We start from the raw sequence: 57671 nt of genomic DNA on the forward strand, positions 1-57671 counted from the left end.
GATGGAGTTGAAATATTTGGTCTCTCCCTGGGGGTTCACCCATTCCCTGCCCCTGAGGTTGATGCTTATCTTAACGGGCTGGCCCACTTTATAGCTGTCCAACAAATCACATTTGTCCTGTACAAACTCCACCAGAATATGCTGGGGATATTGTTCTTCCGTGGTCACTACGACCTCTCTTTTCCTAAAACCATTGTTTCCAAAGGTTTTGGTATCATCGATCATTTTGATTCTTCCCTGAACTTCCATTATGTTAATTTTTGTTGAATTTCAAAAGTACATAAAATGAATCCTATTGAAAACCCGTTATGCTAACTAACTATCAACATGTTTTCCATTTTCCGCTATCTTTAAAACACAATCCGACCAACAATGAACTTCAGCCCCAAAAGGAAAGCTTCCAATATTACCTTGTTGATATCCGCATTCGTCATTGTGAGCTTGATTTTGTGGAACACCAACAGTTTTTTTAAGAAGTTCAAGGAGGAAGAACGGTTGAAAATGGAAATATGGGCCACGGCCCAGTTGGAGCTCATCCAATCCCCGGTAGATCAGGAACTGGGCAACCTTACCTTGAAGGTGATGGCCAACAACACGTCCACCCCCATGATCTTGGTCAATGAAAAGGGGTCCTACAAAACCCACAATATCGATAAGGACAAGATTGCCGACAGCACCTATATCCAACAAAAGATAGAGCAGTTCAAAAATGAGAACGAGCCCATACAGATCATCCAGGAAGATGAACTGCTGGAAACGCTCTACTACGGAAACTCCGAGGTGCTCAACAAATTGAAGTATTATCCCCTCGCGCTGCTGCTGATCATATGCCTGTTCGGGACGGTCATTTTCTTTTTCTTCAAGACCAATAAGGCATCGGAACAGAACAAGCTCTGGGCGGGCATGGCCAAGGAGACCGCACACCAGATCGGCACTCCACTGACATCGCTCATGGGTTGGAACGAACTGTTGAAGACCGAGGACATCAACCCGGATGTGACCAAGGAAATTGCGAAGGACATCGACCGACTACAGACCATTACGGAGCGTTTTTCCAAAATTGGATCGATCCCTGAACTGCATGTCCACGACATTGTTGAAGAAACCAAAAAGGCCTACGACTATCTCAAGCAAAGGAGTTCCAAACTGGTCCATTTCTCCTTTAGCAGCAATGTGGAGGAAGCCCTTGTACTGCTGAATCCTCCATTGTACAACTGGAGCATTGAAAACTTGGTAAAAAATGGGATCGATGCGATGAAGGGCAAAGGGAACATCGCCATCCAGATCGAGAAAAAAGGACAAACGGTCAATATTTTGGTTTCGGACACCGGCCACGGAATCGCAAAAAGTGACTTCCAGAACATTTTTAATCCAGGGGTGACCACCAAGAAAAGAGGCTGGGGGTTAGGACTTTCCCTTGTAAAAAGAATCGTGGAAGAGTACCATAAAGGAAAAATTAAAGTATTTTCGTCAAGTAAGGAAGGAACAATCATGCAAATTTCCCTAAGAGCAAATGAAAAATGAAATGAGCCATGGCAAAGGAAAAAAAACTTGTACTAAAGGAAGCTGAGATTACCAATAACTGCCCCGAATGTTATAACCAGGAACTGAAGCTTACCTTTTACCAAAAGCACATGTACAGCCCGTTGTACCACCGGACAACGAACGAGGTGACCCACGAGATCAAGTGCAACAAATGCAATTCGACAATTTATCCAGTGAACTGGACCCCCGATATTGAAAGGGTCTATGAGTATTACAACAAACTGGTGGCCCCTGACCGGAAGTCGATACGGTTCACCACCTTGTTTTTTATCATTCTGGCATTGTTGCTCTGCCTTGTGGCTGGAGCTGTGTACTTTTTCCTTCAGGGCACGATTTAGAGATGGGAACGGATGGCTTCGGCCACGGTCTCAAATTCTTCAGTAGTCAGTTTTTCCTTGTGTTGAAAGGTCGCGTTCGCCATGCTCTGCAAGGGAATAAGATGCACGTGCACATGGGGCACTTCGAGACCGATCACGGTCATGCCGACCCGCTTGCAGGGAACGGCTTTTTCCAGGGCAATGGCCACTTTTCGCGAAAACGACATGAGTTTCCCGTAAGACTCCCCGTCCAAGTCCCATATTTTGTCCACTTCCTTTTTGGGGACACATAAGGTATGCCCTTTGGAATTTGGGTTGATGTCCAAAAAGGCGAAATTGTCCTCGTCTTCGGTTATTTTATGGCAGGGAATTTCCCCGTTCATGATCTTGGTAAAAATACTGGCCATCTTGATTTGGTTTTTAACTAAAAATCCCGTCGTGGGACGGGATTAAATATACAGATTTTAATTGCTGTCACTCCCTGGTGATCTCCAAAACTTCCAGTTTCAGGGTTCCATTGGGCACCTTGATCTCTGCCATGTCCCCCACTGATTTTCCCAACAACCCCTTTCCTATGGGGGAAGTGACGGAAATTTTTCCTGTCTTGAGATCTGCCTCGCTTTCGGCCACCAAAGTGTATTTCATGACCATACCATTGGCCTGATTTTTCAATTTTACGGTCGATAGAACGAGAATTTTTGAGTTGTCCAATTGTGATTCGTCTATCAATCGGGCATTGGCCAAGGTTTCCTCCATCTTGGAAATCTTCATTTCCAAAAGGCCCTGTGCTTCCTTTGCTGCATCATATTCGGCATTCTCGGACAGATCTCCCTTGTCTCTGGCCTCTGCAATGGCCTGGGATGCCTTCGGACGTTCCACGTCCTTTAGCTGGTTCAGTTCGTCCCTCAGCTTCTTTAATCCTTCTGCGGTATAATAAGATATCTTGCTCATATCGACATGTTTTAATGCAAAGGAACATCGAAGAAAATCAAAAAATTTCCCCAATGGTCTCTTTCTCTACAAATACAAAAAATCCTCTACGATTCCCATGACCTGCATGGTTTTTGCGAGGATTTAACGCAAATATAGGTAATTTTTGTTCAACTTTGCCGAAGCACCTCATTGAAAATACCGCTATGAAACATTTCTGGGGCCTTTGCCTTCTTTTGATTCTATTCGCCTGTAGTTCAGACAGTACCAACCGAAACCCCTATTTGCAGGAAGTGCGTTTCCGGTTCGACCTGAACCTGAACCTTCCCTTGTACAGCAACCTCAATACCATTGGCAATCCGGTGTATGTGGGGAACAGTGGTGTGGGTACCCGTGGCGCTTTTGTGATCAAATCCAGCTTGGACACCTTCTACGCCTTTGAGGCCAGCTGTCCCAACCATGCCCCAAACGATTGCTCCACCATGACCATAGATGGGCAAAATGTGGTCTGTAGCTGCGAAGGGTACACGTATAGCCTATTTACCGGGCAGCAATTGGACAGGCCCGATGATGGGAAAAGATACCATGACCTATTGTATTATAGAGCGACCCAGAGCGGGAATGTGGTGACGATTTCCAACTGATCAATTATTCCCCAAAATACGGTCCATGACCCAACTGGTGTGCAATCCTGTTTTTCCAGTGGATGGGTGCGCTTTTCTTCCCAAAAGGTGCTCCTTGATGTTTTCCACATGAAATTGCTGCACGTGATCGGGGTGGGGAACTTCCATGAGCTGTAGTCCCGATTCATTTTCCAATACCAAGGGGGCCTCGTCCAAAACAGCAAAGCTGATCTTTCCTTTGGAACCCAGGATATCGACTTTATCCTCTCGAAAATAATGGCCAAAATTCCATACCCCTGTACCAGTCACACCACTTCCATGCAACCAAGTCCCAGAAACCGCATCGTGTGCAGCATATAGCCCTTGTTGGTTCAAGGCAATCCCGTGGGCCATTTGGATGTCCCCCAAAAGAAAAGTGAACAAATCGAGTCCGTGGCTCGCCAGATCATCAAAATAGCCTCCAGGGGCCACTTTGTTGTCCGTTCTCCAATTGTAATCCCCGTTCAGATCTATGTCACTGGGCGGCTTCGTCTTTTGCCAATGGATGTGCCGTACTTTTCCGATCAGGCCTTCATCCAGCCATTCTTTCACTTTAAGGAACCTTGGCAAGGAACGGCGGTAGTAGGCCACAAAAAGGGGAATGCCCTTTGTGCGGAACGCTTCATAAATGGCAAGACTGTCCACATAATTGGGAGCCATGGGCTTTTCGACACAGCAGGGTTTTCCGGCAGCGGCCACTTTTAGGGCATAAAATTTATGGGAGTCGGGTGGTGTGGCAATATATATGGCATCTATTTCCGGATGGTCTATCACCTCATTCGCATTGGTGGTCCATTGGGCTATTTTGTGCCTTTCGGCATAGTCCCTCGCCTTCTCCGCATCGCGGCGCATGACCATTCGTACTTCAAAACCGGGAGTGTTCACATAGGCCGGAACGCTCTTTTTTTCGGCCACACTGCCACAACCAATGATGCCCCAACGAAGGGGTCTGTTTTCAGGAAAAAGAAAATGGGATTCTGCCATGTCATAAAAGTACAGAATCCCATTCATTACCGTTTAAAAAACAATGGTGGCCCCCAACAAAAAGTTGATTCCTGCTTGGGGATAATATCTGGCTTCCTCGATGGTGGTGATGGTTCCCGGGTTGGAAAAATCATCATCGTAGGTGTAAAAATATCCGTTGGAAACTATGTCGGCATCGAAAATGTTGTTCACCAGGCCGGACAGGATTATGCTCTTAAAAAAAGAGTTGGCATTGATGACATATTGCACATTGAAATCGGTCTGGGTGTAGCTGTCCAAAGTGGAATTTTCCGAGTCTATATTGCCCATGTATTGCTTGCCCACAAATTTGGACAACAGTGACAACTGGAAGTTTTGATGGGGTTGAAAGGCCAAAATATTTCCCGCCACGATCTTGGGGGAGTAGGCGATGTTGGTATTTCCCAAATCCTGAAGTTCACCATCCCTTTGGAAATAAAAATCGAGGTTGCGGTTGTCGCTAAGGGCGATGTTGGGCCTGAGCATGAACTTTTGTCCCAGTTTGATGTTGGCATCCATTTCCAGACCCATGCGATAACTGTCCCCCACATTGGATCTTAAGGGCGCCCCCACATCGTTGAGTTCCCCCGTAAGCACCAATTGATCCTTATACCGCATGTAGTACACGTTGGTGTTCAATTGGAAATTGGGGGAAACATAGCGCCAACCCAACTCAAAATCGTTCAGATGCTCTGGTTTTGGGCTGCCACTTTCATAATCATTACGGTTGGGCTCCCTACTGGCCTTGGCATAGGAAAGATAGAAATTGTTGTTCCGGTCCATGTCAAAGGTGACACCGGCCTTGGGATTGAAGAAGTCAAAGGTGTCATCGACCAGTCCGGTATCGTCCCCATTGGCCTCATAGCCGACGCCTCGATATTGCACATCACCAAAAATGGACCATTTTCCATTGAGTTGGTAGTTGGCCTTGGCATAGACATTAAAATCCGTCTTGGTGGAGTTGTCGTCATAGTATCTGTCCCTGATTTCACTATCGCTGGCATAACGTGCCCAGATGATCTCCCCGAAATGATCTCCTTTGTACTCATTATATCCTCCTCCCAAAATCAATCGAAGGTCATTTTTGGTATAAGTAGCCGAGAAAACGGTGCCGTAAAAATCATTGTCCAACCATCTTCTGCGGATCAAATCGGTGGTATTTATGGTTTCGCCACCTATTTCGATGGGCTCCAATCCATAATCGGCAAAGTCATCGTCTTCCCGATATTGTTCAAAATAACCCCTTCCCCGGGTATAGTGCAGGGCCAGATTGGTGCTCCACTCAGGACTCAAAGTCTCGCTCCAATGCAACTGAAAATGGTCCTGCTTGTAATTGTCCTCCTCTTTATCATAGAATTGGGTCTGTCCGTTTTCATCGGTGTACATGCCCACCGGATTGAAGGTCCTGTTATTTTCCAGTTGTTCGGCGGTGATTCCGTCCCAAGCCTGGTACGTGATCTCATGACCGCCAAAAAGCAAAGCTTTCACCAAGGTATTTTCGTCCTTATAGACCCCTTGCAGGAAATAGGCATCCAGTTCCGAAGCGGCTCTGTCCACATACCCATCGGATGTGATCCGCGACAACCTTCCCGAAAACTCAAAATGATCGTTCAGGATACCGGTGCTGAACTTCACATTGTTCCGCAGCGTGTTGAAACTCCCCACGGATGATGAGACCTTGGCATAGGCTTCCTCGGAGAATGCGTCGGTGAGCACGTTGAGGCTTGCCCCAAAGGCCCCGGCCCCGTTGGTCGATGTCCCCACCCCTCGTTGCAATTGAAGGCTTTGGGTGGAAGAGGCAAAATCGGGCATGTTCACCCAAAATGTACCTTGCGATTCGGCATCATTGTAAGGCACCCCGTTGATGGTCACGTTTACCCGCGTGGCATCACTACCCCGCACACGGATGCTGGTGTATCCCACCCCGGCCCCGGCATCGGAAGTGGTCACTACCGCAGGCATAAAGTTCATCAGGATGGGTACGTCCTGCCCGAGGTTCCTGGAAGCCATTTCCTCCTGGTCCAAATTGGTAAAGGTGATGGGAAATTCCTTGGTCACCCTAATGGCCTGCACCAATACCTCATCCAGCACCACTTTCTTCCCTTCGAGGGAATCGGTCGGTTCTTCCTGGGCGCTCATGTTGAACGCCAGCCCTGAAAGGGCCAATGTTGCCATTAAGGTTTTGATGTTGCGCCCGTGGTTCTTTATCGGTCGCGTTGGACCGCATGCGAACCCAGCGGTCATGGGCTTACTGTTTGAATAAAGCAGTTTCATTCGTAAAAATGTTACGAATAAAAGGGGTCATTATTCTTGTTGATAAATTGATTTTTGTTTCAAAAGAAACATAGAAATTCCAAGATGCGCCTTGCGCAATCCCTTGGCGGCATTACCCGCCCAGGTTCATTGGGTATAATCTCAGCCTTTTTGCAAAAGCACCCCTTTGAGATGGGACAAATGTACTGAGCAAGGTCCACTTTTCATAAAAATAGATTGGGAAAATTTAACTTTTTCTAACAACCATGACCCTCATGTTCCAGCGTATATACAAATATGTACCCCAGATCCAAAAAGAGGTTTACATTCAATATCATTTCCAGTTACGTGGCCCTTGGTATTTTGGCCGTGTTTGCCGCTTTTTTTATTTATAATGAGTTCAAGACCTACGTTTCTACCAAAAACAGTGAGGGCGATAGTGCCAAATTGTTACATACCAATAGATTGCTCTCCAACCTCTACGAAGCGGAAAACCTTTCCAAATTGGCACTCAAGACCAAAAAACCGGATGACCTGAAAGCCTATGCGATAAAAGTGGATTCCATCAACACCATTATCGATTCCCTTAAACCGCTTGTCAAAAACAATCCCAATTACCTGATCTCCCAACTGGACAGCGTTCAGGGGCTCCTACAGCAGAAGGTGTACAACAGTGCTGAGCTTCGAAAGTTAATGGTGGAGAACGAGAACAGTACTTCTTTCGATGCCGTGTTGGAAGCTTTCCACAGAATGGAGGTGGAGATGGGACGGATCACCGCTGAAAGTTTTGTCCCCAATTTTGAGCAATTGCCCCCATCGACCCAAAAATCCATCCGGGAATATGTGGCCCTGCTCAACAAAAACATTCCAAGCACCAACAGCAATGTGGACGCAAACAACATCGACTCCATACTGCAGGTGTCCCGGTCCATCTTGAACAAAGCCATAACCGAAGCCGCGGCCAATGAGCGTTCCCTGATCCAAAAAGAACTCCAGATCTATAGGACGGACCTTGAACTTTCCCAAAAGATGCGAAGCATTATTGCCGGATTTGAACGTGAGATGGCCCAAAAGGCGCAATTGGACAATGCCAACCAGCGGCTTGCCATGCAAAGAACCACCCGTTTGGCAGGTGGGGCCTTATTGCTGGGGCTTTTGATCGTCATTTTCTTCACCTTCATGATTTCCAAGGATTATTGGAAGGTGCAACGTTATCGGGAACAACTGGAGGAAGAGAAAAAATATTCCGAATTTCTTCTGAAGAGCAGGGAGCAACTGATTTCCACGGTAAGCCATGATCTGAGAACACCTTTGAACACCATAAGTGGTTACACCGAGCTGATGGAGCACAGTGGATTGAGTGGCAAGCAACTGGGCTATCTAAAAAACGTCAAATCAGCTTCAGGGTATGTGGAAAACTTGGTGAACGACCTTTTGGACTATTCAAAATTGGAGGCTGGCCGAATGAATCTCGACCGTGTGCCCTTCCTGTTGCCCAGCCTTATCCGTGAAACGTTGGTGCACTTTGGGGAAGTAAATTCCAAAAAGGATGTGGAGCTCCGGTCGGAAATCGATGAAAGGCTGGAAAAGCCCATTGTCAGCGATCCCTTCCGCATACGGCAAGTTTTGACGAACTTGGTGGGCAACGCCCTGAAGTTTACCGATAAGGGACATGTTATGATCTCTGCCATCTTGGAGGAAAAAGCAGGCAGACCTTGGGTCAAGATCGAAGTGGAGGATACCGGTATTGGCATAAAACCTGAAAAACAGCAGCTCATATTTCAAGAATTCGCCCAAGCCAATGAATCCACCGAAAAAAAATATGGGGGATATGGCCTTGGACTGACCATTTCCAAAAAATTGACCGAGCTCTTGGGTGGGACCATCCAAATGAAAAGCACTGAAAATCAGGGAAGTACATTTACCGTAAGCTTTCCGGTGGAATTTGGTGAAATGCCTGTTGAGGCTGATACTACAAAACCCGTCCTACCCAACGGAACATTGAGGCTATGTGCAATAGATGATGATGTGACCATGCTCAAACTCTTGGAGGACATTTGTCAGATCAATGCAATCCACATCGTGACCCATTCCAAATTCAAAGAACTGGAAAAAGAGGGCAATCTTTCCTATGATGTGGTACTGACCGATATCCAAATGCCGGGAACCGATGGCTTTACGGTTTTGGAGAAGCTGAGGGGCATGGGTTATGAAAATCCTGTGATAGCCATGACAGGGCAAAAAATCACGGACAAGTCGGTCTATACCCAAGCTGGGTTCGAAGATGTGCTACAGAAACCTTTCTCCAACATTTCCTTATTGGATGTTTTGGCCAGAACAGGCCATTCCTCCTTGTCAAATGGGAGTGCGGGCACTGCCCTTGCTGTTCCCGATCCCCAATCGTCATATTTCAGTATCAAGAATATCTTACCCTTTCTGGAAAGTCCAAAGGCTGTTCGGGAAGTGTTGGAAGTGTTTTTGGAAAATACGGACAAAAATATGGAACTGCTCTTTTCACACATCAGCAGCCCTGATTTTTCAGAAATCCGTGCCATAGCACATAAGATGCTACCCATGTTCAGGCAGTTGGAAGCCCACGAGGCCATTCCATTATTGGAAAATATGGAACGTCTTTCCGATGATACGAAGGGAAAAAAAGTGTTTGGGATGTTGACAGGGCTTGAAAAAACAATTTCTCACCTCAACGGGGATATCAAGGACTACTTGGTCAAACTTCCAATTGATATTGGTTGATCTTGTTGTAAAGGGTCTTCCTGGTGATGTGGAGCAATTTTGCCGCTTTGCTCTTGTTGAAGTTGGTCTGTTTCAAAGCGGTGAGGATCCTTTCTTTTTCATACTCAGCCCTAGAGAAGACGGAAGTATTTTCCGTTTGTGAAGCCTGCACGACCTCATCGGCAAGGGAACTTGCCAAAACGGTATTTCCCTGCGTAAAGAGCACGGCCCTTTTGATCATGTTCTTCATCTCCCTAAGGTTTCCTGGCCATGGATAATCCAACAATATTTGTTGCGTCTCTTCGGAAAACTCCAATACCTCCTTGTCCAGTTCTGCATTGGCCTTGTCCAAAAAATAATTGGCGAACAAAAGGATATCCTCTTTTCTGTCCCGCAATGACGGAACTTCAATGGAGAACTCGTTCAACCGATGGTAAAGATCTTCCCTAAAACTGCCTTCCTCAACGGCTTCCAGCAGGTTTTCGTTGGTGGCGGCAATGATCCGAAGATCCAATTGGATCTCTTTGGTGCTCCCCACCCGTTTTATCTTCCGTTCCTGAATGGCCCTGAGCAACTGCACTTGGTGTTCGTAGGACAGGTTTCCTACCTCATCCAAAAAGAGGGTCCCTCCATTGGCCGCTTCAAAATGTCCTTTTTTGTCCTCTATCGCCCCTGTGAAACTTCCCTTGACATGGCCAAAAAATTCACTGGTGGCTATTTCTTTCGGAATGGCCCCACAGTCCACGGCCACAAAATTGTGGCCCTTTCTTTTGCTGGCATTGTGGATGGCATTGGCCGTGACCTCTTTTCCCGTACCACTTTCGCCGGTCAACAGGACCGACATATTGGTAGGTGCCACCAACTCGATGTATTGTTGTAATTTTTTTGATCTTTCACTCTCTCCCATCAAAAAATTGCCCTGTCCAGAAGTCTTGGGACGGGGTTTTGGTGTCTTGGGCACTGCTTCGGTGGTTGTGGCCACATTCAGCGCATTATTGATCACTGATAGGATTTCCTCCGGGGTAAAGGGTTTTGAGATGTAATCGAAAGCGCCCTTTTTCATGGCGTTGACCGCGGTCTTGACCTCTGCATAGCCCGTCATCAGGATAACCTGGGTGGCAGGCGATTCCTTTTTGACCCGGGGGAGCAACGTGACCCCGTTCCCTTTGGGAAGTCTGACATCGGAGAGGATAATATCGAAGATGGAAGTGTTCAGTTGTTCTTCCGCTTCTTTGATGGAGTAGCTTGTGGAAACGGCAAAACCATGCTTGGTCAAAAACTTTTGCAGCATTTGACAAAAAGCCGTGTCGTCCTCAATGATTAAGATTTTGGGCATATCTCAGTTGTCTAAGATACAATACCCTTACTTTTTGGCATGGTGGCGAACCCATAAAATTATCACAAAAAAGAAGGGGCCGCTCTCGCAGCCCCTCGCTAACCAAACCAACTAACCTAACGTGTGGTCTCGAAAACTATGATCTACATTTCAATCCAGTTCCCTTCAGCATCGGCATACACTGATCCAGTGGTCCCGTCTTCAAGGGAAAGATCCAATTTGTACTGGTCCTGGTCGTTCTTATAGGCTTTGTCAACCTTGGCAGTGGGGTAATCTTTTGCCACGGCTGAGGATACTGCCTCAGGAAGGTCGGATACACTGATTTCTTGGAAATCCTGTGCCACGACAACTGTTGTTTCATCCATTTTCAATTCTGTGGGCTCCACATTGGCGATAGCTGTTAGTCCTACAAATGATAGTGCGGTTGCAAAAATTAACTTTTTCATGGTATAAGATTTTATGTTACTGATTAAACTTGCTTATCTATATGAAAAACTGGTGCCAAGTTTAGAATAGCTCCCTTCTTACTTGTATTCAATTGATTAATAGCTATTTATATTTTGTGCCGCTTTTGAACGGATGGGTAAAACTGTGTAGGAGTACCCAGAAGGTGTGTAGATTTTATACAAGAAAGGCTGCCGAAGCAGCCTTTCCATTACGCCAAAATCATAATCCCAAGGAAAAAGACTATGAACGAGATTGGCAGAAATGGACAATACATGGATAGTGTTTATATAGCATCGTCCTGATTCTTTTCTTCATTTTTCTTTCTTCGATCCTTTATATAAGCGTATAAAATGTACAGGGCAATCCCGAGGGAGACCAAGTTGAGGAGCAGTACTATTTTTAAAAACATCTTTTTTCATTCACATTTACAGTTTCCATGCCAAGGTGAAAAGAAAGCCGTACATAATGCACGGCCCTCTAACCAAATCAACCAACCTAAATCCTAACAATCCAAAGGACTGCGAATACTTTGCCTTGAGACAGAGATCACCGTCCCAATAGGTTGTACACTTGTTTGGACACCTTTTGTGGACGAAGGTCACATGAATGGACAAAATAAATCCGCCATCAAATTGATGGCGGATTTATTATGCTGTTTTTATGATAGTTATGCTTGGTGTGTGGGTTTCAAAAGATCGTTTACCGTCTTCACCGGGTTGAAGGTCACCAACGGCACTTCCACAAAAATGGTGTTCCAGAATGCCATGCCTCCGTTCCACAGCCCGGGGAGCTCCAGGGCCTTGAGTTCTTTGCCTTCCATGGTCTTGCCGGTGATGAAGCCTTGTTTTTCATCCACAAAATGCAAGAGGTCATACTTTTCCCCTTTGTAATTTCGTACCCCGCACACCAAATCCACAGGGTTGAAATGGGTCGAATTTTTAAGGATTTCAGCCTGTTCAGGATTGTCCATGTCTATTTGGGCGGATTCTATGATCTGAAGCGAAATGTTTCCTTGGGTGTCCTGTATCCAAAATGGTCCTCCTCCAGGTTCGCCTTCGTTCTTTACCATACCGCAGATTCGGATAGGCCTATTTATCCTGTCCTTCAACACCGCTTGCTGCTCGTCCACATCCAGTTCCTCATAATCGTTGGGCATGCGCACATTGAGGCTCTTCTCAAGAAACGTCTTTATTTCGTCCATTTTTTCCACTGAAACATCTCCTTTATCCAAAAGTGATGCATAGGCAAATGCCTTGTCCTGGACCTTCTTGAGTGCCCCTGCCAACATTTTCTTGCTATTGGCCACTTCCTCCAGATTCTTGTCGATCACCACATTGTCGATGTTCTTGATGAAGATGATGTCTGCATCCTGATCGTTCAGGTTTTCGATCAAGGCGCCATGCCCCCCCGGCCTGAACAGGATGGAGCCGTCCCCGTTTTTGAAGGGCCTGTTCTCCATGTCCACCGCAATGGTATCCGTTGATGGTTTTTGATTGGAGTATGAAATTTCAAAACGGGTGTCCGTGCTTTTCGAGACTTTCGGGACCACTTTGGCCTCTTCCTCCTTGAACATTTCATCATGCTGTTCCGAGACCGTAAAATGGAGATGGGCCTTTCCATCGGTTTTCGCATAGAGGGCCGCTTCCTTCAAATGTTCTTCAAATGGGGTGGCGCTCCCGGAATTGTATTGGTGGAACGGCAACAAGCCTTTGGGGTAGAATCCGTAGTTCAATCCATCTTCCACCAACATTTCCTTCACAAAAAGATAGGCTTCCCCATCTTTGTTGGACGCCCTGCCCTTGATTCGACCCATGATCAGATCATAAAAGGGCAACTTGTGTATTTGTTCGGTAAATTTTTTGACATCCGTGTCTCCGGTCCGTTCAGTATAGGCAGAAAGCGATTCCTTGGACGGATCATAGGCATCCAAAAAATTGAACATGGCCTTGAACATCCGTGAGGCGGCCCCCGAAGCGGGAACAAACTTCAAGAGATCGAGGCTGCCCCGATGGTCTTCAAAATACTGGATGAGCTCTTTTTGTTCCTTTTCGGAAAACCGCAGGATACCGTTGCCTACTACGGCCGCTTTTTTGAGTTGCACAAAGGGGATGCCTTCCATAAAGGTCTTGATCTGACGGATGACTTTTTCATTTGAAATTCCTTTGGAATCCAATTGTTCCACGTCTTTCGGACTTAATTCTATCATGTTTCAGAGGAGTTTGTCAATATGTTTTATGGCTGTTGAAAGCCGAGTTGCCTTATCTCCTCTTAAGGTAATAAAATTTCGGTCATATTTTTCCAATGCTTCCTTGAAATATGAAAACATTCGTTCGCGCTCGTCCGGTTTGTCCCTCAGGTCATCCGCCACCCAAGGGGTGTCAATGTAGGTCAACAGGTAAAGGTCATAGGTGTTCTTGAGCGCATATTCTTCCAACATGGGGTCACAAGTACCTGTGTAGTAGGTTTCGGAATAGACCTTGGTCTCCAAAAGGTCGGTGTCGCAGATCAGGACCTTGTTGGCGGATTTGGACAATTGGTTTTCCAAGCGCATCTGTCCATACGCAATGGGCAATAGGTCTTTGGGTTCACAGGTCTTTTGTTCCCTGTCCCATTTTTCCTGAAGATATTCCCGGGCATATTCGGGCACCCATTCGGTGTGGTAATGTTCGGCCAGTTGTTCGGCCAAGGTGGTCTTTCCTGTGGATTCGGGTCCAAAAAGGACTACTTTGATGAGGTTTGTGGGCTCTTGCCCAAGTTTTTCTTCCATGTGAGATATCCCTGAATGGCCAAAATGGTAAAGATGAGGTATTGCAATGAGAACATGCCCCATCCCCTATATGCATACAAAGGTACGGTTATTAAATCTCCTATGATCCATAGGGTCCAGCTTTCCAATTTTTTATTGGCCATATACCACATCGCCGTGAAAAAAATCCCCGAGGTAAGGATGTCCACATAGTTGCTCGTCTGTATCTCTGCCCCAAATACCCTGTACACTCCATAGGTCACAAGCATGGTGAGCATAAAAAGTCCAAAACCCACCCATTTTTCCTTCGTATTGGTTCTAGTGATGTACACCACGGGGTCCCTGTTCTCCTTTCGTCGGGCCCAGTTCCACCAACCATAGATGCTCATGATGGAGAAATAGAAATTCAGCATCATATCCCCAAAAAGCCTGTCCACCAAAAAGATGTAGGTGGTGATGGCGGTGCCCACCAAGCCGGTGGGATAGACCATGATGTCCTCTCTCTTGGCATAGACCACACTGGCTATTCCAAAGAAAAAAGCAGTGGCCTCCAAAATGACGAGGGAAAGCTCCCGATCCTCGTAGGGCCCTAGGAAAAAATCAAAAATGGGGTTCATAGCCGCTTCTGTCGGATTTTACCATTTTCATGGTCAGCACCACATGGTCCAAGGCATTGAACGTTTCCCTGATTTCGGTCTGGAGCAGCGCCATGACCTTGTCGTAGTCCCCGAACACCTGCGTGCTCAATGGATTTTCCAAAATGGTAAGCCCTGAAGCTCGCAATCTTTTGATAAAATCAATGATAGGAGGTTCAAAGTCATCCTGCAATGGGGTAAGGGTAAGTTCAACGGATATTTTCATGGGAACATTTTTCAGGGCAAAACTACTAAAAAGTAATGCTCATCCCCCCATCAATTTGAGCGCATACACGCAGGTGAAGCCCTCAAATTCAAAAAACTCCACCTCATACTGGGATTTTTTACCCTTGTACAGGATTTCGGCCACGGTGCGCGAATCATCAAACGTAAAATCCATGACATTGATATGCCTTAAAAAGCTAAGGCCCTGCTGCGCATATATTTTATAAAGGGATTCCTTGGCACCCCAAACTATGGTCAATTTTCGGATGATGGCCTCCGCATTGGCCAAGGTCTTGTACTCTTCAATGGGCGTGAACTTGTGCGCAATATTGAGGATCTTGTCCCGCTGCATCTCTATGTCGATGCCCACCTCATCGGTCTCGCTCACTATGATCCCTGTAAAATTGTGGGAATGGGTGATGGAAATGTAGCTTCCATCTTTTAGATGGGGCTTGCCAAAATCATCGTAGTAAAGGTCGCTGTCCTGATATCCGGCCTCTGCCAAAAGGTGCCTTATGCTCAGGAATGCCCTGCGGTGCGCCTCGGATTTCATACCGTCCATCCGGGTCTGGCAATGTGGGGTGAGCTCCACATTTCTAGATAGCTGGGCTTCAGGTTCTGTGACTTTCCAAATATAGACTTTGGTGGTAGGTGAAACTGTTATGGTTTTGTAAATGGGCATGACCAGAAGTTAAGCGAATTTGTATCTTTGTCGCACTAATAAAGCGAAGCTACAAAAGTAAATATACATAAAGTATGAGCACAAAGACAATTCCGTACATACCCTATAAGGTAAAGGACATCTCCCTTGCAAGTTGGGGAAGAAAAGAGATTGAGCTTGCCGAAGCGGAAATGCCAGGACTTATGGCATTGCGTGAGGAATACGGGAACCAACAGCCCTTGAAGGGCGCCCGGATTGCCGGTTGCCTGCACATGACCATCCAAACAGCGGTTCTTATTGAAACTTTGGTGGCCCTTGGTGCCGAAGTGACCTGGAGTTCCTGCAACATCTTTTCCACCCAGGACCATGCCGCCGCCGCCATTGCCGCAGCAGGGGTTCCCGTGTATGCTTGGAAAGGGATGAACGCTCAGGAATTTGATTGGTGCATTGAGCAAACCTTGTTCTTTGGAGAGGACAGGAAGCCTTTGAACATGATCTTGGACGATGGTGGTGACCTTACCAACATGGTCTTGGACAAATATCCAGAATTGGCCCCAGGTGTGAGGGGACTTTCCGAAGAAACCACCACTGGCGTGCACCGTTTGTACGAACGAATGAAAAAGGGCACTTTGCCCATGCCCGCCATCAACGTGAACGACTCCGTGACCAAATCCAAGTTCGACAACAAATATGGCTGTCGTGAAAGTGCCGTGGATGCCATCCGCAGGGCCACGGACACCATGTTGGCCGGAAAACGCGTAGTGGTTGCCGGTTATGGAGATGTGGGCAAAGGTACTGCAGCCTCTTTCCGAGGAGCGGGATCTATCGTTACTGTTACCGAAATAGACCCCATCTGTGCCCTACAGGCCTGTATGGATGGCTATGAGGTAAAAAGACTGGAAACCGTCGTTGCTAATGCCGATATTGTGATTACCACGACTGGAAACAAGGACATTATCCGCGAAGAGCACTTTAGGGCCATGAAGGACAAGGCCATTGTCTGCAACATTGGACATTTTGACAATGAAATCGATATGGCCTGGTTGAACGGTGCCTATGGCGATACCAAGGACGAGATAAAACCACAAGTGGACAAATATACCATTGATGGCAAGGACATCATCATTTTGGCCGAAGGCCGATTGGTCAACTTGGGCTGTGCCACAGGACACCCCAGTTTTGTGATGAGCAACTCGTTCACCAACCAGACCTTGGCACAGATAGAGCTTTGGAACCACAGCGATAAGTACGAGAACGAAGTGTATATGCTTCCGAAGCACTTGGACGAAAAAGTGGCCAAACTGCACTTGGCCCGTTTGGGTGCCGAGCTTACCGAACTCAAGGAAGATCAGGCCGAATATATCGGTGTGACCGTCGATGGTCCTTTCAAACCGGATTATTATAGATATTGATTTTCTGGAACAAACCATAAAAAAGGCCCTGATTGGAATCAGGGCCTTTTTATTTTGCAAAATCCACCTAGCCTTTTAGCCAAGCCTTTCGCAATTCCTTTTGGGCTACGGTGGCCTCTGGTTTTTCCACTAGGGTATTGGCTTTGGTGTATGTGGGCGTGGTAGTGGTATCAATGATGACCTCCTCATCTCCCCGTAACAACTCTACTTGAATGGCTTTGCCAGGGCTCCATGCATACACCTCTGTTACAATTTGATTGGCGTTGGCCAAGGTGACTTCTGTTCCATTAATGGATTTTATAAAATCATTTGGTTCAACCCCATTATCGTTCCAAAAACTGTTGTTTGCCACAAGATCATTGAACTTGATCCCTCCCCTCTCTGGGTCGGCGGATAAGATTAGTTCACCGGCATTCTGAATGTAATTGGTCTCCACTTCAGCTTCTGTGAAATAAAGTCCTACCTTATCCAATATTTGATCATAATCTATGGGTGTATTTCCAACTACATGGGTGTTCAAAAATTCTCCAACAGCGGGATAGGTCATCGCCGTAATTTCAGCAATTAGGGCATCATCTTCAAAAGGTTTGTCCTTACCATATTTTACGGACAACTCTCCCAACAACGAACGCAGGCTACGTTGGCCATCACTGTTTTCCCTCATTAAAATATCGAGGCACATACCTATCAACGCTCCTTTCATATACACGTTTGCATAGTTGTCCTTATACGGGTCCTCCAAGATGTTCTCACTCATTTGGGTAAAACTCATGGCATCATCGTAATTAGACCTTGAGGTATTTATCTTTTGCGTTGTTCTAGCGTAGTACTCCGCTGGATCGATCAAACCTTCATAAACTTGAAAATGCTGTGCAAAATATTCGGTGACCCCTTCATAAAGCCAAAGGTGTTTGCTGAACGTGGGATTATTGTAATCAAAATAATGCACATCTTCGGAATGGACTGAAAGCGGAGTAACAATATGAAAGAATTCATGGGCCACCACATCGATCATAGACTCTTTCAACGCTTCTGCATCCATTTGTTCCGGCAAGACCACCACAGTGGAAGTATGGTGTTCCAAAGCCCCAAAACCTTTTGGGGAATCTGGTTTTTGGGTGTCGGACAAATAAAGGAGGATGTCATATCGGGGTGTACTGTTCAAATCTCCCAGATACCTCTTTTGGGCCTGCATCATCTCCGCCATGGTTTCTTTGATCTCAGCAGCCTTGTGCACTCCATTAGGTGAAAAAACACTCAACACAATCTTGATGTTCCCGACCATGAACTCTTCAACCTCAGTTTCCCCATACATCATGGGATTATCCGTTACCTCAAAATATCGATTGGCGAGGAACACAGAATTCTTAATGGCACCATCCGAACTCAATGTGGATTGTATTTCTGTAAGAGGAGAGGTATACTTGAATTTTGCAGGGGATTTGATGTCAATTTGGTAAGCATTCCGCTTTAGGGAATCAAAATAACCCACAAATCCGTGCAGGTTCAGCATCACCTGCTTAGGTTCTATATTGGTCCCTGAGGGCGAAAAGGGAACTTCCTCGCCAATTCCTCCTTTCACTTCCTGATCAAAGGTATCGTTTACCGCATACGTTATTTTATCCAAATTCTTGGCGTTGACAAACATCCAAGTGTTGGTGTCAACCTGAGTGGCCTGAATCGCATTCCCTTGATAATCAATAGCTGAAACATCCTCTATATACTTACCAAAATCAGATACGGCATAAGTTCCTTGGACCACTCTTGGCAATCTGTAAGTAACCGTATCTTGGACAAACCTCCCTGGATCTATGACCACATTTACTTTATCATCTTGAATATTGACCAAATCCAATTGTGCCCTTATAGGATTATCGGAAGCTAAATCATTGACTTGATTTTTGACACCGCAAGAAAAAACTGTTGCAAGCAACAATGCATATAAGGTTACTTTTTTTATCATGATTTACCGAGTGTTTTTTGATATTGCCGACTAATATATGATTAAAATATGTTCAACAACAATAGGATACTGAAATAGTTGGTTTGTTACATGTCATGACATTTTTTACCGGGCAAAGACTACTAGTTCTATACTATTCTGAAGATTTTTGGCAAAAAAAAGTCATGGTAAGAACCATGGCCTTTTAGGTGGTCCACTGTAATTAATCTGCCAAAAGATCTTTTTGGAACCATTCCGTATTGAATCCTTCATCCATAACTTTTCCGATCATAGTGCTGAAAAAGTTCCTTTCGATTCTATATTGATCATTACCTTTACCCATAAAGCATAAGGCATGGAAAACAACTGGTACCCCATTCAGAATTTGGAAACTGTGGACTCTCCCTCCGTGGTGCTCTATCTGGACCATTTAACCTACAACATTCAAAAGATGGTCACTTTGGCGGATGGGGACACCCAAAGGTTGATGCCCCATATCAAGACCAACAAAATGCCCAAAGTGATGCAATTTTTAGTGGAGTCGGGCATTACCAGTTTCAAGGCCTCGACCATAGCCGAAGCGGAAATGGCCGCCGAGGCCGGGGCGGCATCCATTCTGATCGCACATCAATTGGTGGGGCCCAAAGTGGATCGGTTCATCCAATTGGTCCAGAACTTTCCCGATACGCAGTTTTCAACCTTGATCGACAATATTGACACTGCCGAAGTGTTGAACCAAAAAGCCCTGGAACAGGAACTCATCGTCAATATCCATATCGATATCAACAATGGTATGGACCGTTCCGGAATCAAGATCGGAACGGAGCTGGATGTGCTGTTGGATTATTTGAAAATCTGCAAAAACCTATTGTTCAGAGGGTTGCATGCCTACGATGGCCATTTGAGGGACAGTGATTTTTCGGTCCGGAAAGAAAAGATAGAATCGGGTGTCAGGGATGTGCAAACCTACTTTGAGACCCTTCGGCTAGATTATCCACAGGCCCAACTCATCTGTGGGGGAACACCTTCTTTTACCTCCCATGTGTTGCAGGAAAACAGGATCACCAGTCCGGGTACCTGTGTGCTCTGGGATTGGGGGTATGGCGAAAAATTGACGGAACAGGAATTTAAATATGCTGCCCTTTTGGTGACGCGGATCATATCCAAACCCACCGAGGGCATCATCACCGTGGACATGGGCCACAAATCCGTGGCCTCCGAAAACCCTGTTGACAAACGGATAAAATTCCTGAACCTTGACACCTATGAACTGGTTTCACAAAGTGAAGAACACGGGGTGATCAAGGTTCAGGACTGGGACAAGTGGAAGGTCGGGGACGTGCTCTATGGTGTTCCCTACCATATTTGTCCCACCATCAATCTTCATGATGAGGTATCGGTCATCAAAAACGGAAGGAAATTCGATACGTGGGAAATCACTGCACGCAAACGAAAGCTTCGTTTTTAGCCGTCAATCCAAATCCAACACCTTTCCCAAATCATAAAAATAAAAATCCTTCGCGTCGTTCATTGCGGCAAAGAGACCGTTTGGGAAGGTATCGTTCAAGGGCACGGTGACCACGTCACAACCATCGGTCTCGGTCGTGGATAGGTTCACTGCCTTGATAAAGCTGTTGTCCTTTCGGGAGAAAATGTTGAATTGCCCCCTTTGCTGATCGGAAACTATGATATAACCCTCCCCGTTCGGATATTTGGCGATGGCGATTCCTTCAATGTCCTCCAAAAACAGCTCGCCTCCAAAACAGGCCAGTTCTTCGTTGCCCATACTGGGTTCCGCATGATATTTTTTCACGCATTCGCCCTCATCGGAATAGTATACATAACCAAGTTCATTATCCACGGCAATGGCCTCGATTTCCTTTCCTCCGGTAAAGCTTCCAAACTTTCGCACCAAATTGGCGGAAACCCCGGTGCTGTCGGATTCCAATTTATATTGGTACAAGTAAGACCCGCTAGGTCCAATCTTTCGACCCACAATGGCATAGATGGATGAGTCTTTGAGCGATTTGTACAGACTGATCCCCATGGCCAGGCGCTGTTCCACATTTGTTTCATCTTCAAAAACGGGAAAACCGCCGCCATCCAATGGTTTCATATCGGGAACGGAGAACAATCGGATCTGTTGTTTCTCTCGTTCTGTGAAAGCAATCACATCCACCGCAACGGAATCGTTCAATTGGAAGCCATATTCCACATCCACGTTGTTGGGCCGTTGGATATCCGTTATTGATTTCTCCCTAATGATTTTTCCGTTCAGGTCGTAGGCATAAACGCCACCGTTGGTTTCCTTATCGGTTCCAAAAACAATGCTCTTTGAAGCATCTTCGGGATGGATCCAAATGGCAGGGTCATCGGTATCGTTAGGTGTTTTTTCAGTGATGATGTCCGGGGTGATGGCCGGCAATTTACTTCCCTGCTGCTTGCAGGAAACCAATGCCAGTATCAAACAAAATGGGATATATCTTTTGATCATAATGAATTCATTTACATTTTGTCAGCTCGATCAGCATCAGGAACTTTTAGGGACCAATCCATGTAGCTTCCTGAAGCTGAACGGCGTAACTTTGCTTGTTTTTATAATTTTAGGTGTGCCTTTCTATTTTTTGAAAAGGTCGTACTTCAATCCAAAAGTAAAGCGGATATCATAGAACTCGGCCTGTTGGGTCCTTTCCTTTACCCCTTGGAAATAACGCAATGGCTGATTGGTGATGTTGTTGACATCGGCATAGAGCCTTAGGTTCTTGTTGATGGCATAACTAGCATTGAAGTCCAGAAAGAACTGGGTGTCGTAGTACCTGTCCTCAAAGGCATTCCCACCAATCTCATCGATATAGGAATCGGAGAAGTTGGCAGACAACCTTGCACTGAACCTTTTATCGGCATAACCCAAAGACCCGTTGAACATATTGGGTGCAGTGTTGGGCAGGTCCAGATCGGTACGTTCGTCCCCATCCTCGTTGCGGATACCATCGGCACTTGAACTCAAATAGGTATAGTTCAAGTAAATGCTAAAGTTTCTGGCAAATCCGGGCAAGAAATCCAACTGTCGCTGGAAGGAGAGCTCTGCACCAAAAATGGAAGCAGCGTCACCATTCAAGGGTTGGAACACATCATACCCTGTGGTACCGACACCAAAGGTGTCGTCTTCTGCCTCTGTGATGTAGGTGTAGATGAAGTCGTTTATCCTTTTGTAAAAAACACCTCCGGAGATGATGCCCACACTTTCAAAATAGTGTTCGGCATTCAAATCAAAGTTCATGGAAGTGGTAGGGTCCAAATCTGGGTTGCCCACAATGACCTCTCTATCTTCATTTACAATTTCTGCCCTAGGAATCAAGTCCACATAATTGGGACGGGCCAAGGTATTGGTCCACGCCAACCTTAAAATGGTGTTGGTGTCCACATCATACTTAAAATGGATGCCAGGCAATAGATTGGTATAGGAGTTCTCATCCGAAACCTGTTCCACTTCAATCCCTTCCTCTATTCCGGCATCTTCGTCCTCTTCAATGTAGGTCACCCTGTTCCCCTCCGTCTCCAATTTGGTGTTTTCCATCCGAAGACCTGCCAATATGCTCAATTTATCGGACACTTTTTGGTTGATCATGGCATAAGCGGCCCACACGTTTTCCTTCACCTCAAAATTACCGGGTAGGTACTCATCCGGAACGGCCTCCCCGTTGGTGCTGTTCAGGTCCAAGGAACCCAACCACTCTTCACTGGCGAAGGTCCCGGCGCGGTATTTTTCCCCTGCCAAGAAATCCAGATTGGTGTAGTCCTTGACCGGCATATCGGCCAAGGTAGGGTACAGGTCCTCAAAATCGTATTCGAAGAAATCGTTGTTTCTTTCCTTGGTCTTAAAGCGACCCCTTGCCCCAAACTTTATCGTACCTCCATTGCCCAAAAGATCTGCAGGCAATTCAAAATTGGCAAAGAAGTTCATGTCCTCTTCCTCGGTGTACTGGTTCTCGTTGGTCACTTCGTCAAATTCAAATGCCCCCAAATCGTTAAAATCACTGGCATTGGCAGCCGTCATGATCGGGTATTTTGGGTAGCTGTTGTCGTTGTTGACGATGTATTCGGTGGCATAGACCGCATATCTCTCGTTCAAGCGCTCTTCGGATGCCTTGGCATAGGATCCCATCCAGTCAAACTTTAGGCTACCGAACAAGTGGTTCCCACCCAAAGTATAGTTCTGCATACGTTGGTCTTCCAACCTACGGTTTTGGTTGCGCCCTCCGGCGATACCTCCCTTGGTTTCCCGGACCACCTCGGCCGGAAACCTTGTGGGCACTCCATTGGTAATGGTAAAGTCTCCCGCTTCGATATCCTCCCCGTCCAACATCTCCTGGGTAAAGGCAAATCGGTTCTCACGGTCGTCCCTCCAGTTGTACATGGTCTTTAGGAAAATATTGTTGTCCGCATTGATCTGGTAATCAAAATTGGCAGCAAAACTGCGCCTTACCCGTTGCACCAAATAGGTGCGTTGCTCGGTAACATTGGTATAGGGATCCACATCCACTTCTTCCAAAATGGGCTCACCTTCTTCGTCTTCCACACCTGTGTTGTATTCAAATTCATCGGTCCATTCGGCCTCGATGTTGTGTGAACCAAAATCATTATCGTTGATGGTGGCCGAGACCATCCATCCAAATTTTCCGTCTTTGGTGCGGTCCCCTACCAATAGTGACCCGTTCCAAATCCTCTTATCGGTGATGAAATTGACCCCTGAACCAGCAGTTGCCGAAAGCCTGAACCCTTGTGGTGCAGTTCTGGTGACCAAGTTCACAGATCCGCCCAAGGCGTCTGCATCCATATCAGGGGTAACGGCTTTGTTCACTTCAATGGTCTGTATCATGTCCGAAGGGATCAAATCCATTTGGATGTTCCTGTTGTCCGCCTCCGCAGATGGGATCCTGCTCCCGTTCAGGGTCACGGAGTTCAATTGTGGGGACAGACCCCGAACGATAATGTTCCTGGCTTCCCCTTGATCCACCTGCATGGTGATTCCGGGAATTCGCTTGACAGCATCCCCAATGTTCGCATCGGGAAATTTCCCGATTTGGTCAGTGGACACCACATTGGTAATGTTCAGGTTTGTTCTTTGTGTGTTCAGTGCCTTTGCTTGGCCACTGAGCCCGTAGGCGCTTACTTGCACTTCATCAAGTTCCACATTGGTCGGGTTGAGCACGATGCCCACAGAAGCGGTCTGTCCGGCCGTAACGGAAACTTGTTGCTCCACATCCTCATAACCCATATAAGTAATCGTCAGGGTATGGTCGCCAGCAGGAATGCCCACCAAGGTAAACCGTCCGTCAAAATCCGTTATCCCTCCTTTGGAGATGGACTTGATATACACATTTGCCCCTGGGACATATATACCGTTTTCATCGGTAATGGTCCCTTGTATATTCCCTGTTTGGGCCTGTGCATTTGCGAGGCCAAACAGTAGAAAAAGCGTTACAAAAACTAGTTTTTTAAGGTTCATCAGTTTCATTTTGGTTCGTATTAGAATGCAATCCAAAACTATGTATATCAGTTTATTATGATTTAAATTAAAGGGAAACAAAAAGGAAACAAAAGTGAAAAAGGGCGGAAACAACAGGGCAACAATTACAGTTATTTTACATTGGGCTAACCTTTTCCCAATAAGAGACGGAAAATCAGGTCAGAGATCGATCATAAAATTTACCAACTCCTCTTTTTGGTCAATGGGCAACTTTTTTCTTAATCGATGACGCGCCACGCGAACACTGTCCGGCGTGACCCTCAAAATGGAGGCAATTTCCTTGGAGGACAGGTTCAACCGCAACAACATCCCCAAACGGAGTTCTGCGGGCGACAGGCTATTTTCGGATAAAGAGGATAGTTTTTTGATGAACTCGGGATGGATCTCCTTGAAAAAGACCATGAACTCGTCCCATTCCTGTTCCTGCTGTAGATTAAAATCGATTTCCTTCACCAGTTCCTTGATCTTCCGCGATGTATCCATGTTCTTTCTGGCGGCTATGTTCCTGAGGGTGTTCGCCAGATCCAGCAAGATCTTGTTCTTCTGGGACAGATGGAGGCTGTATCGGGACAAGGAGGCTGTTTTCAACTGCACTTCATCCTGTAGATTTTTCTCCTCGATGGCCTTTTTCTCCAATTCCGCCTTCAACATTCGCTGTTTGTATTCTTGGATCTTCAGTTTGGCCTTTCTTTTTCTTCCCAAAAAATTGTACCCAATCGTCAAAATGGCAACAATGGCGAACAGGGCCACCCACAAGAGGTTTTGGTTGGCAACGCTGACCTTGTTCTGCTCCTTGAGCAATTGGATCTCCGCCTCTTTTTTATTGGTCTCGTATATGGTCTGGAGCACATTGAGCTGGTCCGTGTTCTGGGACCGGAGCATGGCACTGTTGAATTCCTCCGCCTGCAAGAGGTGGGCATGCGCCTTTTCATAGTTGCCCATTAGGGCGTAGGTCTTGGAGAGGTCTTTGTGGGCACTTTCCATTTGATGAAGGTCGTTCAGCTCTTTGGCAATGTTCAAGGCTTTGGACGTTTCCTCCAGTGCAGCCACATATTTGCCTGTTTTTCTAAATGTATCCCCCAAATTGTTGAGCACATTCACTTCTTCAACAGATTTGGAACCTTTCAAGTAGTCATAGGCCCTATGAAAAAATTGATAGGCCAGCTCAAACTGCTCCAAGTCCTCATAAATACTTCCAATGTTCTCATTGGTCATGGCTACGCCATGAGGATCCCCCAGCTTCTCGAACAGGGAAAGGCTCGCTTTTTGGTCCTTCAGAGCGTCTTCGTATTCGCCTTGTTTTTCATGGCTTGCCCCGAGCAAACCCAATGATACGGCCAATCCGTGGTCGTCTTTGATTCGAATTGCGGACTTTTTGGTCTCTTCAAAGTGTTGTTCGGCCAATTCAAAATTGTTGAGCGAGAGGTACACCTTACCAATATGGATGTTCAGAAGGAGGAAAAGTGGGTCGGCCAACTCGGTCCCCAATTGTTCCAACGCTTGGTTGTATTCCTCCATGGCCTCGGAATACAATCCGAACGAATGGTAGTACTCGCCCAAGTGCAGATGGGCCTCTGCTATTTGTATAGGAGATTTAGATTCTTCCAATCGTTTTTGAAGGGCATGAAAAGTGGAATCAGGGGTCCCGATATTGGAATTTGTACGATTGGCTTGTTGGGCAAGACCAACGGATTGGACCAGCACAGTTGCGAGCACCACCACATAAACAAACCCAAAGACCTTTTTCATTGGCAATGAAGGAAAATAAGCTTTCAAGAAAGCCAATGATCCTCACCAAAACATCATCTTTAGGTTATGAAACCATTAAAAAAACAGCAATAAAAAAAGGCCCTTTGCTTTCGCAAAGGACCTTTTCACTTATAGGTTTTTTCCTTACGCTTGGAATGGCTCAATGGAAACAAAGGATTTTCCACTTGCCTTTTTCTCAAACTTTACAATACCGTCCACCTTGGCGTGCAAAGTGTGGTCTTTACCTGCGTATACGTTGTCTCCAGGATTGTGCTTGGTACCACGTTGTCTAACAATGATGTTACCGGCAACAGCTGCCTGGCCACCAAAAATCTTAACGCCCAAGCGTTTCGATTCTGATTCCCTACCGTTTTTTGAACTACCTACACCTTTCTTGTGAGCCATGATATCTAAATTTTAGTTCGTTTCTTATTTGCTTAATGCTTCGATCAACTCGGCTTTCTTCATGGAAGAGTAGCCGCTAATGTCCTTGGCCTTGGCCATGTCCCTCAATTCGGCCACTGTTTTGGAATTTAAATCCTCAGTTGCCTTTGGAGCTTCCTTTTTAGGGGCCTCAGCTTTTTTCTCTACCGCTTTTGGTGCTTCAGCTGGTTTTTCATCAGCTTTTGCCTTTGCAGGAGCTGCTTTCTTGGCACCTTTGGCCACGATACTTTCAACCACGATCTCGGTCAAATATTGTCTGTGCCCGTTTTTCTTTTGGTAACCTTTACGTCTTTTCTTTTTGAAAACGATTACCTTATCACCTTTTAGGTGCTTAACGATTTTGGCCTCTACGGCCGCTCCTTCTATGACTGGGGCGCCAATGGTCACGTCACCTCCATCTTCCAAAAGAAGGACTTTGTCAAAAGTGACTTTTTTGCCTTCTTCTTCCTGCAAACGGTGAACGTACACTTTCTGGTCTTTTGCAACTTTGAATTGCTGCCCTGCCATCTCTACGATTGCGTACATAATACGTTGATTAGATTAAAATTACTTCGCTTTATCAAAATTAGCGGGTGCAAATATACTGCTAAATCCTTAATCCACAAGTATTATTCCCTCATTTACCCATTATTTTTGGTATTGTTGGAGGTTTTGAACAGCTGCATGAACGAGAGGGTCAACACCAAGGAAGTGGCAAACCCCATTATGGCCACGGTAAAGAAAACGATTCCTTCAAAATTTTTATAGTCCTTGGACCAAACCTTGGATAGCCTGTCCAGAAAGTCGGTATCAAGTTCCGTGGCATAGAGTGCAAAAAAAATGGTGAACAGGAGCGTGGCAATGAAGCCGGTGACAATTCCTGCCGTGAACCCATTCCCGTAGCTGAACCCCTTGCCCTGTCGAAGTTTGGTGTATTTAATGGTCTCATAGATCCCAAATCCGGTAATGACCGTGTTGAAAAGGCTATAAAACACATTCGTATGCTTTCCTATGAGCGCCAAAATCAAAAAATACGCGATCAGTACGGCACTGGTAACAATTCCGAAACGAATGGAGAGGGTCATTTTTTTCATCGCTCAGTTTTTTGGATGCGTTGTTTAAATTACAGAATGTTTGGGAATTATACCACTATTTGTTCCAAAAGACTTGACCACTTCACCACCGTCTTCCAAATTTTATGCTATTTTAGTGTAACATCCATCAAAAAATCTATACCAACCTAACTACTAATCTTTCACTATAAAATTTGAACGTTTATGAAAAAACATTTGCTTTCAGCATTTTCCATGCTCTTTGCAGGGGGACTTCTTTCCGCGCAGGAAGTGGTTTTCGAAGAGTATGACCTGGACAACGGGCTGCATGTGATCCTACACCAGGACAATTCGGCACCCGTGGTCACCACATCGGTCATGTACCACGTGGGGTCCAAGGATGAAGATCCACAAAAAACGGGGTTTGCCCATTTCTTTGAACACCTATTGTTCGAAGGCACCAAAAACATTGAGCGGGGGGAATGGGACAAGATCGTGTCCTCCAATGGGGGCAGTGGCAATGCCAACACCTTTCTGGACCGCACCTATTATTACGAGACCTTTCCCTCCAACAGTCTGGAAGTAGGCCTTTGGTTGGAATCCGAACGATTGATGCACCCGATCATCGGTCAAATTGGGGTGGACACCCAAAAAGAAGTGGTGCAGGAAGAACGCAGGTTGCGTGTGGACAACTCCCCTTATGGCGCATTTTTTGAAGAGCTCCTCAAAAACCTCTACTCCAAGCATCCGTACCGATGGGGCGTTATCGGTTCCTTGGACCACTTGGCCAGTGCCACTTTGGACGATTTCAAAAAGTTCAACAAAACCTATTATGTGCCCAACAATGCCGTTCTCGTGATTGCGGGCGATTTTGATACCGCCAAGACCAAAAAAATGGTCACCGATTACTTTGGCGCCATTCCCAAGGGAGCGCCAATCCAAAGACCGGACATCAAGGAAGATCCCATCACCCAGACCATATATGCCAAATACCATGATCCGAACATCCAAATCCCGGCCATTCTTTTGGCATATAGAACTCCCGGACAAGGTCAACGGGATGCCTACGTGATCAATATGATATCCACCTACCTGAGTGATGGGGAAAGCTCCAAACTCTATAAAAAACTGGTGGACGAGAAAAAAATGGCGTTGCAGATACTCTCTGTCCCCATTGATGCGGAAGATTACAGTTCCTATATTGTGGGCGGGCTTCCAGTAGGCGAAAACTCCATCCAGGACATCAAAAAGGAAATTGATGAAGAAATCCTGAAACTGCAGATGGAACTCATTTCCGAAAAAGACCACCAAAAACTCCTGAACAAGTTCGAAAACCAATTTGTGAACGCCAACAGCAGTGTTCAGGGCATTGCCAATTCCTTGGCGGAAAACTATATGTTGAAGGACAACACCAACCTCATCAACACCGAAATCGATATTTATCGTTCCATAACCCGTGAAGAGATCATGGAAGTGGCCAAAAAATATCTGAAAGTGAACCAACGTGTGGAACTGGAATATCTACCTGAACAAAAAGCAGCCAATTAAGATGAAAAGATATATTGTATTGACTATGCTGTCCCTTTTCCTGACAGCATCCTACGCACAGATAGACAGGAGCAAACAACCCAAACCAGGACCAGCTCCAGAGATCAATTTAAAGGAGCCCGCCCGTTTTGAGCTGAGCAACGGACTCAAGGTATTGGTGGTCGAAAACCACAAACTGCCAAGGGTACGCATCCAATTGACCATCGATAACCCCCCCATTCTGCAAGGGAACAAAGCAGGGGTCTCGGACCTTACCGCGAGTATGCTCGGCAAGGGATCCAAAAACATTCCCAAGGACGATTTTTATGAAGAAGTGGATTTTTTGGGAGCGAACATTTATGTGGGCGACCAAAGCGCTTTCGCAAGCTGTCTGTCCAAATATTTTCCACGGATCTTGGAACTGTTGGCCGATGCTTCACTCAACCCCAACTTCACCCAAGAGGAGTTTGAAAAGGAAAAGGAAAAACTGATAACCGGCTTAAAATCACAGGAAAAAGATGTTTCTGCCATTGCCGACAGGGTACAATTGGCCCTGGCCTACGGGAAGGACCATCCCTTTGGTGAGATCACATCAGAAGAGACCGTCAACAATGTTACGCTGATGGATGTGGAGCAATTCTACAGGTCCTATTTTGTGCCTGCCAATGCCTACTTGGTGGTGATCGGCGATGTGGATTTTGACAACGTCAAAGAACTGGTGACCCAATATTTCACCCCTTGGACCAAGGCGGTACCCCCCTCTTTCGCCTATTCCGATCCCACGGATGCGCAATACACACAGATCAATTTTGTGGACGTGCCCAATGCCGTACAATCCGAGGTGTCCGTACAGAACATCACCAACCTGAAAATGAAGGACGATGATTACTTGGACGCTCTTTTGGCCAATCGGATCTTGGGTGGGGGATCACAGGCCCGTTTGTTCAAGAACCTAAGGGAGGACAAAGGCTATACCTACGGTTCGTATTCCAATATTTTGGACAACAAATACAGCCCCATGCGTTTCAGTGCGTACGCCCAAGTGCGAAATGCTGTTACCGATAGCTCCGTGGTCCAGATCCTTCAGGAAATAGACAAGATCACCTCCGAGCCGGTTTCCCAAGAAGAACTGGCCAATGCCAAGGCCAAATATGCCGGTAGCTTCGTCATGGCTTTGGAAAGACCTGAAACTGTGGCCAATTATGCCCTGAACATTGAAACCGAGGACCTTCCCAAGGATTTCTATAAAACCTATTTGGAACGTATCGATGCGGTAACGGTCGAGGATGTCCAAAAAGCGGCCCAAAAACACTTTTCCACCTCCAATGCCAGAGTGGTGGTCACTGGAAAAGGAAGCGATGTACTGGAAAATTTGGAAAAAGTCTCCTTCAAAGGGAAGACCGTTCCCGTACTCTTCTATGACAAGTATGCCACCAAAACAGAAAAGCCCAACTACACCGCCGAGATACCTGCCGGCATAACCGCAAACACCGTATTGGAGAAATACATCGAGGCCGTGGGCGGAAAAAACAAACTGGAAGGCGTGGAATCCTATTCCATGATTGCCGAGGCAGAGATGCAGGGCATGAAATTGGAACTTGAAATGAAAAAAACCACCAAAGACCAGTTTCTACAGGATGTGAAGGTAATGGGCAACTCCATGCAAAAACAAGTGCTCGATGGCGACAAGGGATACATGGTTGTCCAAGGACAGCGCAAGGACCTGTCTCCCGAAGAGATCAGTAAGATCAAAGAAGAATCCGCAGCCTTTCCAGAACTGAACTATCTGGCCGCGGGTGGCATTACTTTGGAGGGCATTGAACCCGTTGATGGCAAGAAGGCCTACAAACTCAAGATCAGTGAAAAGAAAACCGTTTTTTATGATATGGAGACCGGCCTCAAAGTGCAGGAAGTGAGCACGGAAGAGATGCAAGGACAACAAATGACGAATACTGTGGGCTTTAGTGACTATCAGGAAGTTTCCGGTATCAAATTCCCGTTCAAGCTCACCCAGAGCATGGGACCACAAAGCTTTGAGTTTTTGGTAAAGGAACTCAAGGTGAACGAAGGAGTCGATGCTTCCGATTTCAAATAAAAACAAACACAACCCATATACAAAAGGGCACTTTTCAAGTGCCCTTTTTCTTTTGCCCTATTTCTTCTTCAACCCAAATAGCAGTTGCTTTGGAACAATGTGTTATTTTTGAAAAAACTTTACCATGAGAAAAATCCTTTCCACACTTGCCTGCACTCTTTTGATGTTCTGTTCTTCATGCAAAGAAGCGAAAAAAGCCCCCGAAGGGCCCACCCAAATGGATCAGGTGATGGCCATCCATGACGAAGTGATGCCCAAGATGGGAAAACTGGGAAAACTGGTCGGGCAGCTCAAAAGCAAGGTGGACACTACCGCCGTGGGACAAGAGTATGAAATGGCCATGAGGGACCTTCAGTCGGCCCACAAGTCCATGATGGATTGGATGAAGGATTTTGGCGACAGATTTGATTCCGATGAAATCCTGAACGGGAAGGAACTCAGCGAGCAAAAACAACTATGGCTGGATGAGGAAGAGGCAAAGGTAAAGGCACTCAAGGAACAGATCAACGGAAGTATTGAAAGGGCCGAAGCACTTCTTGTAAAAGACACCCTAGAATAATTATTTTTTCCACCGCAAGCTTTCCATGATATTGCGAATATCGTTCTGCAAGTACATCGCCGCTGGCAAAATGGAGTCGTAATTGGGTTTTGCGTAGAAATACAGGGACCCCGTCACAAAATGATCGGTGCTGTCCGTGACATAGAACTGCGACTGTGAGGCAGCATTTCCGGTCACTTCAAAAAACTTTCCATACACTTTTTCCTCTGGATGCAGATATTCCACGGGGGCAATCTGATCGGCCTTGACCACATGCTCGTAGGTCAGTTTTTCCGCATCGATCATCAACTCCCTGATATTGCCGTCCACTTTTTTATAGGTAAGAAAAATGGCCCCTTTCATTTGGGGATAGTCCAGGACAAGGGAACAATCCTTGTTCTCTTTGATGTTCGATGCCATGTTCCGGTCAAAAATATAGGCACAGTCCACATCGGTCTCCACATATTCAGCCGTAGGGTAATCCAAGCGCAACATGGCCTTGGGCTTGGGCAGCACATCTTCCTTGCAGGCCAAGGTAAGGAGCGATAGGGCCATGGAAACGAAAATCAATCTGCTATGTTTCATGTGGCAACGTAACTTTTATGCGTTTCAACCTTTTTTTGTCCATGCTTTCCACAATGAACCGGTAATCCTTGAAAAATACTTTTTCGCCTTGCTTGGGGAAACTGCCCGAAATTTCCAGCACAAACCCAGCTATGGTCTCCGACTCCCCTTTCTTGGATTCAAATTCCTCCTCGTTCTCAATTTTCACGACCCGATAAAAATCCTTCAATGTGGTTTTGCCGTCAAAGACATAATTGTGGTCGTCCAATTTGGAGAAGACCAGGTCCTCATCGTCGAACTCGTCACTAATGTCCCCGACAATTTCCTCAATGATGTCCTCCAAGGTCACGATGCCCGAAGTACCTCCATATTCATCCACCACAACGGCCAAATGGTTCTTTTTGTCCTGAAACTCCAGCAACAGATCGTCCAGCTTCTTGTTCTCCGGCACAAAATAAGGCTCCCGAATGAGGGACATCCAATTGAAGGTCTTCCTATCAATGTATGGCAATAGATCCTTCACATAGAGCACGCCCAGCACATTGTCCATATTCTCTGAAAACACGGGTATTCTGGAATATCCGTTTTTTTTGATCTCCTGCAGCACTTCGGGAAACTTCATTTTCTCGTTCACCGCAAAAATATCGATGCGGGGCCGCATCACCTGTTTGGTATCGGTGTTACCAAAGGTAACGATGCCTTCCAATATCTTTTGTTCTTCCTTTGTGGTATCCCCTTCAGAAGCCAATTCCAATGCTTGGGACAAGTGGTCCACGCTCAGGCTTGATTTTCGCTTCCCTAATTTTTCCTCCAAAAAAAGGGTGGCCGACCTCATCGGCGAGCTCAGAGGCGTGAAAAGAAAGCTAAGGCCGTTGACCGGGATTGCCATAAAATGGGAAAACTGTACGCGGTTCCTATTGGCATATATCTTCGGAAGAATTTCCCCGAACATCAAGATCAGAAAGGTGGCTACGACCACTTCCAACAAAAACCGAAGGGTTCCATCGATATTGGAGAAAAGGGTGTCGCCAATGGAACTGAACAGCAATACGATACCGATATTGATGGCATTGTTGGTGATGAGAATAGTGGCCAATAGTTTTTTGGGCTTTTCCAACAATTTTACGATGAGTTTTTCGCGGGAGGACCCGTTTTCTTCCATCTCGTTAAGCTCTGTCTGTGAAAGTCCGAACAACGCCACTTCCGCTCCAGAGATCAATGCCGAACAAACGAGGAGCACTATGAGCACAATCACCTTGATAGTGAAGATGCCACTAAAAGCTGTAAAGAAAAAGACCAAACAATGGGGCTCGGGATCCAAATGGTATTGCTTTAGACTTTGGTTTTAAAATGGCAGGTCGTCATCTTCTTCGGTATCGTCCATCGGTGCGGCCGGACCTTGGTTCCTAATAGGTTCTCTCTGTTCTGGGGCCGATGTTGTCTGTGCATTGGCCATACTTTCCTTTTTGGTGGTCAAAAAGGTAAAATCCTGGACATGCACCTCAGTGGTGTACCGCATATTGCCGTCCTCTCCTTGCCACTGCCTGTTCTTCAGCCTGCCTTCCACATACACCTTATCGCCTTTGCTCAGGTATTTTTCACAGACTTCGGCGGCCTTGTTCCTCACTACGATGTTGTGCCAATCGGTATTGGTCACCTTCTCCCCTGTTTGCCTGTTGGTATAGGTCTCATTGGTGGCCAAAGGGAATCTGGCAACGCAATTTCCACCTTCAAAATAGTGGATTTTCACTTCGTCTCCCAAATGCCCGATCAGCATTACTTTGTTCAATGTTCCGCTCATAACTCTTTAATTTATCAAAAGTACTAAATTTTAAATGTCTTGATGAAATCCGCGATCAAAACAGGCACGGGAAAGGCCGTTATCTCGTCCCAATGGACGCCCTCCCTCAAGATCTCGGGCGATTTTGCCATCCAGAACTTGGTGTACAAGTGCTGATGGGACAGTTTATGGACTATGGGCCCATTGGTATTATATAAGGTAAGGGACTCCACTTCGGGAACGCCATTTTTGTCCTCCAATTGCTGTTGAAGGGACTGGTGGTCCAACTCCCGATCGGATTCCAGCAAGGGAAATTGATAAAGGTTCTGCCAAATTCCCTTGCCGCGCCGTTGTTCCATCAGCGTATGGCCTTCATCGTCCAAGAACACCAAATAATTGAAATGGCGTTCCTTGATTTTGGTTTTGTTCAATTTGACGGGAAGTACATCCACCTTGTTTTCCTTCAACGCAACACAGCTTTCATTCAACGGACACAGCAGGCAATAGGGCTTCTTTGGCGCACATTGTATGGCCCCGAATTCCATGATCCCCTGATTGTAATCCCTGATATTGGGAGCATCCATGACCTCACGGGCCAATTCCTTGAAATATTTGATGCCTTCCGTACTATTTATAGGTAGGTCCACGCCAAAATATCTGGCCAACACCCGGTACACATTGCCATCCACCACGGGTTCAGGAACATCAAAACAGAAAGAGGCTATGGCACTGGCAGTGTAATCGCCCACTCCTTTCAACGATTTGAGGCCCTCGTAGGTCCGGGGAAATTCACCTCCATGGTCGCTGACCACCATTTTTGCCGTCGCATGCAGGTTGCGCGCACGGGAATAATATCCCAGGCCTTGCCAGAGCTTCAGCACTTTTTCCTCGGGCGACGCGGCAAGGTCCCGAACCGTCGGGAAAGCCTCCAAGAACCTGTGGTAATAGGGCATTCCCTGCGCCACGCGGGTCTGCTGGAGCATAATCTCGGACAGCCAAATCTTATAGGGATCGCGGGTTTGCCTCCACGGAAGGTCACGCTGGTGCTCGCCGTACCAGGCCAGAATTTTATGGGAAAAAGACATGCGCAAAAATACTATGGACCAAATGTATCAGTTTATATACTTAAAATTAAAGGCTTTAAACGAAAGATTAATTTTAATGTTTATATTTGCAAGCCTAAAAAAATAAGAAAAATAATCAAGAGAAATGACGAAAGCAGATATTGTAACTAAAATCTCAGAAAAGCTAGGAATTGAGAAAGGTGACGTACAAGCAACAGTGGAATCTTTTATGGAGGAGGTAAAGTCTTCCTTGGAAAATGGAGATAATGTTTATTTAAGAGGTTTTGGGAGCTTTATCATAAAGACCCGCGCCGAAAAGACAGGTAGGAACATTTCAAAGAACACTACCATTAAAATCCCCGCACACAATATCCCTGCCTTCAAGCCCGCCAAAGTTTTCGTGGAAGGTGTAAAGAGCAACGTACAAGTAAAATAACATAATTAACAACACTTAAAGGAAGAGCCATATGCCGAGTGGAAAGAAAAGAAAAAGACATAAGGTAGCTACCCATAAGCGTAAAAAGCGCAGAAGAGCTAACCGACACAAGAAGAAGTAGTTGTAGAGACTACTTTTTCATTTTACACATATACGTTCTTTGACATAGAGATTCAAGAAGCGAATTTCAATCGGTTCGAAAAATGACCGATTCCATATATTGTTTAATCATTTGTCCCAAAACCTATTCTTTGGGATGAATATAAATCGATTCAGGTGAATAGAGAATTAATCGTTAGATCTAGTCCCGAAGCAGTCGATTTTGCCTTGTTAAAGGATGGAAAACTCATCGAATTACACAAAGAGGAGGACAACAACAACTTTTCCGTAGGGGATGTCTTCCTGGCCAAGATCAGAAAACCCGTTACAGGCCTAAATGCGGCCTTCGTGAACGTAGGTTATGAAAAAGATGCGTTCCTGCACTACCATGACCTTGGTCCACAATTGTCCTCCATGCTTAAATTCATCAAAAAAGCTAGAACAGGGAAGTTGAAAGACTATACCCTGAAGGATTTTCCATTTGAAAAAGACATTGACAAGAATGGCAGCATCAATGATGTGATCAAAGCCAATCAGTCATTATTGGTACAAATTGTAAAAGAACCCATCTCCACCAAGGGCCCAAGGATCAGCTCCGAGCTTTCCATTGCCGGACGCTACTTGGTCATGGTCCCATTTTCCGATCGGGTCTCGGTATCGCAAAAGATAGCGAGCAAAGAGGAAAAGGACAGGCTCATCAGACTTGTGAAGAGCATCAAGCCCAAAGGATTTGGAGTCATTATCCGTACCGTTGCAGAAGGCAAAAAAGTTGCAGAACTTGACAAAGATCTTCAGAACCTGCTATCCAAATGGATAGCCATGTGCAAGAAATTGCAGAGAGCCTCACATCCATCCAAAGTATTGGTGGAGCTCAACAGGGCCTCGTCCATCCTTCGGGATGTTTTCAACGATTCCTTTTCGGGAATCCATGTTGATGATGAAACGCTTTACAACCAGATCAAGGACTACGTGCATGAAATTGCACCCGAAAAAGAATCCATTGTAAAGCAATATTCAGGCCCAGCCCCCATTTTTGAAAAATTTGGGATCGAGCGTCAGATCAAGACCTCATTTGGCAAAACTGCTTCCATGAGCAGGGGCGCTTACCTTGTCATTGAGCATACCGAAGCACTCCACGTCATCGACGTGAACAGTGGCAACCGCTCCAACAAGGCCAAAAACCAAGAAGACACCGCTTTGGAAGTCAATATGTTGGCCGCTACCGAAATTGCAAGACAATTACGACTGCGCGACATGGGCGGTATCATCGTGGTGGATTTTATAGATATGACCCGGGGCGATCACAGGAGAAAACTGTTCGATCACCTTAGGAACGAAATGAAGGACGATCGTGCAAAACACAAGATTTTGCCCCCCAGTAAATTTGGACTGGTACAGATCACCAGACAAAGGGTACGTCCCGAAATGAACATCAAGACCAGTGAGGAAAACCCCAACGGCACAGGTGCCGAAGTGGAGGCCCCCATTGTATTGATCGATAAGATCCAAGCAGATCTGGAACGAATCCTGAAAAGTGACCAAAAGAACAATGGGATTGTACTCAACATACACCCGTTCATTGCGGCCTACCTTACCAAAGGATTCCCTTCCATCCGTTCCAAATGGTTCAAAGCCTATAAAAAATGGATAAAGGTCCAGCCTAGGGATGCCTATACCTACCTTGAATACCATTTCAAGGACAAAGACGGCAAAACAATCGGAATATAATACTCAAAGAGCGACCCCAAAAATGGGGTCGCTTTTTTGTTTTTAGGGGTTTCCGAACAAAATGCTACTTTTATGCATTCACCAATGCAAGACACACTGTTGAGACCCATTTTACTACTGATATCCATTCTCTTTCTTGCGGCCTGCTCCAAACAAACGGCACGGCCCATATCAAGTCTATTAAAAGATTCCGATTCCATCCAAGGAAAACCATCCTATCTCGAATCTCCATTTGTGACTGCCGGGGACCGCGTATATATGGTCGGCCACCAAGATGGTAGTTTCCCCCCTTTGGGCTGGCACATCAAAGGAGAAATGGGCGGAATCTGGAACCATCCCATCAAACTCATGGACGGGTTTGATGCCGAACTGGTCGTGGACGAAAAGGTTTTGGCTCTCAACAAGGCAAAAGGTTTCATCAACTACCCCTTTGCGAACAAACATCTGTTTGAATTCGAACAAGAACAGATCACGGTGGAACGTTATCAGTTTGTCCCCGATGGCAAGCAGGGTGTTTTTGTCCAATTTGTCATCCAAAACAATTCCAAGGAAGCCCAAAAGGGCAAGTTCCAATTCATAGGCCATACCGACCTAAGACCTACATGGCTTGGTGAACGCACCCAAATGGAGGATACCAAGGATGAAGCCAATTTTGATGGACAAAAATGGGTGGTCAAGGACACTTCCAATCCGTGGTACAACATCTTCGGGTCCGATCAAACCCCTGCATCGACCTTGTCCGCTGAAAATCCACAAAGCACCCATGGCGTATCAAACACATTGATCTACAACATCGAACTTCCTGCCGGGTCAAGTTCCACATTGAATTTTACCATCGCAGGATCATATACCTCTTTGGATGATGCTGTGGAAAACTACAGCTCCATCCAAGAAAATCATTATGCCTTGGCCGAAACCAAGAAAGAAAGGTATGCCCAATTGGCCCGCCAAACCAAACTTACAATTCCCGATAAGGATTTGGAGCAAGCCTTTACATGGCTCAAGTACAATTGTGATTGGTTGGTGCGCACGGTGCCCGAAATCGGAACGGGCATAGGGGCCGGGCTTCCCGATTATCCTTGGTGGTTTGGTGTGGATAGCGAATATGCATTGAAAGGCTATATGGCCATTGGCCGCGAAGATATTGTGGAAAAGACCATCCACCTTCTGGACAGCGTTTCCATGGCCCTCAATGGCAACGGGCGCATTTTACATGAAATGTCCACCAATGGAGCAGTGTTCAACGAAGGGAACATCAACGAGACGCCCCAATTTGCGTCATTGATTTGGGAAATCTACACCTGGAATGGGGATAAAGCGTTTTTGGAAAAATATTTTCCAACGGTCCAAAAGGGACTGGATTGGTTGTTGACCGAAAATGATGACAACCAAAATCTTTTTCCTGATGGATTTGGGATGATGGAGATCCATGGCCTCAACAGTGAAATGATCGATGTGGCTTCCTATACCCAAAAAGCCTTCGCCGATGTTGCCCTAATGGCCACCGAACTGGGCCAACCGGAATTGGCCACAAAATATCAAGCATTGGCAGCCCATTTGAAACAAAAGATCAACGATGAATTTTGGTCGGACGCATTTGGTTCTTATGCAGATTTCATTGGAACGGACGAACAGGCCATCCATTTGATCGAAGATGCCATTGTTCGTGCAGATACCCTGAACAAACCTTGGGCCGTTGAAGAATTGAAAGCCACGAAGCAACAAATTCTTGCTCAACCCTCAAACCAACCAAGACCCTTTGTCCTCTATCACAATTGGGTGGTCAACACTCCAATGGAAATGGGTATTGCCGATTCTTCCAAGGCCATCACCGCCTTGGACAATGCCAAAAAATTTACAAATCCCTTCGGGATGTTCGTCACAGGGATAGATAGGGATGAATCGGCAGGAAAGGATATGGGCTCCTTCAAAGGGAGCAAAGTATTTTCATACACAGGAGCTGTAATGACGTTGCCGACAGGGGTGCAAGCGGTGGCAGAGAACAATTATGGGCGCCCCGACGAGGCTTTGGGTTACCTGAAGCGAATGACGCGCACCTTCAGCTATGCACTGCCCGGTAGTATTTACGAAGTTTCACCGGACTATGGTATGGTGACGCAGGCCTGGAACATTTATGCGTATGCCTTCCCCATTGTCCGTCAATTTTTTGGCATAGAACCCATGGCGCAACATCAGATGGTCAAAATCAAACCGCAAATGCCAAGTTCGTGGGACCATGCCTCTTTGGAAAATGTAAAAATCGGGGACAATGAGATTTCCATTGGGTATGAAAACAAGGATGGCAAACTTCAAATAAAGGTTCAGCAATCCAAACCTGATTGGTCCATAGTGGTTGATTTGCCCCAAGACAATTATCAAATAGTGGAAGGCGAAGCCCAAGTTACCTCTTCAGGAAACAGCACTGTTATCACGGGCAAAGGCACATCACTTGTGATAACGAAAAATCCATAGGAATGTCCAATCCATTTCCCCAAAAATCGTTCGTCTCGGTCACGGAGGCCACCAGAAAAATGGAGCATTACTGTGCCTATCAGGAGCGTTGCCATCACGAAGTGGTGGAAAAACTCAAAGGGATGAACATGATCCCAGAGGCCATCGACCAAATTGCGGCCCACCTCATCCAAGAAAATTATCTGAATGAGGAACGGTTTGCCAAAAGCTATGCCAGGGGCAAGTTCCACATCAAAAAATGGGGAAAAGAGCGTATTGTCCGGGAGTTGAAGCTACGCCAAATATCGGTGTTCAACATCAAGAGTGCCCTTGCTGAAATCGATGAGGGCGATTATCTGGAGACGTTGGACGAACTGGCCAAAAAAAGATTGGGACAGATCAGGGAAACCAACATCCACAAGAAAAAACGAAAACTGGCAGATTACCTGCTCTATCGTGGTTGGGAAAGTCACTTGGTCTATGAAAAACTTACCGAACTGATCGGGGACAAAACGGTTTAGGTCCATTTTTCGGCCATCAGCCTTTGGGTACGCACCACCGCCTGCTCATTTTTCCAATCGATCCACTGTTGTCCTTTCCACTTGCGCATCAGGTTATCAAAATGGCGCATCACAAAAATGTTGTACACCGCCCGGCTCAAATTTTTGGGCTTTTTGGCAATGGAACGTAAACTCATGGAAAAACCTGGGGTCACGTATTTCATGTAGTGCCAATAGCCTTCGGGGATGTAGAGTACGTTTCCATGTTCCAAATTGGCGATGTGTCCCTTGGCATGTTCAAGGGCCGGCCACTTTTCGAAATCGGGATTGTCAAAATCTATGTCCTCCCTAGTAATCAAGGAATGTGGAATTTTGTACAGGAACTTGGTCTCCGATTGCGAATACAGAATACATTGTTTTTTTCCTTCAAAATGAAAGTGGAAAATATTCGCGAGATCGATATCGTAGTGCATGAAGGTATAGGAGTCTTCCCCACCGAAGAACAGCATGGGCAGGCCTTTCATCAGTTTCAATCCAAAATCGGGATAGGTGAAATCCTTTTGCAGTTCGGGAACCTCCTTCAGTATGTTCCAAAGGAAAATTCGGTATTTGGTAGGGCCGCTCTTCAACAAATCCACATAGTCCGACATCTTCATCTTGGCATGCGGCTGGTTGAAACCTTCATCATGTTTTACAGGGCGGTCATCATATAGAGGCACTTCCTTTTCCCCTGCCACTTGTTTCATATAATCCAAGCTCCACTTGGAATGTGCGGGCCAATCCTCAATAAAGCGTTCGATCACTACAGGCTTTTGGGGCTTGAAATAGTTTTGGATAAACTCCTTCTTGGTAAGAGTTTTTTCCCTGGGAATTTGTTCAAGGTTCAGGTTCAAGATTTCAAGGAATTTGAAACCACTAAATTACTAAAACGTTTTTAAATAGTTACCAAACCTTAATCTCCGGAAACCAAACTTCCTTTGTGCTTGGCAGCTTCGTTCCGCTCGATGGTATGCCCTGGTCTGGACCATTTTGGTTTTTCCCCCATGGCCACATATTTGGAATCGATGGCTTCCACGGTCTGCGGTTGGGGCGCTTTCACAAAGGCCTTTTGGGGATTCAGTCCCAATTGCCTGAACATTTCCATATCTTCGTTCACATCGGGGTTGGGCGTGGTGAGCAGTTTGTCCCCCGCGAAAATGGAATTGGCACCGGCAAAAAAGCACATGGCCTGTCCTTCCCGGCTCATTCCTGTTCTCCCTGCGGACAACCTGACCTGGGTCTGCGGCATCACAATTCGGGTAGTGGCCACCATGCGGACCATTTCCCATATCTCCACAGGTTTTTGGTCTTCCATCGGGGTGCCATCCACCGCCACCAAAGCATTGATGGGCACAGATTCGGGTTGTGGGTTCAGGGTGGATAGGGCCACCAACATTCCGGCCCTGTCCTCAATGGATTCACCCATGCCTATGATTCCGCCACTACAGACCGTAACGTTCGTCTTGCGTACATTTTCTATGGTCTGCAAACGATCTTCATACCCACGTGTGGAAATGACTTCCTTGTAATATTCCTCAGAAGTATCGAGGTTGTGGTTGTAAGCGTAGAGCCCAGCTTCGGCCAAGCGTTTGGCCTGGTTTTCGGTCACCATGCCCAAGGTACAACAGACTTCCATGTCCAACTTGTTGATGGTGCGGACCATCTCCAGCACTTGATCAAATTCGGGACCGTCCTTTACGTTTCGCCATGCGGCACCCATACAGACACGGGAACTACCTGAAGCCTTCGCACGCAATGCCTGTGCCTTTACTTGATGTACGGTCATCAGGTCATTCCCTTCCACATTGGTATGGTAACGAGCCGCCTGAGGGCAGTACCCACAGTCCTCCGGGCATCCGCCTGTTTTGATGGAAAGCAGGGTGGAAACCTGCACGGTATTAGGGTCATGGTGTTGCCTGTGGATGGTGGCCGCTTCATACAGCAGCTCCATAAAAGGCTTGTTATATATTTCGAGGATTTCTTCCTTGGTCCAATCGTGTCTTGTAGTCATATTTCTAGGATGTCTAGTTCAAAAATAAGTCATTCTTCCAAAAAGAACTGCCAAAGTCTGTGTTTTTAGAACAAGCCTGTTTATTGATCATCGGGTCGTCTCAACAAAATACTGACGGCATTCCCTCCAAAGCCTACGGCATTCACCAATACCCTGTCTATCGGTTTCGACTGTTTTTTATTCCCAAAAAATGGACTGCCAATGTATTCCTGGTTTTGCATCATCAGCACTGCCATTTCCAAACTCAACAATCCTGAAGCACCAAAGGTGTGCCCCAATTTCCATTTGTTCGTGGTCAAAAAAGGGACTGTATGCCCGAATACTTTTTGAATGGCATTGAACTCGGTCTGGTCCCCTTTGATGGTCCCAGGAGCGTGCATCACCACGGCATCCACTTGGGAAGGTTCCAGATCGCCCAAGGCCATTTTCATGGAGTCTTGAAAACATTGGGCATCGGTACTGATGGAAACACTGTGTTCCAAGGGTTCCGTGGCATAGCCGATTCCCTCGATCAACGCTAGGGCATGTTTCTTGGTCCCTTTTTCCAAACAGGCCAGTCCAGCAGCTTCACCCAACACCATGGTGTTCTGGTTCTTGTCCAAATCCATGGCTTTGCAAGGGTACTCATCTCTCGACTGCCTGCCCGTCCGGCAGGCGGGCGCTCGAGATGACACCTTGGAATAAACTTTTAGGGCCTGCATCTGGGCAATGGTAAAAGGGGTCAATGGTGCTTCGCTCCCCCCAACCAAAAATTGATTCACCAATCCACTTTGGATCCATGCGACGGCATTCAACACCGCATGCAAGGCGGTGGAACAAGTGATGGAATGTGAAATTTCCGGGCCCTTGCTTTTGAGATCGTGGGCCACCCAAGAGGAAATGTTCCCCAACGTGGTCGTAGGTGAGGATAGGGTCGCAGATTTGCCGTCCCTCAGAAATTCCTCGTGGTATTTTTCAAAAAGGGAAGTGGCCCCTCGTGAAGACCCTATGTTGATCCCAAAATTGGACCCTTTCTCCCATCCGGCACTTTCGATGGCCTTTCGGGCAGCTTGGATGGCAAAGAGTACAGAATCGTCCAAATGCTTGTACTTGGCATCGGACTGGCGTAATTCCTCAATTTTTAGTTTGATGGATTCCGGCAATTGCGACACCCACACCTTTTGCTCCCCAATAAGTGCCTCGGAGAGAAAATGTTCGTTCTGGTTATAGGATTTCCAAACCTCTTCAAGGGATTCTCCCAAAGCAGAAATGGATGATAGGGCCGTTATGGAAATGGGTTCCTTCAACATAGCAATAGCTTATACCAATTCAAGAGCCGACCGGATGGCGGCATAGATCCGCTCCATTTGGTCTTTTGTGGTCACATAGGGTGCCAAGATGTAGATGGTGCTTCCCAAGGGTCTTAAAAACACCCCTTGGTCCATAAAATGGGTAAAGAGCTTGTTGCGCAAATTGCCATAACGCTCCATTTTCACGTTCAGGTCGAGGGCAAAGATGACCCCGAGCTGACGAATACTTCCCACTTTGGGATGGTCCTTGATCTCTTCACCAAACTGTTGGTGCCATTGCGAAATGGCCTTTATGGATTGTTGGATTTCCTCGCTCTGGAGAAGTTCCAAAGCGGCCAAGGCCGTTGTGCAGGCCAAGGGGTTTGCCGAATAGGTGTGCCCATGGAAGAGCCCTTTGGCAATATCGTCACTATAAAAGGCCATATACACCTCTTCGGTACAAGTGGTCAGCCCCATTGGGATCAAGCCAGCCGTCAATGCCTTGGACAGGCAAACAATATCTGGCTTGGTTTGCAGGTAATCCGAAGCAAAGGGTCGTCCCGTTTTTCCAAAGCCTGTCATCACCTCATCCGCTACGAGCAGCACCCCATGCTTCTTCAAAAGGGCAAGGATCTTGTCCAGACCTTCGGCATCGTGCATCTTCATGGCCGCCGCTCCTTGAACCAAAGGTTCGTAGATAAACCCTGCGAGATTGTTGTTTTTCAACCGCTGCTCCAATTGGGCCAAAACGGAACCGATATTTTTTTTGGTGGGCACAGGGATTCGTTCCACCTCAATGAAGAAATCCTCAAAGGGTCCGTTGTAAACCGAGAGCCCTGAGACCGACATGGCCCCGAAGGTGTCGCCATGAAAGCCTTCTTCAAAAGCCAAAAGTACATTGCGCTTTTGCCCTTGGTTAAAATGATACTGCAACGCCATTTTGATCCCAATCTCCGTCGACGTGGAGCCATTGTCCGAAAAAAACAGCTTTTGTTGGCCTTGTGGCAATATCTTGACGAGTTCTTCGGACAACCGTACGGCAGGTTCGTGGGTGAATCCGCTAAAGACCACTTGGTCCAACCGTTGCATCTGATCCATCACCTTGTCCAAAATATAGGGGTTGCAATGCCCATACATACAGGTGTACCACGATGCGATACCGTCCACGTACTCCTTGCCGTCCTCATCATAGAGCAGCGCGCCGCTCGCTCTGGATATGGCCAACATGTCCGGGCTCACCTTGTGCTGGGTAAGGGGGTGCCACAGGTGTTTTTTGTCCCTGTCCGATAATTTTTCCAGTGCTACAGAATCTCTCAAAACATTCAATTTATCTATATTGCAAAGATGATAATTAATAGCCAATAAACCCGACGCCGACCGTGCTTAATACATTCCAGCTTCGTGACTACAACGACCTCGATTGGAAGAAGGTCCTGACCCTACTGATCATAGTGGCCCTTTTTATCCGTTTTCCCTTTTTTTTTAGGGACTATGTGGATCGGGACGAAAGCACGTTCATCCTTATGGGGCAATCTTGGGCGGATGGGCACCTACCCTATACCCAGCTTTGGGACCTGAAACCACCCATTACTTTTCTGTATTTTGCCATCATCATCAAGCTATTTGGGAAGAGTTTCTTCGCCATCCGGTTTTTTGGGGCCATCATGGTGGCCGTGACCGCCTTGTTCACCTATGGCATTACCCGTAAGATTGCCTCCAAAAAAATTGCTTTTTGGGTAGCGGTTTTCTGTGTGTTCTTTCAAAGTCTGTTCGGCAGCCTGCAGGGTGTGATGTCGGAACATATCTGCACCTTTTTCTTTGTGATGGGCATATATCTGGTTGTTTACAAGAGGCAATGGGGCTGGTATTTGTTGGCCGGGCTTCTTTTTGGGTGCGCCATCATGTCCAAACTGAACATGGCCTACCCCGTGCTCACCTTGGGCATCTATTTCTTGTCCGAAGGGTTTGCCAAGAACACCTTGCCCCGTAGCATCCGGAACTTGTTTTTTATGGGAATCGGGGTCATACTTATGGTACTTATGACTGCCCTGCCCTATTACCTACAGGACAACTTGTACGTTTGGTGGGAGTCCATTTTTGAGGCACCTTTGGCCTATTCGGGCGGAAAATACCATTCCCCCGTGAAAACACTGCCGTTCGTGTTCATTGTGCTCGGACTTTTGATTGCCGGATTTGTGTACAAGGTTATCGATTTCAAGTCCAGGGAATCCCAATTGCTGACCGTGGTGATCCTCGGGATCCTGCTTTCCTTCATGCAAACCGGGAAGGTAAACGGCCACTATCTCATCCAACTCTATCCGTTCATCCTTATTCCTTTGGGCGTGGCCTTTGGCAAACTTCCAAAATTGAAAAAACCGTACCGACCCTTGGTGATTGCGCTGCTCTTCCTTATTCCGATGGAATCCTATCTGGAGTATGTGAACATCGTTTCCAACAAAATAAAGAAAGGATCCTTTTACAATGGTGAGGGGATTGACGTTCCCAACTATATTTTAAAGCACCAATTGGACACGAAGAACATCTTTTTTACCGAGTACCATATCGGCTATTGGGTGCTGGGTGAAACACCACCTACAAAGGTGTCCATCCATCCGAGCAACATTACCCGCGACGAGCTATTCTCCGATCTGGACAATCCGAGGAACAGTGGCATGGAGGAACTCCGGTATATCATGGAAACGATTCGGCCCAACATCGTGGTGGCCCGAAAAGGAAAAAAAATCTTTTACGAAAAACTGATGAGCTACAACACCTATATCGATGCCTATCTTGAGGAACATTACCAACTCACTGCAACCGTGGGGCGAGGGCTCATTTATCAGCGACTAGAATGACAGCAGGGCCGCACGGAACTTATCCGCATATGCCCTTACCTTCATTTTATCGAATTTTGGCTCCTCATGGATCCGGCCCAAAAAAACGGCGCCTGTTTTTTTCAAGATGATCTCTTCGGTAGTGGGATGCTCATCCCCACTGAAAATAATCCCGACCTGAACTTCTTTTTGCTGCAATTTTTCGATGGTCAGCAGGGTATGGTTGATGCTGCCCAAATAATGCCTGGACACCACGATCACTTTGTGATCGGGCTGGATCAGGTCAAAAATCGTATCTGTATCGTTCAGGGGCACCAACAAACCACCTGCACCCTCAATCACCAAATGATTTTCGGTGACAGGCGGTACAATGGCATCCAAATCTATCGTCACACCATCTATTTCCGCTGCGGCATGTGGACTCATCGGGGTGTTGAGGGCATAACTGTTGGGGTGGATAACGGTCTTGTCATTGGAAATAAGCGATTCCACCTTATGGCTGTCCGAGTTGTCCAGATCCCCGGCCTGAATGGGCTTCCAGTAATCGGCCTGAAGGGCTTCCACCACAATGGCGGATGCAACTGTTTTTCCCACTTCGGTCGAAATTCCTGTAATAAATAGCTTCATTTGGTAGGTCTTGTAACAAAATTGCACTGCATGCACTGATATTTTCTGGGTTCAAAGAAAGGAAAGAGCTTATAAAAAACATTCTTTCTGGAATAATAAATTTCAGATTTGGCGGCCTTGCAATTGGGGCAGACAATTGGATTTCCCTGATCATCAGTGGCATAGTTCCTGATCTCGTCGAAGATTTGCTTGGCCAGTTCCTTGTCGCTCGAATAGACCTGGAGCTTCACCCCGCCTATGGCGGCACTGATCAGGGGGTCGGAATTGATGGTCGCTTCGTCCCTAAGGAACACGGCAATGCCCTCTGCTTCCAGTTTTCCTTTGATGATGACCGCATCGGCAGGGAACTCAAAGGTTCCCAAGGTGTAAAATTCCGTTTTCATGGGTTGATGAGATTGTTCAACAATACCAAAACTTTAGTTATTTCTTCTTTTGTATTGAATGGGTGCAAGCAAAATCGCAGGCGTTCCTCCCCTTCCTTTACCGTAGGGGAAAGAATAGGTTTTACATCAAATCCTGCTATCTGCAATTGTTTGGCAATGGCCTTTACCTTATCATTTCCAGGGATTAGGGCACACTGGATGGCCGAATCGCTTTTGATGAATGTGTCCGTCATTTGCAATCGTTCCGTTTCCTGCTTGAAATGCCCAATGTTGGCCCGTAGTTGCTTGGAAATAGCTGCGCCTTCGTCCCCAAGATATTGATACGCCGCCAAAATGGTGGCCACGGTATGCGGTGGAAGTGCAGTCGTATAAATAAAGCTCCTTGAAAAATTCACCAGATATTCCTTCAATGGTTGGCTTCCAAGAATGGCCGCGCCATGGCAGCCCATCGCCTTCCCAAAAGTGATGATGCGGGCAAACACTTCCTGTTCCAGTCCCTGTTCCGCAACCAAATCCCGGCCATTTCCATAAATTCCGGTGGCATGCGCCTCATCCACCACCAAAAAACAACCATTTTCCCTGCAAAAATTCGCCAAACGCTTTAGATCTGGAGAATCCCCGTCCATGGAAAAAATGGATTCGGTCACAATATAGATTTCCGCCAAGCCGTCCATATTTCGACTGCGCTCAACATGACGGGCCAAATCATCGAAATCATTATGGGCAAATTTGTAGCTTTTGGCATTCCCCATCTGAATTCCGTCCCGGATACTGGCATGAACCAATTCATCATATAAAACCATATCGCCCCGTTGCGGAACGGATGAAAAAAAACCAATATTGACATCATAGCCCGAGTTGAACACCAAAGCGGCCATGGAGTTATGATGGCCGGCCAAAAAATCTTCCAATCGTGCATAAAGTTGATGGTTGCCCGATAGCAATCGGGATCCCGAGGAACCGTTCTTTTGGGGAGCCTCTTTCAATAAATCAAGTGCCATTTGGGCAATTTTTTCACTCTTGGCCAGGCCTAGATAATCGTTGGAGGAAAAATCAATGGAGTTGCCCTGCAATGGCAAATGACGCAAGGAATCATTTTCCTTTCGTGCCGAAAGTTTGGACTGCAATTTTTTGGGTAATTTCTCCATGGGGCAAATGTAGTACTTCCTGTTTTTAAACAGTATCTTAGTCCTTCATAAACCTTTTTGAGAATGAAGATTTCCTTTTCTTTTTTGGTGTTGTTTTCCTGCTTATTAGGGATGGCACAGACCAATTCGTACACCATTTCTTTTGAGAATGCAGTACATCACGAAGCTGTGGTGCAGGCCACTTTTCCTGAACTGAAGACGGACAAGGTTTCCTTTCGGATGAGCAGGACCTCGCCAGGGAGGTATGCCCTGCACGAGTTTGCCAAGAACGTGTACGGATTCAAAGCCATGGACAGCAAGGGAAAACTGTTGAAAGTGCATCGCCCCAATCCTTATGAGTGGGAGGTTTCCGGACATGATGGCACCATAAAAATCGAATATACGCTGTTTGCCAATAGGGGGGATGGCACCTATTCCCAAGTCGATGAGACCCATGCCCACCTGAACATTCCCGCTACGTTTATGTTCTCTTCGGAACTGATCGAGCGCAAGATAGAGGTAACCTTTGCCGTGAGGGAAGATCTCAATTGGAAGGTGGCCACCCAATTGCCCTTGGTTTCCGGCACTACCTATTCCGCGCCCGATCTGTATTATTTTATGGACAGTCCCACGGAGATCAGCGATTTTATGCTGCGTTCTTTTGAGATCGATGGAAAGACCATCAACCTTGCCCTGCACCATAACGGCACGGAAGCCGAAGCGGACACTTATTTTGAAAAGGTCAAAAAAGTGGTCCTCGCCGAAAAGGAGGTGTATGGGGAACTCCCCGATTTTGATCATGGTTCCTATACTTTTCTGGCCTGTTACATCCCGAATGCCTCTGGAGACGGAATGGAGCATAGAAATTCGACCATTGTGACCAGCACGCGCAGTTTGGGCAATGGGGGCATGGAGCGAAACATTGGCACCATTTCCCATGAGTTTTTTCACGCTTGGAACGTGGAGCGCATCCGCCCAAAATCTTTGGAACCTTTCGATTTTGAGGCAGCGGACATGAGCGGGGAACTTTGGTTCGCCGAAGGATTCACCAGCTATTATACCAATCTCATCCTCTGCCGTGCAGGATTGATCTCCCCGAAAGATTATGTGGAAGGCTTGGCGGGCACCTTCAATTATGTATGGAACTCCCCTGCGCTTCAATTTTTCAACCCGATTGAGATGAGCTATCAGGCCCCGTTTGTGGACGCTGCTACCTCAGTGGAGCCCGTCAACCGGGAAAACACCTTTATTTCCTATTATTCCTACGGCAGTGTCCTAGGTCTGGCATTGGACCTTTCCCTAAGGGAAAAAGGGTTGAATTTGGATGATTTTATGAAATCGGTCTGGGAAACATATGGCAAGCCCGAAGTGCCCTACACTATTGAAAATCTTCATACTGCCTTGAATGACTATGCAGGAAAGGACTTTGGGGATTCTTTTTTTAATCAGTACATCTACCAAAGCAAAATGCCCGATTATGCTGCCTTGTTGACATCTGTGGGCGTTTTGTTGGAGCAGCCTAAGGACACACCCTATTTGGGCACCTATGTGTCCATGAATGCCGATGGTCTGGGAGCAAGCCTGTTGAGGAACACCCAAATGGGAAGCCCTGCCTACAAAGCGGGTCTGGACAATGGTGACATTATCCTGAACATCAATGACGTTTCTTTTTCCGAGGGACAAAAATTCGAGGACTACTTGAAGCAATTCCAAGTGGGGACACCGCTGCAAGTGAACTATACCAGGTTTGGGGAACGCAGGACCACGACCATGACATTGGCCCCCAGTCCAGATTATTCGTTCAGCTTGATGGAGGACAAAGGGCAAGCCCCATCTTCCCAAATGCTGGAACAACGAAAAGGTTGGCTCAAGACGGAGTGATGGTTTCCTATAAGCAGGCCTCGACCTTGGAGGAGTTGGAACAGATTCTGGCCCTCCAGCAAGAAAATTTACCCAAAAACATTTCCGCGGAGGAAAGCGCAAAAGAAGGCTTTGTCACTGTGGAACATACCCTGGAACAGCTAAAGGTCATGAACGATGAATGTGGCCATATCATTGCCGTGGAGAATGATACCGTTGTCGCTTATGCACTGTGCATGCACCCCAAATTTGGCGATACCGTCGAGGTGTTGCGGCCCATGTTCGCCGAAATTGATGAAATCCGGGGAAACCGGATGGATTACATGGCCATGGGACAGATCTGTGTGGCCAAAAGCCATCGTGGAAAAGGAATATTCCGCAACCTGTACCTTACCATGAAAGAAAAACTGCCGACAGGTTTTGACACGATCATCACCGAGGTGGATGGACAGAACAAAAGGTCGCTGGCCGCCCACTCGGCCATTGGTTTTGAGACTTTGAAAGTGTATTGGTCGGGCGGAAGGGAATGGTATTTGATCGGATTAAAATAAAAAAGCCGCTCCATGGAGCGGCTTTTTTGTGAATGAATTCATTTATATTCTTAGTCGGCCAAAACGATGACCTTGTTGTCCTTCATTTCAACTGTTCCGCTGGTTATGGCCAAAACAGTTTCTCCGTTGCTTCCTTTGGAAAATTTGTCCTGAAAGGCTTCGTCAATGACAATGTTGCCTTTCACCTTCACCTTGCCTTCTTGCAACAGGGAGACAATGGGTGCGTGGTTTTCCAACATCTGGAACTCACCATTTACCCCTGGAACGGTGACCGAAGTCACTTCTCCAGCGAACAATGTGGCTTCAGGCGATACGATTTCTAAATACATCTTTTTATAAGTTAGAAGTACAAAGTTTAAAGTTAGAAGTGAGCGTGAAAACTCTTAACTCATAACTCTTAACTCGTAACTAATTTATGCTTCTGCCAACATTTTCTCCCCGGCCTCAATGGCTTCCTCGATGGTACCTTTAAGGTTGAACGCGGATTCCGGCAAGTGGTCCAATTCACCATCCATGATCATGTTGAATCCTTTGATGGTGTCCTTGATATCCACCAAAACCCCTGGGATACCGGTAAACTGCTCCGCTACGTGGAACGGTTGTGACAAGAAACGTTGTACACGTCTTGCCCTACCTACGGCCAACTTGTCTTCTTCGGAAAGTTCTTCCATACCCAAGATGGCGATAATGTCCTGTAGCTCTTTATAGCGCTGCAACAACTCTTTAACACGTTGCGCACAACCGTAGTGCTCTTTGCCCAAAATTTCAGGGGTCAAAATCCTTGAAGTGGAATCCAATGGATCCACAGCAGGATAGATACCCAACTCGGCAATCTTACGTGAAAGTACGGTAGTGGCATCCAAGTGGGCAAATGTGGTCGCTGGTGCTGGATCCGTCAAGTCATCCGCAGGTACGTAAACCGCCTGCACAGAGGTAATAGATCCTCTTTTGGTTGATGTGATCCGTTCCTGCATGGCACCCATTTCAGTGGCCAAGGTTGGTTGGTAACCCACCGCAGAGGGCATACGGCCCAATAGTGCGGATACTTCTGAACCTGCTTGTGTGAAACGGAAAATGTTGTCCACAAAGAAAAGTACGTCCTTTCCTTGTCCATCCCCTGCTCCATCACGGAAATACTCGGCAATGGTCAGTCCGGACAATGCCACACGGGCACGGGCACCTGGAGGCTCGTTCATCTGTCCGAACACGAAGGTTGCCTTGGACTCCTTCATCACTTTTTTGTCCACTTTTGACAAATCCCATCCTCCTTCTTCCATGGAGTGCAAGAATTCATCACCATATTTTATAATTCCGGACTCCAACATCTCACGAAGCAAATCGTTTCCTTCACGGGTACGTTCCCCAACACCGGCAAATACGGATAGACCTCCGTGTCCCTTTGCGATGTTGTTGATCAGCTCCTGGATCAATACGGTCTTACCTACACCGGCACCACCGAACAATCCAATCTTACCTCCTTTTGCATAAGGCTCGATAAGGTCGATTACCTTGATCCCTGTGAAAAGGACTTCTGTTGAAGTGGAAAGGTCTTCAAATTTTGGGGCCTCCCTGTGAATGGGAAGTCCATTGTCTCCAGTTTTTGGCAATTCTTCCAAACCATCGATGGCATCACCGATCACATTGAAAAGCCTTCCATATACCGCCTCTCCTATGGGCATTTGTATGGGGTTTCCAGTAGCAACTACCTCAACTCCCCTACTCAAACCATCTGTTGAGTCCATGGAAATGGTCCTTACGGTATTCTCGCCGATATGCGATTGTACCTCCAAAACCAATCTGGAGCCATTGGCTTTTGTAATCTCAAGGGAGTCATAAATTCGTGGAATCACCGTCCCCGATTCAAACTCAACATCAATGACCGGGCCTATAATTTGGGCAACCTTACCTGTAACTTTAGACATTAGTGTGTTTATTTTTAATTGAATACACAGAAAAAAACCGTTTTTTTTCCGGCTGCAAAGATATGCTTTTCCCTTTTTATTAAGAAACCGATTTTTTGTTTTTTTAAAAAGAAAAAAGGCACTGAAAAATTCAGTGCCTTTCTGTGTGTTTTAGGGTTACTTTTTATGGGTTAATGGCCCAAGAAACATAGTAGATGGAACCTACGTTACCCGTCCCGATCGCAGTGAAATATTCATCGCCCAACAAGTTGGAACCACCCACCTTGAACACCGACTTGATGCTGGGCACGGAATAATTGATCTGTGCATCCAAGACGGTAAAGGCAGGAATATCCCCATCCGCGAAGGATGCTTCCCAATAGTAACTGTCGCTCCATCTGTAGTTTACATTGAAGCCAAAGTTCTTGAAGAGCGCTGCATTCCCGAAAGAAGCTTTCACCTTATGTTTTGGGGTGTTGAAATTGGTCCTTAAATCTGGGTATTTGCCTTCATCAATATCCAACTCGGCGAATGTATAGTTGACCCCTAGATCAAAGTTTCCGATCTTGGTGTCCACGCCCACTGTTCCTCCATAGGAGTTGATAGCCGCATCAGAATTGGTATAAGTCTGGTAGATTTGATAATCCCCATTTTGAAGCGCCAATAAGGAGAGTCCTCCATCCCCAGCTTCCCCATAGAACGGAACAGCTGTGGTTGTGTTCGCCAAGAAATCGGAATAGCTGTTGTAATATCCACTCAAATCAATGGTAAACCTATCTACCTGGGCCCTGTACCCTACTTCAAAAGCTGTGATTTCCTCTGGTTTCACCAAAGGTGTATTAACCGCTTGAGGAGCACCGGCCTGTAATGAACTGGTAGAATATGCATTTTCATAGGCGGCTCGTCCCACAATTTGAACTGTTGCAGGTTGACCCAAATTATCTTGTGCTGCTTGGCTGACATTGAACGTTCTCACGTCCCTATCCAAGTTGGCAGGTGCCGATCCCACCAAAATGGCGCGGCCTGCATTCAACCCAATGAAGAGATCCTGTGTAGTAGGGTTCCTGAAACCTTGTTGGACGGAAACCCTCAAGTTGTGGTTTCTCTTTTCTCCAGCGGTGTAGGCCAAAGAGACCCTTGGCGAAACAAATCCATCAAAGAACTCGTTTTTATCGTAACGGGCAGAACCGGTAAACTTCAACCGATCATCCAAGAATTTCTTCTGAAGCTGTACATAGGCTCCATATTCATTATAGGAAATGGGTCCATCGGTATCCGTGAAAATGGTACCGTTGGAGTTCAACACATATTCCCTGAAAGAGCCGCCCACCTGTAGGTCGGCCCAGTTGTCGATCAAATGGGCAAAGTTGTAGTTTCCATTGATGTGACGGAACTTGGTCTTGTCGATAAATTTGGCCCCCGTGGTCAAGTCCCCGTTATTGGTCACTTGGTTGAACGCGCTTTCAAATTCTGGTGTTCCAGGAATCAATCTTCCTTCATCTGCATACGCTCTTGCCACAGCATGTGCTTGAACTGATGCATCTTCCCTTGGGGTCCCTTGTTGAAAAAGTCCCAAAAATGTGGGTATATATGTCCCAATGTAGTCCCCAAACCATGACCTTTCATTGGGATTATCAGGGTTTGGAGTATCTCTCTTCCACAACCTATTTATGTTGATTGCAGCAAAGCGAGTGTCATAGGCATCCCCTGAGTTTTCGGAAACGATATATCCACGAAGGAAGAAATTTTTGTTCTTGATTTCCAGCTTGTGTTGTTGCATGGTGAACCCGCTTACCGCATAGCGGTTGGCCCCTTGGTAAATGGTGGTTCCACGACCAATTCTACTGTTCAGAATGATTTCAAAATCGTTGGCAAAGGGTCGGTAATGCAGTGCAAAATCTGATTTTACACTTTCCGCGCCATAATCGGCCAAATCCGCTTCATCGTACCCTGTTCTGGAAATCACCGCTGAACCTATGGTGCCACTAGGCAACCCAGCAAATGAGTCAAAATTTATTAAATCCGCCACTTCATCGCCATACACATTCAATCCATCATATCCTGGATTGGAACGATCGGCACCAGGGTTGTTCAGGTCCACTGTACTATTGGCATGCCAATCCTCACCGGTCAACACCGATAGATTTGCCTTTACGGCCACTTTGTCGCTAAAAGCATGGGCGGCACGTATGCCAAAATCCTTATAAAAATTGTTCCCTGCGGCATCCTGTACCGTGACCCCGCCTTTGGCGTAGGCACTTATTCCTTGAAAATCAAATGGGTTTTTACTGTTCATAAAAAGGATACCATTGAAAGCTCCAGCTCCGTATAGTGCAGAAGAGGCCCCGGGTAGGATCTCCACGCTCTGCACATCTAGTTCGGACATCCCCACCAAGTTACCCAAAACGAAGTTGAGACCGGGCGCGGTGTTGTCCATTCCATCCACCAACTGCAAGAACCTGTTGTTGGCAAAAGTGGCAAAACCCCTGGTATTAATGGACTGGAAGGTCAAACTGTTGGTGTTGATGTCCACTCCTTTCAAGTTCTGCAAGCCTCCATAAAAAGATTCGGAAGTGGTGTTCTTTATCTCTTTGAGCCCAAAGCGCTCTACCGAAACCGGGGATTCAAAAATCCGTTCGGGTGTCCTCGACGCTGAGATCACAATCTCATCCAATAGGGTAGAGGCTTCGGCCAGGGTAATGGAAAGGGTCTGGTTATTGGTAGTGACATTCGCCACAAAATCCGAAAACCCGATACTGGTTATCCGAAGTTGGAACGGAGGGGTCTGTGAGGTATTGAAGGTGAAGTTTCCATCAAAGTCGGTGACGGTCCCTTCGCTTTTTCCCACCAAGACCACATTGGCCCCGGGGATGGGTTGGCTATTTTCATCAACTACTTTTCCTTGAACGGTTGTCTGTGCATGCGAGACCACACCAATCAGTATAAGGAAAATGAACATAAGTCTTTTCATTGGCTATGAATTTGAGTTAAATTTGGTTTAAGTGTCTGTTAAGCAATGTATGTGGAAGATACATTTTTTTTCATTTCATTTCTACAAATATGGAAAAAATTATGCATGCATAATACTTTTTTGGCAAAATTCCACACCCAAAAATACGGTATCAATAAAAAAGGCGCCAATATTGGCGCCTTTTCTTTAAATATATGTCTTAAAATCACTCCACAGTGACCGATTTTGCCAAATTCCTGGGCTGGTCCACGTTGCACCCACGCATCACGGCAATGTGATAGGACAAGAGCTGCAAGGGGATGGTGGTCAGAAGCGGTGAAAGGCTTTCTGAGGTTTCCGGCACTTCGATCACGTGGTCGGCCAATTCCCTAACAGATACATCTCCCTCGGTGACGATGGCAATGATCCTTCCCTTTCTGGATTTGATTTCCTGTATGTTGCTCACTACTTTTTCATAGTGTCCTTTTCTGGTGGCAATGACCACAACGGGCATTTGCTCATCAATCAAGGCAATGGGTCCGTGCTTCATTTCCGCGGCGGGATATCCTTCCGCATGAATGTAGCTAATCTCCTTTAGTTTCAAGGCTCCTTCCAGGGCCACTGGGAAATTGTATCCCCTGCCCAAGTAAAGGCAGTTTGGCGAATCTTTGTAAATATTGGATATTTCCTCCACAATTGGGTTGGACAAAAGTGCTTTCTCCACTTTTGCTGGAACGCTCTCCAGTTCTGTGAGGTATTCATGGTACTTGGACTGTGACAAGGTTCCTTTCTCATGGGCCAACTTCAGCGCTATTAGCGTCAGTATCGTGATTTGGGTAGTGAATGCCTTAGTGGATGCCACTCCGATTTCCGGACCGGCGTGGGTGTAGGCTCCTGCATCGGTTTCCCTAGCTATGGATGAACCCACCACGTTGCACACCCCAAAAACAAAGGCTCCTTTCTCTTTCGCCAGTTTGATGGCTGCCAAGGTATCGGCCGTCTCTCCCGACTGCGATATGGCAATGAGCACATCTTTCTCGGTGATGACAGGGTTTCTGTACCTGAATTCCGAGGCGTATTCCACTTCTACCGGAATACGGGCCAAATCCTCAAAAATGTATTCGGCCACAAGTCCGGCATGCCATGAGGTCCCGCAGGCCACAATGATAATCCTATTGGCATTGAGGAATTTTTCCAAGTTCTGATCGATACCTGCCATTTTGATAATACCCTTGTCCGCCAACAAACGGCCTCTATAGGTGTCCAATATGGCCCTAGGCTGTTCGTAGATTTCCTTCAGCATAAAATGCTCATACCCCCCTTTTTCTATTTCCTCTAAGTTGAGCTGGAGTTCCAGAATGTTCGGGTAGGCAATCGCATCGTCCTTGATCTTGCGAAGTTTGATTTCCTTACCGATCCTCACAATGGCCATTTCCTCGTCTTCCAGATAAATCGCATTGTTGGTGTATTCAATAAATGGGGATGCATCCGATGCTATGAAATATTCGTTCTCGCCGATACCAATGGCCAGTGGGCTTCCCAATTTGGCCACCACGATCTCATCGGGCTTGTTCTTGTCAAAAACGGCAATGGCATAGGCCCCCACTACTTGGTTGAGTGCTATTTGGACAGCTTTTCCAAGTTTGACACCTTCCTTGTTCTTTACTTCTTCAATAAGATTGACCAGCACTTCGGTATCCGTATCGGATTCAAACGTATAGCCACGTTTGATCAATGC

General features: G+C 46.4%; 50 protein-coding genes (2 of these 50 cut by a window edge). 16 read left to right on the forward strand and 34 right to left on the reverse strand.

The window, feature by feature from the left end; translation table 11 throughout:
• Nucleotides 1–249, reverse strand: partial view of a DUF3127 domain-containing protein gene (locus tag SD450_RS05480; RefSeq protein WP_318343631.1) — the 5' portion only. Its footprint begins 129 nt before the window's first position; the window shows 249 of its 378 coding nt (coding positions 1–249); its start codon is at nt 247–249; its stop codon lies off the left edge, out of view.
• Between the two features lie 123 nt (nt 250–372).
• Here SD450_RS05480 and SD450_RS05485 point away from each other — a divergent pair, with 123 nt between their 5' ends.
• Entirely contained in the window at nt 373–1524 is a 1152-nt protein-coding gene (locus SD450_RS05485) for a sensor histidine kinase (RefSeq protein ID WP_318343632.1), read from the forward strand.
• An 8-nt stretch (nt 1525–1532) separates the two neighbouring features.
• Complete coding sequence (locus tag SD450_RS05490; RefSeq protein ID WP_318343633.1) at nt 1533–1883, forward strand: hypothetical protein; 351 nt, start codon at nt 1533–1535, stop codon at nt 1881–1883.
• On the opposite strand, the gene SD450_RS05495 is transcribed toward SD450_RS05490, so the two are convergent.
• On the reverse strand, nt 1880–2269 hold the full coding sequence (locus SD450_RS05495) for an HIT family protein (RefSeq protein WP_318343634.1): 390 nt from the start codon (nt 2267–2269) through the stop codon (nt 1880–1882). The genes SD450_RS05490 and SD450_RS05495 overlap by 4 nt on opposite strands.
• Nucleotides 2270–2336: 67 nt before the next feature.
• The gene (gene greA / locus SD450_RS05500) at nt 2337–2813 is read right to left on the reverse strand and encodes a transcription elongation factor GreA (protein ID WP_072875994.1); all 477 of its coding nucleotides are present in this window, start codon (nt 2811–2813) and stop codon (nt 2337–2339) included.
• A 185-nt stretch (nt 2814–2998) separates the two neighbouring features.
• Between greA and SD450_RS05505 the strand changes: the two genes are divergently transcribed.
• Nucleotides 2999–3436, forward strand: a complete 438-nt coding sequence (locus tag SD450_RS05505; RefSeq protein WP_318343635.1) for a Rieske (2Fe-2S) protein — start codon at nt 2999–3001, stop codon at nt 3434–3436.
• Here the strand turns inward: SD450_RS05505 and SD450_RS05510 are convergent, their stop codons facing one another.
• Nucleotides 3437–4465, reverse strand: a complete 1029-nt coding sequence (locus SD450_RS05510; protein WP_318343636.1) for a Gfo/Idh/MocA family protein — start codon at nt 4463–4465, stop codon at nt 3437–3439.
• 6 nt (nt 4466–4471) lie between these two features.
• A complete protein-coding gene (locus SD450_RS05515; protein ID WP_318343857.1) occupies nt 4472–6631 on the reverse strand; it encodes a TonB-dependent receptor in 2160 nt (719 codons plus the stop codon).
• Nucleotides 6632–7006: 375 nt separating this feature from the next.
• Here SD450_RS05515 and SD450_RS05520 point away from each other — a divergent pair, with 375 nt between their 5' ends.
• The gene (locus SD450_RS05520; protein WP_318343637.1) at nt 7007–9463 is read left to right on the forward strand and encodes a hybrid sensor histidine kinase/response regulator; all 2457 of its coding nucleotides are present in this window, start codon (nt 7007–7009) and stop codon (nt 9461–9463) included.
• On the opposite strand, the gene SD450_RS05525 is transcribed toward SD450_RS05520, so the two are convergent.
• The 7 genes from SD450_RS05525 to SD450_RS05555 form a co-directional block, all read right to left on the reverse strand.
• Entirely contained in the window at nt 9438–10778 is a 1341-nt protein-coding gene (locus tag SD450_RS05525; RefSeq protein WP_318343638.1) for a sigma-54-dependent transcriptional regulator, read from the reverse strand. The genes SD450_RS05520 and SD450_RS05525 overlap by 26 nt on opposite strands.
• 143 nt (nt 10779–10921) lie before the next feature.
• On the reverse strand, nt 10922–11224 hold the full coding sequence (locus tag SD450_RS05530; protein WP_318343639.1) for a hypothetical protein: 303 nt from the start codon (nt 11222–11224) through the stop codon (nt 10922–10924).
• Between the two features lie 668 nt (nt 11225–11892).
• Nucleotides 11893–13431 (reverse strand): DUF4301 family protein, encoded by a 1539-nt coding sequence (locus SD450_RS05535; protein WP_318343640.1) that lies wholly within the window; start codon nt 13429–13431, stop codon nt 11893–11895.
• A gap of 3 nt (nt 13432–13434) precedes the next feature.
• Entirely contained in the window at nt 13435–13992 is a 558-nt protein-coding gene (locus tag SD450_RS05540) for an ATP-binding protein (protein WP_318343641.1), read from the reverse strand.
• Nucleotides 13947–14588 (reverse strand): nicotinamide riboside transporter PnuC, encoded by a 642-nt coding sequence (pnuC, locus tag SD450_RS05545; RefSeq protein WP_318343642.1) that lies wholly within the window; start codon nt 14586–14588, stop codon nt 13947–13949. Before pnuC ends, SD450_RS05540 begins: the two co-directional genes overlap by 46 nt.
• A complete protein-coding gene (locus tag SD450_RS05550; RefSeq protein WP_318343643.1) occupies nt 14572–14832 on the reverse strand; it encodes a YkoF family thiamine/hydroxymethylpyrimidine-binding protein in 261 nt (86 codons plus the stop codon). Before SD450_RS05550 ends, pnuC begins: the two co-directional genes overlap by 17 nt.
• Nucleotides 14833–14871: 39 nt before the next feature.
• A complete protein-coding gene (locus SD450_RS05555) occupies nt 14872–15513 on the reverse strand; it encodes a 4'-phosphopantetheinyl transferase family protein (protein WP_318343644.1) in 642 nt (213 codons plus the stop codon).
• A gap of 74 nt (nt 15514–15587) precedes the next feature.
• Between SD450_RS05555 and ahcY the strand changes: the two genes are divergently transcribed.
• On the forward strand, nt 15588–16904 hold the full coding sequence (gene ahcY, locus SD450_RS05560) for an adenosylhomocysteinase (protein WP_318343645.1): 1317 nt from the start codon (nt 15588–15590) through the stop codon (nt 16902–16904).
• Between the two features lie 67 nt (nt 16905–16971).
• Here the strand turns inward: ahcY and SD450_RS05565 are convergent, their stop codons facing one another.
• Entirely contained in the window at nt 16972–18867 is a 1896-nt protein-coding gene (locus SD450_RS05565; protein WP_318343646.1) for a M61 family metallopeptidase, read from the reverse strand.
• Between the two features lie 334 nt (nt 18868–19201).
• Between SD450_RS05565 and SD450_RS05570 the strand changes: the two genes are divergently transcribed.
• Nucleotides 19202–20314 (forward strand): alanine racemase, encoded by a 1113-nt coding sequence (locus SD450_RS05570; RefSeq protein ID WP_318343647.1) that lies wholly within the window; start codon nt 19202–19204, stop codon nt 20312–20314.
• Nucleotides 20315–20317: 3 nt separating this feature from the next.
• On the opposite strand, the gene SD450_RS05575 is transcribed toward SD450_RS05570, so the two are convergent.
• From SD450_RS05575 to SD450_RS05600, 6 genes are all read right to left on the reverse strand, one after another.
• A complete protein-coding gene (locus SD450_RS05575; protein WP_318343648.1) occupies nt 20318–21340 on the reverse strand; it encodes a phytase in 1023 nt (340 codons plus the stop codon).
• 123 nt (nt 21341–21463) lie between these two features.
• A complete protein-coding gene (locus SD450_RS05580) occupies nt 21464–24364 on the reverse strand; it encodes a TonB-dependent receptor (RefSeq protein ID WP_318343649.1) in 2901 nt (966 codons plus the stop codon).
• Between the two features lie 171 nt (nt 24365–24535).
• Nucleotides 24536–26125 carry a tetratricopeptide repeat protein gene (locus tag SD450_RS05585; RefSeq protein ID WP_318343650.1) on the reverse strand — a complete coding sequence of 530 codons (1590 nt, stop codon included), beginning with the start codon at nt 26123–26125 and terminating at the stop codon, nt 24536–24538.
• A 144-nt stretch (nt 26126–26269) separates the two neighbouring features.
• Nucleotides 26270–26530: a 50S ribosomal protein L27 gene (rpmA, locus tag SD450_RS05590; RefSeq protein WP_072876023.1), complete on the reverse strand. Its 261-nt coding sequence runs from the start codon at nt 26528–26530 to the stop codon at nt 26270–26272.
• A gap of 24 nt (nt 26531–26554) precedes the next feature.
• Nucleotides 26555–27094, reverse strand: coding sequence for a 50S ribosomal protein L21 (gene rplU, locus SD450_RS05595; protein WP_318343651.1), 540 nt, complete (start codon nt 27092–27094; stop codon nt 26555–26557).
• A 95-nt stretch (nt 27095–27189) separates the two neighbouring features.
• Nucleotides 27190–27642: a DUF4199 domain-containing protein gene (locus SD450_RS05600; protein ID WP_318343652.1), complete on the reverse strand. Its 453-nt coding sequence runs from the start codon at nt 27640–27642 to the stop codon at nt 27190–27192.
• A 183-nt stretch (nt 27643–27825) separates the two neighbouring features.
• Here SD450_RS05600 and SD450_RS05605 point away from each other — a divergent pair, with 183 nt between their 5' ends.
• From SD450_RS05605 to SD450_RS05615, 3 genes are all read left to right on the forward strand, one after another.
• Nucleotides 27826–29148 carry a M16 family metallopeptidase gene (locus tag SD450_RS05605; protein WP_318343653.1) on the forward strand — a complete coding sequence of 441 codons (1323 nt, stop codon included), beginning with the start codon at nt 27826–27828 and terminating at the stop codon, nt 29146–29148.
• 1 nt (nt 29149) lies between these two features.
• The gene (locus SD450_RS05610; protein ID WP_318343654.1) at nt 29150–31222 is read left to right on the forward strand and encodes a M16 family metallopeptidase; all 2073 of its coding nucleotides are present in this window, start codon (nt 29150–29152) and stop codon (nt 31220–31222) included.
• Between the two features lie 124 nt (nt 31223–31346).
• The gene (locus SD450_RS05615) at nt 31347–31781 is read left to right on the forward strand and encodes a hypothetical protein (RefSeq protein WP_318343655.1); all 435 of its coding nucleotides are present in this window, start codon (nt 31347–31349) and stop codon (nt 31779–31781) included.
• On the opposite strand, the gene gldD is transcribed toward SD450_RS05615, so the two are convergent.
• The 4 genes from gldD to mutY are packed head-to-tail and all read right to left on the reverse strand — an operon-like array spanning nt 31782 to nt 35189.
• Nucleotides 31782–32345: a gliding motility lipoprotein GldD gene (gene gldD, locus SD450_RS05620; protein WP_318343656.1), complete on the reverse strand. Its 564-nt coding sequence runs from the start codon at nt 32343–32345 to the stop codon at nt 31782–31784. It abuts the gene before it with no gap.
• The gene (locus SD450_RS05625; protein WP_318343657.1) at nt 32335–33645 is read right to left on the reverse strand and encodes a gliding motility-associated protein GldE; all 1311 of its coding nucleotides are present in this window, start codon (nt 33643–33645) and stop codon (nt 32335–32337) included. The genes gldD and SD450_RS05625 overlap by 11 nt, the downstream gene beginning before the upstream one ends.
• Before the next feature lie 24 nt (nt 33646–33669).
• Entirely contained in the window at nt 33670–34125 is a 456-nt protein-coding gene (locus SD450_RS05630) for a single-stranded DNA-binding protein (RefSeq protein ID WP_318343658.1), read from the reverse strand.
• A 23-nt stretch (nt 34126–34148) separates the two neighbouring features.
• Nucleotides 34149–35189: an A/G-specific adenine glycosylase gene (gene mutY / locus SD450_RS05635; RefSeq protein WP_318343659.1), complete on the reverse strand. Its 1041-nt coding sequence runs from the start codon at nt 35187–35189 to the stop codon at nt 34149–34151.
• 124 nt (nt 35190–35313) lie between these two features.
• On the opposite strand from mutY, the gene SD450_RS05640 reads away from it, so the two are divergent.
• The 4 genes from SD450_RS05640 (at nt 35314) to SD450_RS05655 (ending at nt 40403) form a co-directional block, all read left to right on the forward strand.
• Entirely contained in the window at nt 35314–35604 is a 291-nt protein-coding gene (locus SD450_RS05640; RefSeq protein WP_072876044.1) for an HU family DNA-binding protein, read from the forward strand.
• 276 nt (nt 35605–35880) lie between these two features.
• Nucleotides 35881–37431 carry a ribonuclease E/G gene (locus SD450_RS05645; RefSeq protein ID WP_318343660.1) on the forward strand — a complete coding sequence of 517 codons (1551 nt, stop codon included), beginning with the start codon at nt 35881–35883 and terminating at the stop codon, nt 37429–37431.
• Between the two features lie 84 nt (nt 37432–37515).
• A complete protein-coding gene (locus SD450_RS05650; protein WP_318343661.1) occupies nt 37516–39903 on the forward strand; it encodes an alpha-L-rhamnosidase-related protein in 2388 nt (795 codons plus the stop codon).
• Nucleotides 39904–39905: 2 nt separating this feature from the next.
• Complete coding sequence (locus tag SD450_RS05655; protein ID WP_318343662.1) at nt 39906–40403, forward strand: regulatory protein RecX; 498 nt, start codon at nt 39906–39908, stop codon at nt 40401–40403.
• Here SD450_RS05655 and SD450_RS05660 read toward each other — a convergent pair.
• The 4 genes from SD450_RS05660 to bioA form a co-directional block, all read right to left on the reverse strand.
• Entirely contained in the window at nt 40400–41275 is an 876-nt protein-coding gene (locus SD450_RS05660) for a cupin-like domain-containing protein (RefSeq protein WP_318343663.1), read from the reverse strand. The two genes, SD450_RS05655 and SD450_RS05660, sit on opposite strands and share 4 nt — an antisense overlap.
• A 59-nt stretch (nt 41276–41334) precedes the next feature.
• Entirely contained in the window at nt 41335–42432 is a 1098-nt protein-coding gene (gene bioB / locus SD450_RS05665; protein ID WP_318343664.1) for a biotin synthase BioB, read from the reverse strand.
• A gap of 80 nt (nt 42433–42512) precedes the next feature.
• Nucleotides 42513–43721 (reverse strand): beta-ketoacyl synthase N-terminal-like domain-containing protein, encoded by a 1209-nt coding sequence (locus SD450_RS05670; RefSeq protein WP_318343665.1) that lies wholly within the window; start codon nt 43719–43721, stop codon nt 42513–42515.
• A 9-nt stretch (nt 43722–43730) separates the two neighbouring features.
• Nucleotides 43731–45017 carry an adenosylmethionine--8-amino-7-oxononanoate transaminase gene (gene bioA, locus SD450_RS05675; RefSeq protein ID WP_318343666.1) on the reverse strand — a complete coding sequence of 429 codons (1287 nt, stop codon included), beginning with the start codon at nt 45015–45017 and terminating at the stop codon, nt 43731–43733.
• 62 nt (nt 45018–45079) lie between these two features.
• Here bioA and SD450_RS05680 point away from each other — a divergent pair, with 62 nt between their 5' ends.
• Entirely contained in the window at nt 45080–46555 is a 1476-nt protein-coding gene (locus SD450_RS05680) for an ArnT family glycosyltransferase (RefSeq protein WP_318343667.1), read from the forward strand.
• Here SD450_RS05680 and bioD read toward each other — a convergent pair.
• From bioD to SD450_RS05695, 3 genes are read right to left on the reverse strand one after another with little or no spacing between them, the layout of a single operon-like run.
• A complete protein-coding gene (gene bioD, locus SD450_RS05685; protein WP_318343668.1) occupies nt 46547–47161 on the reverse strand; it encodes a dethiobiotin synthase in 615 nt (204 codons plus the stop codon). The genes SD450_RS05680 and bioD overlap by 9 nt on opposite strands.
• Nucleotides 47158–47544, reverse strand: a complete 387-nt coding sequence (locus SD450_RS05690; RefSeq protein ID WP_318343669.1) for a putative signal transducing protein — start codon at nt 47542–47544, stop codon at nt 47158–47160. The genes bioD and SD450_RS05690 overlap by 4 nt, the downstream gene beginning before the upstream one ends.
• On the reverse strand, nt 47541–48692 hold the full coding sequence (locus tag SD450_RS05695; protein ID WP_318343670.1) for an aminotransferase class I/II-fold pyridoxal phosphate-dependent enzyme: 1152 nt from the start codon (nt 48690–48692) through the stop codon (nt 47541–47543). Before SD450_RS05695 ends, SD450_RS05690 begins: the two co-directional genes overlap by 4 nt.
• 63 nt (nt 48693–48755) lie before the next feature.
• Here SD450_RS05695 and SD450_RS05700 point away from each other — a divergent pair, with 63 nt between their 5' ends.
• Both SD450_RS05700 and SD450_RS05705 read left to right on the forward strand, forming a co-directional pair.
• Entirely contained in the window at nt 48756–50552 is a 1797-nt protein-coding gene (locus SD450_RS05700) for a M61 family metallopeptidase (protein ID WP_318343671.1), read from the forward strand.
• Nucleotides 50552–51082, forward strand: coding sequence for a GNAT family N-acetyltransferase (locus SD450_RS05705; protein WP_318343672.1), 531 nt, complete (start codon nt 50552–50554; stop codon nt 51080–51082). Before SD450_RS05700 ends, SD450_RS05705 begins: the two co-directional genes overlap by 1 nt.
• Nucleotides 51083–51132: 50 nt before the next feature.
• Here SD450_RS05705 and SD450_RS05710 read toward each other — a convergent pair whose 3' ends face one another.
• The 4 genes from SD450_RS05710 to glmS form a co-directional block, all read right to left on the reverse strand.
• Nucleotides 51133–51411: a F0F1 ATP synthase subunit epsilon gene (locus tag SD450_RS05710; RefSeq protein WP_318343673.1), complete on the reverse strand. Its 279-nt coding sequence runs from the start codon at nt 51409–51411 to the stop codon at nt 51133–51135.
• A gap of 84 nt (nt 51412–51495) precedes the next feature.
• The gene (gene atpD / locus SD450_RS05715) at nt 51496–53004 is read right to left on the reverse strand and encodes a F0F1 ATP synthase subunit beta (protein ID WP_318343674.1); all 1509 of its coding nucleotides are present in this window, start codon (nt 53002–53004) and stop codon (nt 51496–51498) included.
• Nucleotides 53005–53167: 163 nt separating this feature from the next.
• Nucleotides 53168–55954, reverse strand: coding sequence for a TonB-dependent receptor (locus SD450_RS05720; RefSeq protein WP_318343675.1), 2787 nt, complete (start codon nt 55952–55954; stop codon nt 53168–53170).
• Between the two features lie 205 nt (nt 55955–56159).
• Nucleotides 56160–57671 carry the 3' portion of a glutamine--fructose-6-phosphate transaminase (isomerizing) gene (gene glmS / locus SD450_RS05725; RefSeq protein ID WP_318343676.1) on the reverse strand. It continues 336 nt past the right edge of the window, so 1512 of the gene's 1848 nt are visible here — the last part of the coding sequence; its start codon lies beyond the right edge, outside the window — the gene reads right to left on this strand; its stop codon occupies nt 56160–56162.

This window comes from Flagellimonas baculiformis (assembly GCF_033441575.1).
Lineage (GTDB): Bacteria > Bacteroidota > Bacteroidia > Flavobacteriales > Flavobacteriaceae > Flagellimonas > Flagellimonas baculiformis.

Coding starts and splice junctions, on each gene's coding strand:
- SD450_RS05485 (WP_318343632.1), top strand. CDS start 373: ATGAACTTCAGCCCCAAAAGGAAAGCTTCCAATATTACCTTGTTGATA.
- SD450_RS05490 (WP_318343633.1), top strand. CDS start 1,533: ATGGCAAAGGAAAAAAAACTTGTACTAAAGGAAGCTGAGATTACCAAT.
- SD450_RS05495 (WP_318343634.1), bottom strand. CDS start 2,269: ATGGCCAGTATTTTTACCAAGATCATGAACGGGGAAATTCCCTGCCAT.
- greA (WP_072875994.1), bottom strand. CDS start 2,813: ATGAGCAAGATATCTTATTATACCGCAGAAGGATTAAAGAAGCTGAGG.
- SD450_RS05505 (WP_318343635.1), top strand. CDS start 2,999: ATGAAACATTTCTGGGGCCTTTGCCTTCTTTTGATTCTATTCGCCTGT.
- SD450_RS05510 (WP_318343636.1), bottom strand. CDS start 4,465: ATGAATGGGATTCTGTACTTTTATGACATGGCAGAATCCCATTTTCTT.
- SD450_RS05515 (WP_318343857.1), bottom strand. CDS start 6,631: ATGGCAACATTGGCCCTTTCAGGGCTGGCGTTCAACATGAGCGCCCAG.
- SD450_RS05520 (WP_318343637.1), top strand. CDS start 7,007: ATGTACCCCAGATCCAAAAAGAGGTTTACATTCAATATCATTTCCAGT.
- SD450_RS05525 (WP_318343638.1), bottom strand. CDS start 10,778: ATGCCCAAAATCTTAATCATTGAGGACGACACGGCTTTTTGTCAAATG.
- SD450_RS05530 (WP_318343639.1), bottom strand. CDS start 11,224: ATGAAAAAGTTAATTTTTGCAACCGCACTATCATTTGTAGGACTAACA.
- SD450_RS05535 (WP_318343640.1), bottom strand. CDS start 13,431: ATGATAGAATTAAGTCCGAAAGACGTGGAACAATTGGATTCCAAAGGA.
- SD450_RS05540 (WP_318343641.1), bottom strand. CDS start 13,992: ATGGAAGAAAAACTTGGGCAAGAGCCCACAAACCTCATCAAAGTAGTC.
- pnuC (WP_318343642.1), bottom strand. CDS start 14,588: ATGAACCCCATTTTTGATTTTTTCCTAGGGCCCTACGAGGATCGGGAG.
- SD450_RS05550 (WP_318343643.1), bottom strand. CDS start 14,832: ATGAAAATATCCGTTGAACTTACCCTTACCCCATTGCAGGATGACTTT.
- SD450_RS05555 (WP_318343644.1), bottom strand. CDS start 15,513: ATGCCCATTTACAAAACCATAACAGTTTCACCTACCACCAAAGTCTAT.
- ahcY (WP_318343645.1), top strand. CDS start 15,588: ATGAGCACAAAGACAATTCCGTACATACCCTATAAGGTAAAGGACATC.
- SD450_RS05565 (WP_318343646.1), bottom strand. CDS start 18,867: ATGATAAAAAAAGTAACCTTATATGCATTGTTGCTTGCAACAGTTTTT.
- SD450_RS05570 (WP_318343647.1), top strand. CDS start 19,202: ATGGAAAACAACTGGTACCCCATTCAGAATTTGGAAACTGTGGACTCT.
- SD450_RS05575 (WP_318343648.1), bottom strand. CDS start 21,340: ATGATCAAAAGATATATCCCATTTTGTTTGATACTGGCATTGGTTTCC.
- SD450_RS05580 (WP_318343649.1), bottom strand. CDS start 24,364: ATGAAACTGATGAACCTTAAAAAACTAGTTTTTGTAACGCTTTTTCTA.
- SD450_RS05585 (WP_318343650.1), bottom strand. CDS start 26,125: ATGAAAAAGGTCTTTGGGTTTGTTTATGTGGTGGTGCTCGCAACTGTG.
- rpmA (WP_072876023.1), bottom strand. CDS start 26,530: ATGGCTCACAAGAAAGGTGTAGGTAGTTCAAAAAACGGTAGGGAATCA.
- rplU (WP_318343651.1), bottom strand. CDS start 27,094: ATGTACGCAATCGTAGAGATGGCAGGGCAGCAATTCAAAGTTGCAAAA.
- SD450_RS05600 (WP_318343652.1), bottom strand. CDS start 27,642: ATGAAAAAAATGACCCTCTCCATTCGTTTCGGAATTGTTACCAGTGCC.
- SD450_RS05605 (WP_318343653.1), top strand. CDS start 27,826: ATGAAAAAACATTTGCTTTCAGCATTTTCCATGCTCTTTGCAGGGGGA.
- SD450_RS05610 (WP_318343654.1), top strand. CDS start 29,150: ATGAAAAGATATATTGTATTGACTATGCTGTCCCTTTTCCTGACAGCA.
- SD450_RS05615 (WP_318343655.1), top strand. CDS start 31,347: ATGAGAAAAATCCTTTCCACACTTGCCTGCACTCTTTTGATGTTCTGT.
- gldD (WP_318343656.1), bottom strand. CDS start 32,345: ATGAAACATAGCAGATTGATTTTCGTTTCCATGGCCCTATCGCTCCTT.
- SD450_RS05630 (WP_318343658.1), bottom strand. CDS start 34,125: ATGAGCGGAACATTGAACAAAGTAATGCTGATCGGGCATTTGGGAGAC.
- mutY (WP_318343659.1), bottom strand. CDS start 35,189: ATGTCTTTTTCCCATAAAATTCTGGCCTGGTACGGCGAGCACCAGCGT.
- SD450_RS05640 (WP_072876044.1), top strand. CDS start 35,314: ATGACGAAAGCAGATATTGTAACTAAAATCTCAGAAAAGCTAGGAATT.
- SD450_RS05650 (WP_318343661.1), top strand. CDS start 37,516: ATGCAAGACACACTGTTGAGACCCATTTTACTACTGATATCCATTCTC.
- SD450_RS05655 (WP_318343662.1), top strand. CDS start 39,906: ATGTCCAATCCATTTCCCCAAAAATCGTTCGTCTCGGTCACGGAGGCC.
- bioB (WP_318343664.1), bottom strand. CDS start 42,432: ATGACTACAAGACACGATTGGACCAAGGAAGAAATCCTCGAAATATAT.
- SD450_RS05670 (WP_318343665.1), bottom strand. CDS start 43,721: ATGTTGAAGGAACCCATTTCCATAACGGCCCTATCATCCATTTCTGCT.
- bioD (WP_318343668.1), bottom strand. CDS start 47,161: ATGAAGCTATTTATTACAGGAATTTCGACCGAAGTGGGAAAAACAGTT.
- SD450_RS05690 (WP_318343669.1), bottom strand. CDS start 47,544: ATGAAAACGGAATTTTACACCTTGGGAACCTTTGAGTTCCCTGCCGAT.
- SD450_RS05695 (WP_318343670.1), bottom strand. CDS start 48,692: ATGGAGAAATTACCCAAAAAATTGCAGTCCAAACTTTCGGCACGAAAG.
- SD450_RS05700 (WP_318343671.1), top strand. CDS start 48,756: ATGAAGATTTCCTTTTCTTTTTTGGTGTTGTTTTCCTGCTTATTAGGG.
- SD450_RS05705 (WP_318343672.1), top strand. CDS start 50,552: ATGGTTTCCTATAAGCAGGCCTCGACCTTGGAGGAGTTGGAACAGATT.
- SD450_RS05710 (WP_318343673.1), bottom strand. CDS start 51,411: ATGTATTTAGAAATCGTATCGCCTGAAGCCACATTGTTCGCTGGAGAA.
- atpD (WP_318343674.1), bottom strand. CDS start 53,004: ATGTCTAAAGTTACAGGTAAGGTTGCCCAAATTATAGGCCCGGTCATT.
- SD450_RS05720 (WP_318343675.1), bottom strand. CDS start 55,954: ATGAAAAGACTTATGTTCATTTTCCTTATACTGATTGGTGTGGTCTCG.